This window comes from Labrys monachus, from assembly GCF_030814655.1.
Taxonomy (GTDB): Bacteria; Pseudomonadota; Alphaproteobacteria; order Rhizobiales; family Labraceae; genus Labrys; species Labrys monacha.
In genome coordinates this window covers 4,171,211-4,228,881 of the sequence record NZ_JAUSVK010000001.1, presented here as the reverse complement: position 1 = coordinate 4,228,881, position 57,671 = coordinate 4,171,211, and the positions used below count along the sequence as shown (strand labels likewise).

Annotated in this window: 47 protein-coding genes, 1 tRNA gene and 1 riboswitch (2 of these 49 running past the window's edge); of the genes, 24 read left to right on the top strand and 24 right to left on the bottom strand. The window is 66.3% G+C overall.

Going from position 1 to position 57,671, the window contains the following annotated elements:
* Positions 1 to 313 carry the 5' portion of a VOC family protein gene (locus J3R73_RS19290; protein ID WP_307430470.1) on the bottom strand. It extends 635 nt beyond the left edge of the window, so 313 of the gene's 948 nt are visible here — the first part of the coding sequence; it begins with the start codon at positions 311 to 313; the stop codon falls past the left edge of the window.
* A 405-nt stretch (positions 314 to 718) separates the two neighbouring features.
* Here J3R73_RS19290 and J3R73_RS19285 point away from each other — a divergent pair, with 405 nt between their 5' ends.
* The 4 genes from J3R73_RS19285 (at position 719) to J3R73_RS19270 (ending at position 4,911) form a co-directional block, all read left to right on the top strand.
* The gene (locus tag J3R73_RS19285; protein ID WP_307430467.1) at positions 719 to 1,477 is read left to right on the top strand and encodes a hypothetical protein; all 759 of its coding nucleotides are present in this window, start codon (positions 719 to 721) and stop codon (positions 1,475 to 1,477) included.
* Positions 1,478 to 1,587: 110 nt separating this feature from the next.
* Positions 1,588 to 3,603, top strand: coding sequence for an acetyl-CoA carboxylase biotin carboxylase subunit (locus J3R73_RS19280; RefSeq protein WP_307430464.1), 2,016 nt, complete (start codon positions 1,588 to 1,590; stop codon positions 3,601 to 3,603).
* A 94-nt stretch (positions 3,604 to 3,697) separates the two neighbouring features.
* On the top strand, positions 3,698 to 4,372 hold the full coding sequence (locus J3R73_RS19275) for a Crp/Fnr family transcriptional regulator (protein WP_307430461.1): 675 nt from the start codon (positions 3,698 to 3,700) through the stop codon (positions 4,370 to 4,372).
* A 107-nt stretch (positions 4,373 to 4,479) separates the two neighbouring features.
* The gene (locus J3R73_RS19270; RefSeq protein ID WP_307430458.1) at positions 4,480 to 4,911 is read left to right on the top strand and encodes a DUF805 domain-containing protein; all 432 of its coding nucleotides are present in this window, start codon (positions 4,480 to 4,482) and stop codon (positions 4,909 to 4,911) included.
* On the opposite strand, the gene lipB is transcribed toward J3R73_RS19270, so the two are convergent.
* Positions 4,865 to 5,635 (bottom strand): lipoyl(octanoyl) transferase LipB, encoded by a 771-nt coding sequence (lipB, locus tag J3R73_RS19265; RefSeq protein WP_370879956.1) that lies wholly within the window; start codon positions 5,633 to 5,635, stop codon positions 4,865 to 4,867. The genes J3R73_RS19270 and lipB overlap by 47 nt on opposite strands.
* Before the next feature lie 144 nt (positions 5,636 to 5,779).
* Between lipB and J3R73_RS19260 the strand changes: the two genes are divergently transcribed.
* Positions 5,780 to 5,864 (top strand) — tRNA-Leu (locus J3R73_RS19260).
* A gap of 1,044 nt (positions 5,865 to 6,908) precedes the next feature.
* On the top strand, positions 6,909 to 7,811 hold the full coding sequence (locus tag J3R73_RS19255) for a c-type cytochrome (protein ID WP_307430454.1): 903 nt from the start codon (positions 6,909 to 6,911) through the stop codon (positions 7,809 to 7,811).
* Positions 7,812 to 7,907: 96 nt separating this feature from the next.
* On the opposite strand, the gene J3R73_RS19250 is transcribed toward J3R73_RS19255, so the two are convergent.
* Complete coding sequence (locus J3R73_RS19250; protein WP_307430451.1) at positions 7,908 to 8,738, bottom strand: polysaccharide deacetylase family protein; 831 nt, start codon at positions 8,736 to 8,738, stop codon at positions 7,908 to 7,910.
* A 227-nt stretch (positions 8,739 to 8,965) separates the two neighbouring features.
* Between J3R73_RS19250 and J3R73_RS19245 the strand changes: the two genes are divergently transcribed.
* Positions 8,966 to 9,712, top strand: coding sequence for a glycoside hydrolase family 25 protein (locus J3R73_RS19245; RefSeq protein ID WP_307430448.1), 747 nt, complete (start codon positions 8,966 to 8,968; stop codon positions 9,710 to 9,712).
* A 153-nt stretch (positions 9,713 to 9,865) separates the two neighbouring features.
* Here the strand turns inward: J3R73_RS19245 and J3R73_RS19240 are convergent, their stop codons facing one another.
* Positions 9,866 to 10,129, bottom strand: a complete 264-nt coding sequence (locus J3R73_RS19240) for a DUF3253 domain-containing protein (protein ID WP_307430445.1) — start codon at positions 10,127 to 10,129, stop codon at positions 9,866 to 9,868.
* 130 nt (positions 10,130 to 10,259) lie between these two features.
* On the bottom strand, positions 10,260 to 10,700 hold the full coding sequence (locus J3R73_RS19235; RefSeq protein ID WP_307430442.1) for a hypothetical protein: 441 nt from the start codon (positions 10,698 to 10,700) through the stop codon (positions 10,260 to 10,262).
* A gap of 263 nt (positions 10,701 to 10,963) precedes the next feature.
* On the opposite strand from J3R73_RS19235, the gene J3R73_RS19230 reads away from it, so the two are divergent.
* From J3R73_RS19230 to J3R73_RS19220, 3 genes are all read left to right on the top strand, one after another.
* Positions 10,964 to 11,614, top strand: a complete 651-nt coding sequence (locus J3R73_RS19230) for a glutathione S-transferase family protein (protein ID WP_370880101.1) — start codon at positions 10,964 to 10,966, stop codon at positions 11,612 to 11,614.
* 4 nt (positions 11,615 to 11,618) lie between these two features.
* A complete protein-coding gene (locus J3R73_RS19225; protein ID WP_307430436.1) occupies positions 11,619 to 12,038 on the top strand; it encodes a DUF1489 family protein in 420 nt (139 codons plus the stop codon).
* A 174-nt stretch (positions 12,039 to 12,212) separates the two neighbouring features.
* Positions 12,213 to 12,566 (top strand): hypothetical protein, encoded by a 354-nt coding sequence (locus J3R73_RS19220; protein ID WP_307430433.1) that lies wholly within the window; start codon positions 12,213 to 12,215, stop codon positions 12,564 to 12,566.
* A gap of 36 nt (positions 12,567 to 12,602) precedes the next feature.
* Here J3R73_RS19220 and J3R73_RS19215 read toward each other — a convergent pair whose 3' ends face one another.
* Entirely contained in the window at positions 12,603 to 13,352 is a 750-nt protein-coding gene (locus J3R73_RS19215) for a rhomboid family intramembrane serine protease (RefSeq protein WP_307430430.1), read from the bottom strand.
* A 207-nt stretch (positions 13,353 to 13,559) separates the two neighbouring features.
* On the opposite strand from J3R73_RS19215, the gene J3R73_RS19210 reads away from it, so the two are divergent.
* Positions 13,560 to 14,138 (top strand): PAS domain-containing protein, encoded by a 579-nt coding sequence (locus J3R73_RS19210; protein WP_307430427.1) that lies wholly within the window; start codon positions 13,560 to 13,562, stop codon positions 14,136 to 14,138.
* A gap of 23 nt (positions 14,139 to 14,161) precedes the next feature.
* Here J3R73_RS19210 and folP read toward each other — a convergent pair whose 3' ends face one another.
* The 6 genes from folP to J3R73_RS19180 all read right to left on the bottom strand — a co-directional run bounded on the left by folP (position 14,162) and on the right by J3R73_RS19180 (position 21,439).
* Complete coding sequence (folP, locus tag J3R73_RS19205; RefSeq protein WP_307430424.1) at positions 14,162 to 15,469, bottom strand: dihydropteroate synthase; 1,308 nt, start codon at positions 15,467 to 15,469, stop codon at positions 14,162 to 14,164.
* Between the two features lie 11 nt (positions 15,470 to 15,480).
* The gene (locus tag J3R73_RS19200) at positions 15,481 to 16,368 is read right to left on the bottom strand and encodes an aminotransferase class IV (protein ID WP_307430421.1); all 888 of its coding nucleotides are present in this window, start codon (positions 16,366 to 16,368) and stop codon (positions 15,481 to 15,483) included.
* Positions 16,365 to 16,931, bottom strand: a complete 567-nt coding sequence (locus tag J3R73_RS19195; protein ID WP_307430419.1) for an anthranilate synthase component II — start codon at positions 16,929 to 16,931, stop codon at positions 16,365 to 16,367. Before J3R73_RS19195 ends, J3R73_RS19200 begins: the two co-directional genes overlap by 4 nt.
* Positions 16,928 to 18,292, bottom strand: coding sequence for an aminodeoxychorismate synthase component I (pabB, locus tag J3R73_RS19190; protein WP_307430415.1), 1,365 nt, complete (start codon positions 18,290 to 18,292; stop codon positions 16,928 to 16,930). The genes J3R73_RS19195 and pabB overlap by 4 nt, the downstream gene beginning before the upstream one ends.
* A gap of 202 nt (positions 18,293 to 18,494) precedes the next feature.
* Complete coding sequence (locus J3R73_RS19185; protein ID WP_307430411.1) at positions 18,495 to 19,691, bottom strand: benzoate/H(+) symporter BenE family transporter; 1,197 nt, start codon at positions 19,689 to 19,691, stop codon at positions 18,495 to 18,497.
* A gap of 167 nt (positions 19,692 to 19,858) precedes the next feature.
* Positions 19,859 to 21,439 (bottom strand): hypothetical protein, encoded by a 1,581-nt coding sequence (locus J3R73_RS19180; RefSeq protein ID WP_307430408.1) that lies wholly within the window; start codon positions 21,437 to 21,439, stop codon positions 19,859 to 19,861.
* Between the two features lie 392 nt (positions 21,440 to 21,831).
* Here J3R73_RS19180 and cckA point away from each other — a divergent pair, with 392 nt between their 5' ends.
* Positions 21,832 to 24,393, top strand: coding sequence for a cell cycle histidine kinase CckA (gene cckA / locus J3R73_RS19175; protein WP_307430406.1), 2,562 nt, complete (start codon positions 21,832 to 21,834; stop codon positions 24,391 to 24,393).
* A 217-nt stretch (positions 24,394 to 24,610) separates the two neighbouring features.
* On the opposite strand, the gene metH is transcribed toward cckA, so the two are convergent.
* From metH to J3R73_RS19160, 3 genes are all read right to left on the bottom strand, one after another.
* Positions 24,611 to 28,381: a methionine synthase gene (gene metH / locus J3R73_RS19170; protein WP_307430403.1), complete on the bottom strand. Its 3,771-nt coding sequence runs from the start codon at positions 28,379 to 28,381 to the stop codon at positions 24,611 to 24,613.
* A 305-nt stretch (positions 28,382 to 28,686) separates the two neighbouring features.
* Positions 28,687 to 29,766, bottom strand: a complete 1,080-nt coding sequence (locus J3R73_RS19165; RefSeq protein ID WP_307430400.1) for an FAD-binding oxidoreductase — start codon at positions 29,764 to 29,766, stop codon at positions 28,687 to 28,689.
* A gap of 7 nt (positions 29,767 to 29,773) precedes the next feature.
* On the bottom strand, positions 29,774 to 31,018 hold the full coding sequence (locus tag J3R73_RS19160; protein WP_307430396.1) for an aromatic ring-hydroxylating oxygenase subunit alpha: 1,245 nt from the start codon (positions 31,016 to 31,018) through the stop codon (positions 29,774 to 29,776).
* Between the two features lie 122 nt (positions 31,019 to 31,140).
* A riboswitch (cobalamin riboswitch) is annotated at positions 31,141 to 31,345 on the bottom strand.
* A gap of 224 nt (positions 31,346 to 31,569) precedes the next feature.
* On the opposite strand from J3R73_RS19160, the gene J3R73_RS19155 reads away from it, so the two are divergent.
* The 6 genes from J3R73_RS19155 to J3R73_RS19130 all read left to right on the top strand — a co-directional run bounded on the left by J3R73_RS19155 (position 31,570) and on the right by J3R73_RS19130 (position 44,091).
* Positions 31,570 to 33,210: a fumarate hydratase gene (locus tag J3R73_RS19155; RefSeq protein WP_307430393.1), complete on the top strand. Its 1,641-nt coding sequence runs from the start codon at positions 31,570 to 31,572 to the stop codon at positions 33,208 to 33,210.
* 353 nt (positions 33,211 to 33,563) lie between these two features.
* Positions 33,564 to 34,769, top strand: coding sequence for a porin (locus J3R73_RS19150; protein WP_307430389.1), 1,206 nt, complete (start codon positions 33,564 to 33,566; stop codon positions 34,767 to 34,769).
* 415 nt (positions 34,770 to 35,184) lie between these two features.
* Complete coding sequence (locus tag J3R73_RS19145) at positions 35,185 to 36,324, top strand: MdtA/MuxA family multidrug efflux RND transporter periplasmic adaptor subunit (protein WP_307430386.1); 1,140 nt, start codon at positions 35,185 to 35,187, stop codon at positions 36,322 to 36,324.
* Positions 36,321 to 39,422, top strand: coding sequence for an efflux RND transporter permease subunit (locus J3R73_RS19140; protein WP_307430382.1), 3,102 nt, complete (start codon positions 36,321 to 36,323; stop codon positions 39,420 to 39,422). Before J3R73_RS19145 ends, J3R73_RS19140 begins: the two co-directional genes overlap by 4 nt.
* Positions 39,419 to 42,694, top strand: coding sequence for an efflux RND transporter permease subunit (locus tag J3R73_RS19135; protein ID WP_307430379.1), 3,276 nt, complete (start codon positions 39,419 to 39,421; stop codon positions 42,692 to 42,694). Before J3R73_RS19140 ends, J3R73_RS19135 begins: the two co-directional genes overlap by 4 nt.
* The gene (locus tag J3R73_RS19130) at positions 42,691 to 44,091 is read left to right on the top strand and encodes an efflux transporter outer membrane subunit (RefSeq protein ID WP_307430376.1); all 1,401 of its coding nucleotides are present in this window, start codon (positions 42,691 to 42,693) and stop codon (positions 44,089 to 44,091) included. The genes J3R73_RS19135 and J3R73_RS19130 overlap by 4 nt, the downstream gene beginning before the upstream one ends.
* Before the next feature lie 144 nt (positions 44,092 to 44,235).
* Here J3R73_RS19130 and J3R73_RS19125 read toward each other — a convergent pair whose 3' ends face one another.
* From J3R73_RS19125 to J3R73_RS19105, 5 genes are all read right to left on the bottom strand, one after another.
* A complete protein-coding gene (locus J3R73_RS19125; RefSeq protein WP_307430373.1) occupies positions 44,236 to 44,658 on the bottom strand; it encodes an HIT family protein in 423 nt (140 codons plus the stop codon).
* A 5-nt stretch (positions 44,659 to 44,663) separates the two neighbouring features.
* Positions 44,664 to 45,911, bottom strand: a complete 1,248-nt coding sequence (locus J3R73_RS19120) for a GNAT family N-acetyltransferase (RefSeq protein WP_307430370.1) — start codon at positions 45,909 to 45,911, stop codon at positions 44,664 to 44,666.
* Positions 45,908 to 46,651, bottom strand: a complete 744-nt coding sequence (locus J3R73_RS19115) for a glycerophosphodiester phosphodiesterase family protein (RefSeq protein ID WP_307430366.1) — start codon at positions 46,649 to 46,651, stop codon at positions 45,908 to 45,910. The genes J3R73_RS19120 and J3R73_RS19115 overlap by 4 nt, the downstream gene beginning before the upstream one ends.
* 5 nt (positions 46,652 to 46,656) lie before the next feature.
* Complete coding sequence (locus J3R73_RS19110) at positions 46,657 to 47,121, bottom strand: RidA family protein (protein ID WP_307430363.1); 465 nt, start codon at positions 47,119 to 47,121, stop codon at positions 46,657 to 46,659.
* Positions 47,122 to 47,244: 123 nt separating this feature from the next.
* The gene (locus J3R73_RS19105) at positions 47,245 to 48,456 is read right to left on the bottom strand and encodes an NADP-dependent isocitrate dehydrogenase (protein WP_307430360.1); all 1,212 of its coding nucleotides are present in this window, start codon (positions 48,454 to 48,456) and stop codon (positions 47,245 to 47,247) included.
* Between the two features lie 215 nt (positions 48,457 to 48,671).
* Here J3R73_RS19105 and J3R73_RS19100 point away from each other — a divergent pair, with 215 nt between their 5' ends.
* From J3R73_RS19100 to J3R73_RS19085, 4 genes are all read left to right on the top strand, one after another.
* Positions 48,672 to 49,418, top strand: a complete 747-nt coding sequence (locus J3R73_RS19100) for an RNA methyltransferase (protein WP_307430359.1) — start codon at positions 48,672 to 48,674, stop codon at positions 49,416 to 49,418.
* Positions 49,419 to 49,643: 225 nt separating this feature from the next.
* A complete protein-coding gene (gene murI, locus J3R73_RS19095) occupies positions 49,644 to 50,465 on the top strand; it encodes a glutamate racemase (protein ID WP_307430355.1) in 822 nt (273 codons plus the stop codon).
* Between the two features lie 196 nt (positions 50,466 to 50,661).
* Positions 50,662 to 51,279 carry a 30S ribosomal protein S4 gene (gene rpsD, locus J3R73_RS19090; protein WP_307430352.1) on the top strand — a complete coding sequence of 206 codons (618 nt, stop codon included), beginning with the start codon at positions 50,662 to 50,664 and terminating at the stop codon, positions 51,277 to 51,279.
* Between the two features lie 332 nt (positions 51,280 to 51,611).
* Positions 51,612 to 52,250: a glutathione S-transferase family protein gene (locus tag J3R73_RS19085; RefSeq protein WP_307430351.1), complete on the top strand. Its 639-nt coding sequence runs from the start codon at positions 51,612 to 51,614 to the stop codon at positions 52,248 to 52,250.
* 66 nt (positions 52,251 to 52,316) lie between these two features.
* On the opposite strand, the gene J3R73_RS19080 is transcribed toward J3R73_RS19085, so the two are convergent.
* Entirely contained in the window at positions 52,317 to 53,276 is a 960-nt protein-coding gene (locus tag J3R73_RS19080; RefSeq protein WP_307430348.1) for a LysR family transcriptional regulator, read from the bottom strand.
* A 90-nt stretch (positions 53,277 to 53,366) separates the two neighbouring features.
* Between J3R73_RS19080 and J3R73_RS19075 the strand changes: the two genes are divergently transcribed.
* Positions 53,367 to 54,275, top strand: a complete 909-nt coding sequence (locus J3R73_RS19075; protein WP_307430345.1) for a DMT family transporter — start codon at positions 53,367 to 53,369, stop codon at positions 54,273 to 54,275.
* Positions 54,276 to 54,393: 118 nt separating this feature from the next.
* Here the strand turns inward: J3R73_RS19075 and grxD are convergent, their stop codons facing one another.
* From grxD to purL, 3 genes are all read right to left on the bottom strand, one after another.
* A complete protein-coding gene (gene grxD, locus J3R73_RS19070) occupies positions 54,394 to 54,735 on the bottom strand; it encodes a Grx4 family monothiol glutaredoxin (RefSeq protein ID WP_307430342.1) in 342 nt (113 codons plus the stop codon).
* A 97-nt stretch (positions 54,736 to 54,832) separates the two neighbouring features.
* Positions 54,833 to 55,063, bottom strand: a complete 231-nt coding sequence (locus J3R73_RS19065; RefSeq protein ID WP_307430339.1) for a BolA family protein — start codon at positions 55,061 to 55,063, stop codon at positions 54,833 to 54,835.
* Positions 55,064 to 55,079: 16 nt separating this feature from the next.
* The gene (gene purL, locus J3R73_RS19060; RefSeq protein WP_307430337.1) at positions 55,080 to 57,311 is read right to left on the bottom strand and encodes a phosphoribosylformylglycinamidine synthase subunit PurL; all 2,232 of its coding nucleotides are present in this window, start codon (positions 57,309 to 57,311) and stop codon (positions 55,080 to 55,082) included.
* A 166-nt stretch (positions 57,312 to 57,477) separates the two neighbouring features.
* Here purL and J3R73_RS19055 point away from each other — a divergent pair, with 166 nt between their 5' ends.
* Positions 57,478 to 57,671 carry the 5' portion of an Lrp/AsnC ligand binding domain-containing protein gene (locus tag J3R73_RS19055; protein WP_307430334.1) on the top strand. Its footprint extends 43 nt past the window's final position, so 194 of the gene's 237 nt are visible here — the first part of the coding sequence; the start codon lies at positions 57,478 to 57,480; its stop codon lies beyond the right edge, outside the window.

Below are 57,671 nucleotides of genomic sequence, written 5' to 3'. Positions count from 1 at the left end.
CTAGATGGGTGCGCCACCAATCCAGCGACGCTTCCGGTACCCGGAAGGCGATCGTCTGGGCTTCGCCCGTGCCCGGCTTGCCGCGATGGGCACCGGCCCAGGCGAAGAAGGTGAGAATCGTGCCGGGCTTGCCGGTGGCGTCGCCGAAATAGAGATGATGGGCCGTGGGATCGTCGAAATTGACGGTGCGCTTGACGAGGCGCAGGCCGAGGACGTCGCGGTAGAAGCGGATATTGGCGCGGCCGTCGCCGGTGATCGCGGTGATGTGATGGATGCCGGCACCTTCCGCGCCGGATCTGGTGGTCGTGGTCATGGCAACCCCTTGGGCTTTGCCTTCCTGCGTGATGGCCTATCGGGAATGAGGATGCAGGAGGCGGTTCATGTCGGCCTTCGTGCCCGAGACGGTGTTTCCGGCTCGGTTGGCCTTCGTGACTGAAGATGATGTCGTTTGCGATAATGCAAAGAACTGCAAGTCTGGTTTGCGTCTGAGCAATACCATAGCTTTGTGGCGAACAGCACATCCTTTGGCCACGAGCCTGCTCTAACTTGACGCCATTAACACCGCTTTGAGTGATCCCGGCCCAGAATGGGCCTCACGAGGCGCTTCCGGGAAGCGCGAACCCAATGCAAGGCTTAGGTTATGGTGTCGTCATCTCTCGCTGTCCTGATCCGACCGGCGCTCGATCGCGGGGCGCTGGAACCGGATGAAGTCCCGCTGATGCGACAAGCATGGCTCGAAGCAGGGAGGGCGACGCGAGCCGATGCCGACGCGCTCTTCGCTCTGCAGGGCGTGCTCGCGGGAGCCGACGCCGACTTCAACGACCTCTTCGCCGAGATTCTGACGAGCTATCTTCTCGACGGGCTCGAACCCGGCGGCGGCCTGTCGCCCGAACAGGGAGAGTGGCTGCAATCCATGCTCGACGGCGGCGAGGGGCTCGTCCTCAACGCGGCTGAACTGGAACTCCTGGTGCGGGTGATCGAGCGGGCCGACAGCGTTCCGGGGCCGCTGGCGACCTTCGCCCTCCGCCAGATCCAGCATGCGGCGATGACCGGCGAGGGACCGGCCGCCCGCGGGCGCATCCATTTCTCCCGCGTGATCGATGCGGCCGACACCGCCATGATCGCCCGCCTTCTGCAGGTCGCCAGGGGAGACAAGCGCCGGATCATCTCGCGTCCCGAGGCGGAAATCCTGTTCGACATGGCGGAGGCCTGCACCGGCGCCAATGATCCGGCCTGGGACGGGCTGTTCGCCGAGGCGATCCAGGCCCATCTCTTTGCCGCCAACCGTCCCAATCGGACCAACGGACTGGCCCTGACGACGCCGGTCACGCTCGCCGAACGCGACAGCGCCTGGCTGCAGCGGCGCATCCAGCATGACGGACGGGTGAGCCGCGCCGAACGCGCCCTGCTGGCGCTGGTCGATCCGCACCAGATGGCCGGCAGCAACTGGGATACGCCGATCGCCCAGATGCTCTGAAGGCGCACCGGTTCCCAAGCCGGCACGGCTTCATTGAAGGATGGTCAAATCCGCGCCGTTTGCCTAGAAAGGGGGATCTCCTTCCATGGCTCCCCAGGTGGCATTCCGGCATGTTTTCGAAAGTTCTGATCGCCAATCGCGGCGAGATCGCCTGCCGGATCATCAAGACCGCGCGCCGCATGGGCATCGCGACCGTCGCCGTCTATTCGGAGGCCGACCGGGACGCCCTGCATGTCGAGATGGCGGACGAGGCGGTCCTCATCGGGCCGCCGGCGGCCGCTGAATCCTATCTGAGCATCGATAGGATCATCGCCGCCTGCAGGGCCACGGGTGCGGATGCCGTCCACCCCGGCTATGGCTTCCTGTCGGAACGGGAGGCCTTCGCCGCCGCCCTGGCCGAGGCCGGCATCGTCTTCGTCGGTCCCAATCCGGCCGCCATCGCCGCGATGGGCGACAAGATCGAATCGAAGAAGGCGGCGGCCGCCGCCGGCGTATCCACCGTGCCGGGGCATCTCGGCATCATCGAGAACGCCGCCGAGGCCGTCGAGATCGCCGGCGCGATCGGCTATCCCGTGATGATCAAGGCCTCGGCCGGCGGTGGCGGCAAGGGCATGCGCATCGCCTATTCCGCCGCCGAGGTGGAAGAGGGCTTCCGCCTGGCGCGCTCGGAGGCGAAGGCCTCCTTCGGCGACGACCGCGTCTTCGTCGAGAAGTTCATCGTCGAGCCGCGCCACATCGAGATCCAGGTGCTCGGCGACAAGCACGGCAATGTCGTGCATCTGGGCGAGCGCGAATGCTCGATCCAGCGCCGCAACCAGAAGGTGATCGAGGAGGCGCCCTCGCCCCTGCTCGACGAGGAGACCCGCGCACGCATGGGCGCGCAGGCGGTCGCTCTCGCCAAGGCCGTGAACTACGATTCGGCGGGGACGGTGGAGTTCGTCGCCGGGCAGGACAGGAGCTTCTATTTCCTCGAGATGAACACCCGCCTCCAGGTCGAGCATCCCGTCACCGAGCTGGTGACCGGCATCGACCTCGTCGAGCAGATGTTCCGCGTCGCGGCGGGAGAGGAACTCGCCTTCCGCCAGGAGGATGTCAGGCTCGACGGCTGGGCCATCGAATCGCGCGTCTACGCCGAGGACCCTCTGCGCAATTTCCTGCCCTCGATCGGGCGCCTCACCCTCTATCGCCCGCCGGCCGAACGCCGGGAGAAGGGCGTCGTCGTCCGCAACGACACCGGCGTGTTCGAAGGTGGCGAGATCTCGATCCATTACGACCCGATGATCGCCAAGCTCTGCACCCATGCGGCGACGAGGGCCGAGGCCATCGCCGCGATGTCGGACGCCCTCGACAGCTTCGCCATCGAGGGCATTCGCCACAATATTCCCTTCCTTGCCGCCCTGATGCAGCATCCGCGCTGGCGGGAGGGGCATCTGTCGACGGCCTTCATCGCCGACGAGTTTCCCGGCGGCTTCAGCATCGCTCCGCCCCGCGGCATGGTGGCCGGCCACGTCGTCGCCGTGGCGACGATGATCGACCACCTCCAGAATCTGCGCAAGCGGCAGATCAGCGGCCAGATGGGCGGACGGCCGGTGACGTTCGAGCGCGCGCGCGTGGCGGTCATGGGTGACCTCTCCTTCAATGTCGAGGTCGACGACGCCCGCAGCGGATGGCAGATCACCTTCTTCGGCGAAGAGGGCCATGCCGATCATATCGTGACCCTCCATTCGGAGTGGCGCCCGGGCCAGCCCGTCTGGTCGGGCATGATCGACGGCGAGGCGGCTGCCATGCTGGTCCGGCCGATCGCCAACGGCGTCATGCTCGCCCATCGCGGCACCGCCGCCGAGATCCGCGTCTTTACGCGGCGCGAGGCGGAGCTCGTGCGCCTGATGCCGGTCAAGGCGCTGGCGGCGGCATCGGCCGCTCTCCTCTGTCCGATGCCTGGACTGGTGCGGACCATCGAGGTCGCCGAGGGCCAGGACGTCAAGGCGGGGGAGGCGCTGTGCGTCGTCGAGGCGATGAAGATGGAGAACGTGCTGCGGGCCGAGCGGGACGCCACGGTGAAGAAGATCCGCGTCAAGCCGGGCGACACGCTGTCGGTCGACGCCGTGATCATGGAATTCGCCTGATCGCCGCGGTGCGACCGGGAGGCCGTCTCCGCGCGGTGCGGGCGCCGCGCTTTCATCCCCGGCGCTTGCCGGGACATTCGGCCGGAGGGGTGCCTTGGACATTTGGGATCAGTTCTTCAGTTGGGGAGCGGTTCCCGGACATCTCGCCTATGCGGTCATCGCCGTATCCTATTTGCTCACCAACATCTTCTGGCTGAGGCTGGCGGCCGTCGTCGGCATCGGCTTCGAGATCGTCTATTTCCTGCTCAGCGGGTCCGCCGTCTGGCCGAGCATCGTCTGGGACAGCGCCTTCATCCTGATCAATCTCGTCCAGCTCGGCCTCATCCTGCGGGACCGTTTCAGCCTGAAGCTCTCGGCCGACCAGGAGGCCTTCCTCAAGCCGATCGTCGGCGACCTCGACAAGGCGCAAGTGGCCCAGCTGCTGCGCACGGCCGAATGGCGGACCTTGCTGCCGGAGACGGTACTGACCGCCGAGAGCCAGCCGGTGAAGGATCTGACCTTCGTCTGCGAGGGGCAGACGGCCGTCCGCGTGAAGGGCCAGCTGGTGGCCCATGTCGGGGCAGGGGCATTCGTCGGCGACGTATCCTTCGCCACCGGCGGGCCGGCGACCGCGACCGTGACCGCGGAGGAGACGGTGCGGGTGCTGGCCTTCGACCAGGCGGAGCTGAAGGTCCTGTGCCGGCGCGACGAGCAGATCGCCTCCGCGCTGTACCGGCGCATCGGCGGCGGCCTCGCGGACAAGATGCGGGCGACGACCCGCCGCCTCTGATCGGTGCCGAGGGGGGCATCGGGCGGCGGCCGCTGCTGAATCGAAATATCGAAACCGCCCGTTAATGGCTTGATGCCAATAGTGAAGTCACCCTGCGGAGACTGATGATGCTGGCGATCGCCCTCATACGTCTGTTGCTGTCGCCCTCCGGTGCGATCGGCCGCTCCATGTTCGCCATCGGGGCGATGCTGCTGATTGCTGCCGCGATGGGCGTCGATCATGTCATGAACGGCTGGACAGGCCCGTCGGGCGTCGCCTCTTTCGCCTTCGTGGTGGTCTTCGCCTGGTCGGCCCTCAGCCTTTCCCGCAAGCGCCTGCACGATTTCGGCTGGTCGGGCCTGACGATCGTCGCCTTCCTCGGGCTCTATCTCGCCGCCATGGCGCTCGCCATGCTTCTCCTCGACCGCGCCGCGATGGCGTCCTGGTCGGGCGCGCTGGCCAAAGCCACGCTCTTCAGCGGGCCGATGGCCGGATGGCTGATCGCGCTCGCCATCATTCCCGGCGAAGGTCCGCCAGCGCCGCTGGCCCGGCTGCGGTAGAGGTCGGGCCAAAGATCGGCTCGAAGGCGGCCCGCAGCGCCAGATCGGCATCCGCCATCGTCACGGGCAATCCGAGGTCGACCAGGCTGGTCACGCCATGGTCGCGGATGCCGCAGGGCACGATGCCGGAAAAATGCTCGAGATCGGGATCGACATTGAGGGCGATGCCGTGGAACGACACCCAGCGCCGCAGGCGGATGCCGATCGCCGCGATCTTGTCCTCGGCGCCGTCCCCGCGTTCCGGCCGCCTCACCCACACGCCGACGCGGTCGTCGCGCCGTTCGCCCCGCACATGGAAGGACCATAGCGTCCCGATCAGCCAGGCCTCGAGCGACGCCACCAGCAGGCGGACGTCCTGGCGGCGGCGGCTGAGGTCGAGCATGGCATAGGCGACCCGCTGGCCCGGCCCGTGATAGGTATATTGCCCGCCGCGTCCGCTTTCGTGCACCGGGAAGCGGCCGGGTTGCACCAGGTCCGTCTTCTGGGCGGACGTGCCCGCCGTGTAGAGCGGCGGGTGCTCCAGCAGCCAGACGCACTCGGGCGCCTTGCCGTCGGCGATCGCGGCCGCACGGGCCTCCATGGCCGCCACGGTCGCCTCATAGGGCATCAGGCCGGGAAGGACCAGCCAGTCGACGGGCGGCGAATCGGGGCGGGGCAGGAAGGGGATGTCGAGAGTGTTGCGGCTGGCCACTGAGATCGGTCCACAGGCGTTCAGCCTCCTCATATCGGCTGATTTCGGCCTCCGGCAAGGGCTGCGGGCGATTGTTGCAAAAAGCAGCGATTGCGCTTGTGGACCCCCTGGCGATCTGTTAGACGATGCGCCGCTTCGGGTCGCTGGCGCTCTGCTTCTGCGCTTCCCGAAGCAACCGCGGTCATGGCGGAATTGGTAGACGCGCTAGCTTGAGGTGCTAGTTGGGCAACCAGTGGAGGTTCGAGTCCTCTTGACCGCACCACCCCCCTCTCCTTGACGGGAGAAGGGGTTAAGCGAAATCAGCGACTTAGGCCGGCGTTGCGATGACACACGAAGCGGCCACATGCGCCTTCGAATGGCGACACCCTGGCTCGCCCCGCCGCCCTGCTCCTGATCGCGTCGACAGCGGCGGCCCTTTCCAAGGTCATAGAGGTGCATTGCGCCATTCGGGTGCGAGCCGGCGAGATTGAGTCACGCTCCTTGATGGAGCGGTCCCCGCCGAGCACTTCGCCCCGCGCGTCGGAGAAAGCTCAGACGACGAGCAGATCGTTCGAGAGCGCCACCAGAATCACGGCAAGCGTTCAACAAATTTGAGCAGGGTCGGACTGGTAGCCGATGGATAGTCATCGACGTCCTTGCTCATGGCGAACGCGATTCGCACCTCACATTCATCCTCGAAACGACTCGGCTTTACAAAGACGCTCGGATTGGGCGCGGCATCCCGTAGTGCAACTGCAATCCGCAGTGCCAGCGCGTCCGGACCACGCGAGGGCATCGAGATATGAGCAGCAGGGAGGACGGCAGGATAATTTCGACATCAGGGCCGAGAGCCGTCATCGCTCCAGAACATTGCGAACAGTCTCCCAACCCGCATGGCAACGGACGATACCATGTGGCTCGAAAGCCGATCTGCGGCTGTTGAGCCGATTTGGCGGAGCAGGGGGATATAGGACGCACGCTTTTCTGCCATATCCTCTCGAACCCCCCGGTTCATTTTGAAGTGCCGGTTCCTTTTTGGAAGAATAATCCTTTCACCGGCTTGACAAGCGTCTACTGCTGCGTACACAGTTCAGCTAGAAAATAAACCTAACTTACTGATTATCAAAAGACAGTCGTACTGCACGATGGTTCGAGTGCTCTTGACCGGACCAACTCTTCTTCAGCCTGAAAACAAAAGCGCGAGAGCTATATTTTGGCCGCTCCCGATAAGGGAGCGACGATCTGAGGAAGAAGAACTCCACACCATCGGAGCACTCGACACTTTCGAAAAGCTGATTTCCGTCGCTGGCGTGGCCGGTGTACGTCGTTGGTCATCGATCTCGGGGGAGATCGGAATAGGGTATCGAGATCTCGTTCGAATTCTGCGGGGAGGGGAACCATGCAGGCAAGTTCGGGCCGTTGGCTCGTGAGCGCTCTGCTCTGTGCAAGCGTGTTGCTGGGAATTTCGCCGCTGTTTGCGGCTGAGCTGATCGTGGATGTCGGCTCGAAGAAGACATTGACGACCGAGGAGCTGCTGGCCCGGCCGGATGTCACCACCATACAAGTGCCGGACGATCCGGCGTATCATCGCGCCAAGACCTATCGGGCCGTGCCGCTGCGGGCGTTGCTCGGCGCCGACGGCCTGCCGGCGGACCAGGCTCTGCAGGTCACCGGGACGGACGGCTACGTCACCAATCTGCCGTCGAACCTGGTCTCTGCGGAAGGCAAGGCGGCTGTGCCGTGGGTCGCCATCGAGCCACCGGGGCAGCCTTGGCAAAAGACGCCGGATGGCGCCGCCATCGGCCCGTTCTATCTGGTATGGCTCGATCCGGCGGCATCGGGCGTGACCAGCGAGCAGTGGCCCTACATGCTCGCCTCGATTCACGCCGTGCCCGTCAATGCCACCAAATGGCCGCAGATCATGGTGGGCAACGAGGTGCCGGCCGACTCGCCGATCCGCACCGGCCAGAATTTCTTCGCTGCCCAATGCATGGCCTGTCACCGGCTCAACGGCGGCGGTGACGCGACATTGGGGCCCGATCTCAACATACCCCATAATCCGACCGAATATTGGCAGCCCTGGGCGTTGAAGGCCCTCATCCGCAATCCCGGCTCGGTGCGGATCTGGCCGGAGATGAAGATGCATGGCTTCGACGCGTCGGTCCTGAAGGACGGGGACATCGATACGGTCATCGCCTATCTCGGCTATATGGCGGCGCATCGCCACTGAGAGGGGCTGGCCGGCTTCGGACCGAAGGGCGATCCGAAGCCGTGGAGCTTGGAATGGCCGGCCGGCGGAATGCAGCCTCGCCGGCGCGAGGCGGGTTCAGCCCGCTCCGGCCGCCTTGCGCCCCTTGATGATGCGATCGGTCTGCGAGAACCAGCCGGGCGGCGCCTCGCGGGTCTCGAGCGGGCCGGGGCCGGGAACGAAATGCACGACGCGGTAGCCCCGCTTCTTCAATTCCCGCAGGAATGTCGGCAGCATCGCGACGGTGCGGGGCTGGATGTCGTGCAGCAGCACGATGCCGCCTTTGGATCTGGCGAGCCGCTCGAAGATCAGCTTCAGTTCCGCATCGGAGCTTTCGGGCTCCCAGTCGCTGGCCCAGAGGTCGGCGCCGAAGACCACCATGTCGCGCGAGGCCAGCCAGGCGTCGAGCTGCGGCGTATCGGCGAAGCCGGGAAACCGGAAGAAGGGCGAATGCGGCTCGTCGCGTGCGACGCCGTAGACAGCCTTGTCGACGGCATGGAAGCCGTCCTCGATGTTCTTCCTGCCGGCGTCGAAGGCGAGGCCGCGCATGATCGGATGCGTCATCGAGTGATAGCCGATGGTATGGCCTTCGCGGGCGACACGGGCCGCCAGGGCCGGGGCGGCTGCCGCGTTGCGGCCGATCATGAAGAACGTCGCCTTGACGCATTCGGCGGCGAGGGCATCTAGCACCTTCTCGGTGCGGCCCGGCGCCGGCCCGTCGTCGAAGGTGAGGACGACTTCGCCCGGTTCGAGCCGGAGGGTGCGGGGATAGGTCTTGAGGCCGACCTCGCCGCCCCCGAGCGTGCCCACGGGCAGGGTGCGGGACACGCCGAGCGCGTCGGGGCCGCAGGCGGATGAGGTCGAGGCAGTGGCGCAGAGCAGCGCGGCGGCGAGCAACAGGCGTTTCATGGCATGGATATGCTAAGAGAGAGGATTGGACGGGTGATTCGTTTGGCTTTGGTGTAAAGGCCCTTCACTCCCTGAAGATTTTGTGTCCGTAGTGAGAAGCAGTTAAGTTTCTCGGCCTATCGTGCTTTCCCGGTCATGAACGGTCGCCGGCGCGGCCATCGATATCAGGTTGTCAAACAATGCGATCGCTATTTCGCCATGTGCGGTTCGGATTCGCGGCTGTCGCCATGCTGACGATCAGCGCCTGCTCCACCGTCGAGCAGGCCTATCCGCAGCCGGCGGATTACCCGGTTCATGGCATCGATGTTTCCAAATATCAGGGCCGCATCGACTGGCAGGCCGCGGCCGGTGGTGGCGTGCGCTTCGCCTGGATCAAGGCGACCGAGGGCGGGGACCGGGACGACGAGATGTTCCGCGCCAACTGGGACGGGGCTCGGGCCGCCGGCATTCCGACGGGCGCCTATCATTTCTACTATTTCTGCCGGCCGGTCGAGGACCAGATCGCGTGGTTCAAGACCCATGTGCCGCCGGCGCCCGACGCCCTGCCGCCGGTGCTCGACATCGAATGGAACGCCCTGTCGCCCACCTGCAAACTGCGTCCTCCGCCTGCCAAGATCCGCGGAGACATGGCGAAGTTCCTGCGGGAGATGGAAGCCTTCTACGGCAAGAAGCCGGTCGTCTATACGACGGTCGACTTCCATCGCGAGGTGCTGACCGGCGCGCTCGACGATTATCCCTTCTGGCTTCGCTCGGTGGCGGGCTTTCCGACCAAGCGCTACGGCAAGCGCCCTTGGGCCTTCTGGCAATACACCGCCACCGGCCGGGTGCCCGGCGTGAGGGGCAAGGTCGACCGCAACGCCTTCGCCGGGACCGAGCAGCAATGGCAGGATTTCCTCGCTCAGAACATGGCGACCGGGAGCATCGCCGCAGCGGGCAGCGAGGCGGCTTCCCTCAGGGCCATGAGCAGCAATTAGCATGAACACCGATTAGGGTGAGTGCCGGCCACCCGTCCTGCGGGAAGAGAGGCCCGGCACGGTTTGCAAAGGCCGGCGCGGCAAGGTTCGAGCACAAAGCCAGGCCGTTTCCGCGCAAACGCATCCTGTGCCCAAATGCACCTCGCGTCGACGTCAGTCGATCCGGACGGCACCGAGACGATAGACGCCCTTGAAATCGTCGGGATCGACCGTATCGCCCTTGCGATAGATCACGAGCTGCCCTTCCTTGGCCAGCCGCACGGCGATGCGCCGCATCGGCTGCATCAAGGGGCCCCATTGATCGGCGGCCTTTCCGGCCACCGCCTGCGCGACATCGCTCGGCGCGAGCGTCTTGCCTACCGGCAAGGCGCGCACCATGTCGAGCAGGGTCGTTTCCAGAAGTTGCTTGTCCACCATCGGTTCCGTTCAGCCTGACGCGTCGTGCCACGACACCCAACCGGACCCTTGTTAACCCTCCGCAGCCGATTCGCCTGCTCTGCCGACGATGCCGGCGCCCGAATCCCGAAGGACCCGGGCGCAGGAAAGCCTATTCTATGGGCGGCCGGACATAGGGGCGACGGCCTCCGCCATTGGGCTGGTTCTGCATCATCGGCCTGCCGCCGGGTTGCTGTTGGATGACCGGCCTCTGACCGTTCCAGGGCTTCATGCCGTGGCCTGGGCCTGGGCCAGGACCTGCGCCGGGACCCGGGCCCGGGCCGGGACCTGCACCGTGACCGGGCCAGTTCCCCGGCCGGTGCCGCGGCGGACGCCCGGGATATCCGGGACGGTAGCCGGGGTAGCCAGGGCGATAGCCGGGATAGCCCGGCCGGTAATAGCCTCCACCGCCGTAATACACGGCGGGGCCGGGCACCACATAGGCCGGCTCGTCGTAATAGGGCGCGCCGCCATAGCCGCCGTCATAGCCATCCGTCGCGCAACCGGCCAGACCAACAGCCAACAGGCTCGCGATGATGATTTTTCTGCTCATGGATGTTTCCTCGATTGGCCTTGCTGAACGCGGCTTCGAACGCTTGATACGAGAGGCGGCAGGGATACGATTCGGGACGATGATAGCAATCTTCCGCCACGAAAGGGCCACGGCATGAACGAAGTGCGTGCGACATTGTTCCCGCCCAGTACCGATCGCCCGCTCCGACGCGCCGAGCCCACTGCTGAGGTGTTGAAGGGCTCCGTTCTCCGTTTGCGCCGGCGCAGGTCAAGCGCCATGCTGGGCGCGATCAAGGAGAGAACATCGTGAAGCTCGTCATTGCCAACAAGAATTATTCTTCCTGGTCGATGCGTCCCTGGCTGGCGGCCAAGGCGGCCGGCATCACCTTCGACGAGGAGATGATCTGGCTGCGCCGTCCCGAAACGGCGGCGCTCATCAGGGTGCAGTCGCCCAACGGCCGCGTGCCCGCTCTGATCGACGGCGACACCATCGTGTTCGAATCGATCGCCATCCTCGAATATCTCGCGGAGGTCGCACCGGCTCTCTGGCCCGAGAACCCGGGGGAGCGAGCCCATGCGCGTTCGATCAGCGCCGAGATGCATGCCGGCTTCCTGCCTTTGCGCCGTGCCTGCCCGATGAACATCAAGCGCAGACCTGCCTCCATCGCGCTCGATGCCGATGTCCAGGCCAATGTCGAGCGCGTCATCGATCTCATCGCCGGCTGCCGCGCCCGCTTCGGCAGGGACGGGGCCTTTCTGTTCGGGCAAGCCTTCAGCAATGCCGATGCGATGTGGGCGCCGGTGGTCAACCGCCTGCACGTCTACGACATACCCGTGCCGCCGATCGTGCGGCGCTATATGGACGCGGTGATGGCGACGCCGATGTGGCGCGAATGGGAAGAAGCCGCCTTGGCCGAGACCGAGATCATCGCCGATATCGATGCTGTCGCGTGAGGATATGACGCTGCATCTCATCAAGCTGTGCGTGGGAGCCGAATCGATCGCCGATCTGGAGGAGTGGATCGCTCTGCGGATGCGCATGTCCGGGGAGCAGATCCACACCACCCGCATGATGCCGAAGAACCGCGAGGCGATCCTCGACGGGGGATCTCTCTATTGGGTCATCAAAGGCCAATTGTCGTGCCGCCAGCGCATCCTCGACCTGCGCGCGCGCCGGGACGAGGAGGGCATCTCGCGATGCGATATCCTTCTCGAACCGCGGGTCGTGCCGGTCGATCCCCGTCCGCGCGGCCCGTTTCAGGGCTGGCGTTACCTCAGCGCTGCCGACGCGCCGCCTGACCTCTCCGGCCTGGGTGCGCCGGACGGCGAGCTGCCGCTGGAACTGCAGCAGCAATTGCGGGCGATCGGGTTGGTGTAGAAGGTCCGAGGCCCTCCTCGCCCGCTGGCCGGGGTGCGGCAATTTGGCTGTGGCCGCCAGGGCCGGGGAACCCCGCCGTTTGCCAAGCATTAACCATGCTGGGTGCAGAACCGCACAGAGCAAACCCTCCGCGTGGGTATCATGGCCCTGAACGTGCGGAGCGGGGAGGTGGCCATGGTGATTGCGACGACGGAGGGTCAGGGCCGGTGCTACGAAGTCATCGTTCAATCCGATGGCTTCCTGGTGCAGGCCCGCGAACTCGAGACCGGGGAGATCGCCCCCGGTGAAACGACGCTGTTCCGTACTTTGCCCGCCGCCTTCGCCTATATCGACATGGCGGCCGCCGCGGAGCGCTTCGTCTCGGCCAGGCGCGACGACGAGGAGTGGCGGGAACTCGCCGACGAATACCATCACGAGGTCGATCGCTTCGTCTCGATCCGGGAAAAATGGTCCGACGAGGGTATCGGCGTCGCATTGCTGCACAGCCGGGGCCGTACCTTGCTCGAAACCGGAAACCGGCTTCACTGATCATCCTTTCTCGGCGCGTTCCGCCGAGACGCACCGTCAGACGACCCGCCTCAGCCGCGGCTTGGGATCGAAATAGCGGAACAGGACGAGCCCGGCGGCGAAGCCCCCGATATTGGCCGGCCAGCCCGTGGTTTCGCCGGCCGAAGCGAGGATGTAGTAGCTCGCGACATACCATAGATTGATGAAGGCGAAGATCGCGAGCCAGACCCGCACATTCTGGTCGGCCAGGGCGTCGCGTAGCGGCCACGCCGGCCGGCGGAAGGCGGCGCCGCCGGCGACCTGGAAGCCCGCCATCGGCGAGCCGCCCTTGAAGATGAAATGGATCGCGGCGGCGAACAGGCCTGAAATGCCGCCGCCGGCCCCCACGATCACCACGGGCTGCCCCCAATACGCGACGAGGCACGTCACCGATCCCGCGACGATGCAAAGCGTGGTGAAGACGAGAAAGCGTTTCGTGCCCAGCCTCCACGCCACCGCGGCGCCCAGCACCAGCAGCGCGGCACCGTTGATGATCAGCGTGCCGGCGTCGGCCTGGAGGAAGAAGCAGGTGACGAAGGTCCAGACGTCGGCGAAATGCCCGCCCGCCCATTGGCCGAACTGTTCGCTGTCGGTGAGGTAGCGAACGGGCATGAAGGCGAGATAGGGCACGATCCGGCCGGCCCACATCTCCGGCAGGACATTGCGGAGCACGTGGACGGCGACGAGAAGGCCGGTCAGCACGAGAACCACCGGCGGCACGTTGAAGGCCGGCGGCGGAGCGGCATGGTTGCGGGAAGGGGCAGGCAAGCGACGTTCTCCTTGGAGCGGCAGGATAGGTCGGAATCAACAGCGCCAACATGGCAAATGCCGAATCGCGGGAATTAACCTTTCGTTAAGATTAATAATTCGTTTCCACCTGATAACCATCCTCCCCTCTGCCGCAGGGCCCGTGGCCGGTGCTATCGTTTTTCCGTCATCCGCGCGATGGAGCGGGGAAACAGGCGACGAACACAGATGAAGAATGCGGCGACACGCGATCTCTATGGTTATTGGGACAATCTGCGGGGCAGTCGCCCCGCCCCCGAGCGCGTCGATATCGATCCCGCCGCCATCCGCCGCGTCCTCGGCGACACCTTCATCGTCGAGGTCGACAGGGCGCGCGCCTTTCCCTTCCGGCTGGCGGGAACGAGGATGTGCGCGCTGCTCGGAAGGGAATTGAGGGGCGTTTCGCTGCTCGATCGCTGGGCGGATCGCAGGGCGCTCGAAGACCTCGTCCTCGGCGTGTCCAACGATCTCGATGCCTGCATCGTCAACCTCGTGGGAACCACCCTGCAGGAGGAGAGGCTCGGCCTGGAACTCCTGCTGCTGCCGCTGCATCATCGCAGCCGTGCCAATGGCCGCATTCTCGGCAGCCTCACGCCCGACGAGACGCCCTATTGGATCGGCCTTCATCCGATCGCGCGCTTCGACATTCTGGCGGTCGAGAAGGTGTCGCAGCTTGCGCGGACGGTTTCCGGTGCGCCCGCCTTGCCGGCCGGCGCCCGCCGCTTCGGACATCTCACGCTGGTCGAGGGCGGCAAAGCCCTCGCCTGAGCGGCAACCGGCAGGGCCGTGCTTCAGCGCCCGGCGTCCGACAGGCTCTCACCTTCCACGGCGCTCCAGACAGCCAGGGCCTGGCGGGTTTCGGCGACATCGTGCACCCGGACGGCATCGGCTCCGCGGGCCGCGGCGGCGATGGCGGCGGCCACCGATCCGCCGATCCGGCCGGCGGCCGGGCCGTCGCGGTCGACGCGGCCGATGAGGCTCTTGCGCGAGGCGCCGATCAGCACGGGGTAGCCGAGCGCGCGCAGGCGGGGCGTCGCATCGAGCAAAGCGAGATTGTGCTCCAGCGTCTTGCCGAAGCCCAGCCCCGGGTCGAGCCACAGGCGCGATGCGTCGATGCCGGATTCGACGGCGCGATCGCAGTCGCGGCGCAATTCGTCGCTGACGTCCTCCACCACATCGTCGTAGACCGGATTGATCTGCATGCTCCGCGGCTCTCCCTGCATATGCATGAGGATCACCGGAACGTCGCTGCCGGCGAGCACGCGCCGGCTTTCGGGATCGGCGAGGGCGGTGATGTCGTTGATCATGGTCGCGCCGGCGGCGATCGCCCGTGCCATCGTCCGCGCATGGCGTGTGTCCACCGAAACCAGCCTGTGCCTTTGCCGCGCCTCGCCGGCGACGGCCTCGATCACGGGTCCGATGCGGGCCCATTCGGCGTCCGGATCGACCGGCTCGGAACCGGGGCGGGTCGACTCGCCGCCGATGTCGAGAATATCGGCCCCGTCATTCATCAAGGCGAGGGCATGGGCGATGGCGCGGTCGGCCGTGCTGAAATGGCCGCCGTCCGAAAAGGAATCCGGCGTGACGTTGACCACGCCCATCAGAAGGGGGACGGCCCGCAACGCGCGAACATTGGACGTGTCGGCCTCGGCGAGCATGGCCCTTACCGTGCGGCCGGTCGCGGGATGGCGCCAGTCCGGCGCGATGTCGGCCAGCGGCGCGAGGACGAAGGCGCGCTCGGCCATGCGCGGGTGTGGCAGGGTGAGTTCCGGCGTGGCGATCTCTTCCTGTCCGTAAGCGACGAGATCGAGATCGAGCGTGCGCGAGGCGTTGCGTTCGCTGCGCTCGCGCCCGAACTGCTTCTCGACGTCGAGCAGCAGGCGCAGAAGGTCCTCAGGGGCGAGCGCCGTCTCCACGGCGATGATCTGGTTGGTGTACCAGGGCTGGCGCGAGCGCGGCACGGGCTCGGTGAGATAGAGGCGGGAGCGGGCGCGGATCTTCACCCCGCGCGCCGCGAGGGCCGAGACGGCGCGCCGCAGGGTCTCGCGCGGAGCACCCTCGCTGGATGGAAGATTGGCACCGAGCGCGATGAAGATCATGAGGGCATTGCTCACGGGGAGGGGCGAGGGGGGATGTCGAGCCGGATGGCGGCAGCATGCTCGATGCGCGCGAGAATCCCGGACAGCATGCGGTCGGCGAGGGCCGTCGATGCCAAGGCGCGGCCTGCCCAGCAGCGACCTTCCAAGGCGCTGACCGGGCGGACCAGCCGTACCGAATTCGTCAGGAACATGGCGCTCGCCCGTGCGACCAGCGTCGATGTGAGGCTCGCCTCGCGGCAATCGAGGCCCATCGCCCGGGCTTCCTCCAGCACGAGGCCGCGCATCACGCCGTCGAGGCAGCCATCCACCAGCGGAGGGGTGACCAGCGTCTCGCCGTCGAAGGCGAAGATGTTGGCGATGGTGGTGGAGACGGCATTCCCATCGAGATTCAGGATCAGCGCATCGTCCGCGCCGGCTTGCGCGGCCTGCCGGGCAGCCAGGATGTTGTCGAGATAGCCGAGCGACTTGATGCGTGCCAGCGGCGAACGCTGGTTGCGCGGGATGTCCGACACCGCGAGGCGCGCGGGCTGCCCGACCAGACTCGCCGACCAGGGCTGCGCCGTCACCACCAAGCTCGGCAGGCCCGCCGCCGCCGGCCACAGGCCGCGGGCGGCCTCGCCTCGGGTCAGCGTGGTCCTCACAATGGCATGCCGTGCGCCGGCTTCGGCCAGCACGGAGCGCACGGCGCCTTCCACGGTGCCGCGATCGATCTCGATGCCGATCGCGGCGGCGTGGCTTAGCAGCCTGTCGAGGTGGCGGTCGATCAGGAAGCCGTGCCCGCCGAAGCCGACCATGGTGTCGAACACGCCATCACCGAGCTGGAACCCGCGATCCAGCGCGCTGACGTGAGGGGTTCCCGGAGCGCCTGCCGTGATGGTGCGATGGATGAGGAAACTCACGGAACATGATCCAGAAAGGCACGAATTATGGCGTGGCCATGCGGCGTTAGAATTGATTCTGGATGGAATTGCACGCCGAAAGTCGGATGCCTGCGATGCGTGAGAGCCATGATCTCGCCCTCGCTGCTCCGCGCCGTCACCTCCAGCGGACCTTCCTCGCCGAGTTCCACGATCAGGGAATGGTAGCGGCCGGCGGCGAAGGGGCGGGGAAGGCCCGCGAACAGGCCTCCGCCGTCATGCTCGATGGCGGAGGCCCGCCCGTGCATCGGCGTCCTCGCATGGACCGTCCGCCCGCCGAAGGCCTCGCCGATGCATTGGTGGCCGAGGCAGATGCCGAGGAGGGGCAGCTTGCCCGAGAAGGCACGGATGAGGTCGAGCGAGGCGCCGGCGTCCTTGGGCGCGCAGGGCCCGGGCGAGAAGACGAGGGCTTTGGCGCCGAGGCGCGTAACCGCTTCGGCGTCCACGGCATCGTTGCGCACGACCTGCGGCCGCGCGCCCAGTTCCTCGAAATATCGCGCGACGTTGAAGACGAAGGAATCGTAATTGTCGACGATGAGGATCACGCGGCGGCCTCCTCGCCCGCCGCTTCGCGGAAGGCGCCCAGCAGGCGCTCGGCCTTTGCGAGGGTCTCGTCATATTCGGCGGCGGGATCCGACAGGAGCGTGATGCCGCCGCCGGCTCGCACCGAGAGCTCCGTGCCGTCGAAGGTCAGCGTACGGATGGCGATGTTGAGGTCGGCCGCCCCGTCGAAGCCGATCCAGCCGATGGCGCCGCAATAGACGCCGCGGGCTTCCTGTTCCAGTTCGGCGATGATTTCCATGGCGCGGATCTTCGGCGCGCCGGTGATCGAGCCGCCCGGAAAGGTCGCCGCGATCAGGTCGGCGATGTCGCGGCCGGGCCTGAGGATGCCGGTGACGACGGAGGTCAGGTGGTGCACCGAGGCGTAGGTCTCGACGCCGCACACGACCGGGACGTCCACGCTGCCGGGCAGGCACACGCGGGAGAGGTCGTTGCGCAGGAGGTCGACGATCATGATGTTCTCGGCGCGATCCTTCTCGCTCTGCGCCAGAGACCGGGCGAGGACCGCATCCTCGGCCGGCCGCATGCTGCGCCGCCGCGTGCCCTTGATCGGCCGGGCCTCGACCACCGCTCCGCGCGGATCACGGGCGAGCCGCAGGAAGCGTTCGGGCGAGGTGGAGGCGATGAAGCGGACGCCCTCGACGAGCAGCGCCGAGAAAGGGGCCGGGTTGGCGCGCCGGACCGCCAGATAGGTGGCGAGCGGATCGGCGCCGCCGGCAGGCGTGGCCGAGAAGCGATGGGAGAGATTGGCCTGGAAGATGTCGCCGTCGCGGATGTAGCCGATCACCCTCGCCACCTCGGCCTCGTAGGCGGCGCGGCTGCGGCTGTCCCGCCAGTCGAGGCCGGCCGGCGGCCGGCGGGGCTCGGAGGGGCGGGTCAGCGCCTCGCAGAGCCGGTGCGCTGCCGCCGCGTCGGGAGCGATGGCGAAGGCGCGGCGATCGATCACGTCGAAGGCGAAGAGCCGGTCGTAGAAGGGAAGGTCGATCTGCGCCGCCCGGTGGGCGCCGGCCAGCCCGGGCCGCGGCTCGAAGATCTGCCCGGCCTCGTAGGCAATCGCGCCGATGGCGCCGCCGGTGAAGGGAGGAGCGCCGGCGATGGGCGCGTGCGCATGGCGGGACAGCAGGCTTCGCAGGGCCTCCATCGGTGCGCCGGCCATGGGCTCGCCGTTCCATGTCGCCTCGCTGTCCTCGACCCGGAAGACCCCGAAGGGCGCCGCTGCGACATAGGACCAGCGCCCCAGCGTATCATGCGGCATGGCGCTGTCGAGCAGGGCAAGGCGCGGCTGGCCGGCGAGAGCGGCTGCCGCGTCGAGGGGGGCGGTCCAGGGAATTTCAAGCACAATCATGGCGTGCGCGCGCCACCTCGCGTTTCATGCGGATCGTCCGCCCGACGGTCTGGCGATTGGAGCGCCGGCTGGCTTTCCTGGCAGCCGCCGGAACTCGTCTCGCTCGAGAAGCCCGCTCCGGGTCTGTCCTCGAGCGTCCCGCGCCTCTCAACCCTGTGGAAGCGCTGGGATCATCTGGCTCGCCTCCAGGGCGAACTTGTCCCTACATAGCGCTTTTTCGGCGCGCTGTCGCTCCAATGTTTGCGACGTAGAGCAGATGCACGACAAGGCCGGCGCACAGGCCCCAGAAGGCGGCCCCGATGCCGAACAGGCTGAAGCCGGAGGCGGCGACGAGGAAGGTCGCAAGCGCGGGAAGGCGCTCCTTCTCGTCCTGCACGGCGCCGGCGAGGGACGAGCCGAGCGCTCCGGTGAGCGCGAGCCCGGCCGCCGCTTCGATCAGGATCGGCGACGAGCCGGTGACGAGGCTGGTGGCGACGGCGGCCAGCAGCGAGAAGCCGAGCGCGTAGACGAGGCCGGCGACGATGCCGGCGACATAGCGCCGCTCGGGCCGGGCGTGGGCGTCGGGGCCGGCGCACAGCGCGGCGGTGATCGCGGCGAGGTTGATCGTCGGCGCCCCGAATATGGCGGAGGCGGCGGAAACGCCGCCGGTGAGCAGGAAGATCGGCCGGGTCGAGGGATGGTAGCCGAAGGCCGAAAGCACGGTCAGCCCGGGAATGTTCTGGGAGGCCATCGTCACCACGAAGAGCGGTGCGGCAATCGAGATCAGGGTCTGCCAGTCGAAGGTCGGGCGGATGAATTCGAGCGCCGGCAGGGCCACGGCCTGGCCGCCGCCCTGTCCGTCGAAAGCCATGGCTGCGAGGGCGACGGCAAGGGCGGCCGGCGCCGCCCACAGGCGGGCGAAGCGCCCGACGACCAGCCAGGCGAGGATGACGGGCACCGCGAATTTGGGATCCTCCCCCAGGGCGGTGACCGGCGCCAGGCAGAGCTTGAACAGGATGCCGGCCAGCATCGCTCCGGCGATGGGGCGGGGAATGGCCGTGATCAACTTGCCGAGCGGGGACCAGAAGCCGGCGGTCATGACCAGGACGCCCGCGACGACGAAGGCGCCGACCGCTGCCGGAAAGCCGCCCGGCGGTGCGCTGAGGGTTGCCAGCAACGCCATGCCGGGGGTTGACCATGCGATCGAGATCGGCATGCGGGTCGCCAGGCTCAGGATCACACCGCAGGTGCCCATGGCGAGGCAGAGAACGGCGAGGCCGGAGGCGATCTCGCCGGGCGAGGCACCGACGGCGGCCATGCCGTGAATGACGACGGCAACCGAACTGGTATAGCCGACCACCGCCGTGATGATGCCGGTGCCGATCGATTGAGCGCTGACGTCGGACAGGAGCGAACGCATGGATTTCCAAGGCTTGCGGCATAGTGGCGGCGCGAGGGGGAGCCGGCGCCGCGGGCGCGGCCGGACATCGAACGGGAGCGGCCTCCCACCTGCCGCAGGGCGGGCGCTCGCCCGGCGAGCCTCACACGCGAAAGGGCGGATCGGAACCGCCCCTTCGTGCCGTCGGGCTACGGCTTGGTGCCGTCCCGGCTGCGTCCGAGAAGATTGGCCATCTCCTCTTCCAGGCTCGCGAAAGGATCTTCCGGCTCCGGCGGGGGCGGCGTGGGCGCAGCGGGCCGCGGGGCCGCTGCGGCCGGCCGTGTCGGCGTCGTCACCCTGTCGCCGACGCGGAACGCGTCGGGGCGGGAAGGCGATGCCGGCGGCGGGGACGCCGCGGGCTGTTCGCCGCTATAGCGCCGGGCCGGCGTGTTCGTCGTCGCCAGGAGAGGCTCGAGCCGGCTGCCTGGGCGGAGCTCGGGGGCTTGGCGTGGCTCAGGGGCTTGGCGAGGCTCGGGAGCCTGGCGTGGCTCGGGAGCCTGGCTCGGCTCGCTCGAAAAACGCGGCTCCGCCCTGCCTTCGTAGGAGGTTCTCGGCTCCGGCCTCACCTCGAACGTCGTTCGCGGTTCGGGCCTGGCGTCGAAGGAGGCGCGTGGCTCGGCCGCCGGCTGATTTTCGCTGGCGGGACGCCGCCACCCGGGAATTTTGAGATCGGGGAGGCGGATTTCGGGGAGGGTGAGGCGGGGGGGAGGCGAGTCGAACAGCGGCAGTTCCCGCTCCGCCGCCTCGGCGTTACGTTCTTCCTCGGGTTCGAATTCGTTCGGTTCCTGCTCGAACAGCTCCTGCTCGAACGTCGTTTCCGACGATTCCTCGACGGCATACGAAGCCTCGGGCGGTTCGACGCTCGGCGCGGCTGCCGGCACGCGCTGGGCCAGAAGCTCCTCGAAATGCGCCGTATCGACGGCGGAAGTATCGGCTTCCTCCGTCATCGGCTCGGGCCGTTTCTCCGGCTCGGGCGCGGGCGGTGTGCCGCGCGCCTGTCGCCCGAAATTGGGGAACCGCGAGGTCGCGCGGTGGAAGAAGCCGGGGCCGCGCGGCGGAACCACCGAACGCCGCATGGGGGCGACCGGTTCGGAAATATGCGCCGTCTCAACGGCCTCCGCCGGTGCAGGTTCCTGCGAAGGGGCCGGCTCGAGCTCCCGCTGGAGGAAGGCGGGGATCGGCTCATAGTCCAGCGGGAGCCTGGAGGTCGCCGGTTGAACGGCGACGGCGGGAGCAGGAGCAGGAGCAGGAGCAGGAGGCGCGGCGGCGGGCTCCGGACGAGGTTCATAGTCCGGCTGGGGTTCGGGCCTGGAGGCGGGGAGCGGACCGGGCTCTGCCGGACGCACGAAATCCTCCTCGACCTGCCGCGGCGCCGCGACGTAGCCGGGCGCGCGTTCGAGAGACGGGGGCGGCACCGGTCGGGTCAGCGGGCGGCCCCTCAGGATCCCGGATTCGACCACGAGGTCGTTCGGCCCGCCGATCATGATGAGATGTTCGACATTGTCGCGGCGCACCAGCACGAGCTGGCGTACGCGATCGACCGAATAGGAATCGAGCACCCCGAGCCGGGGCTGGCGGTTGCGGCCAGCCGTGTTTCGGACATGCGGCCTGCTGATGATGCGCCATGCATACATGCACAGGACCACCAGAAGGAAGAAAATCCCGGCACTGATCAGCAACCAAAAAAGAGATGGCAACTGCGTGCCCAGCCAGGAATTCAGAGAATCCATCGATACGCTTCCTCAACCAGACCGCCCCAGGTCCTTGTACCCTTACCGCCAGATGCGACCACTTTGGCCTGCCTGTCGGCTTCTAAAGAACTGCTCGCGGCAAAGAATCAACATCTATGTCACGAAATTCGCTTAATTCCTGCCGTTCGCGCCTAAAAATCAGACGATACCCCCAATTCGAGGCGGCATGCCGACGTTTTTACCGCATGGATGCTGCGAGTGAATCGCGGTCCGATGCAATTGAACGACGAACTGATGTGACAAGTGCAAACAGCAACATATTTTTGGCTAACGAGGTTAACACATTTTGAATGGTGTGCTGCTAGTCCAGCTGAACGTGGATCGGGTTCGTGCTGGCGAATCGCTGTTGCATCGGAGCGGTGGGGTTGATCATGGCAGAGGGCGAGGACGCGGCGACGCGCGGCGTTGCTGTCGATCGCAGCGAGCGGCCGAGCGGCATTCTCCGCGTGCTCCTGCTCGCCCTCGTGATTCTGGCCCTTTCCGCCCTGGTGTGGTGGCTGCCGCCCAAGGCTGGAACGATGGCGAGCTACATCGTGCTGGCCATTCTCGCCGCCGTCGGCATGTCCTGCCTTTTCGCCTGGGTCGTCGGCATCGTGCATTTCGGCCAGACCTCCGTGGCGCGCAACGATCTGACGAAACTGATCGTCGACGATTCGCCGGAGGGCATCCTCGTCACCAACCGTGAAGGGAGGGTGATCTACGCCAACGCGGCCTATCTCACCCTGACGGGTGCGGTCGGCGAGCAGGACATGCGCACGGTGGAACGCGCCTTCACGGGCGACCCCGACGTGTCGGAGGCGACCTATCGGCTGGCGCAGGCGGCGCGTGCCGGCCAGCGCCTGACCGAGGAGTTCCGCATCGCCTCGGCGCCGCCGGCCGGCACCGCCTCCTGGTATCGCGTGCGGGTGCGGCCCGTGACCCGCCCGTCGGGAACGGCCGAGACCGTGTGGACGGTCGCCGACATCACGCGCGAACGCGAACGCCAGGAAAACATATTCCAGGAATTGCAGCACGCCATCGACTATCTCGACCATGCGCCGGCCGGCTTCTTCTCCGCCGATCCTTCCGGCGAGATCGTCTACATGAACGCCACGCTGGCGGGCTGGCTCGACTATGACCTCGCCCAGTTCGGCACCGGCGGGCTGACGTTGGCGGATGTGGTGCCCAACAATGCCGGTGCGCTGGTGGTGACCCAGCCCGGCGAGCCCGGCAGCGTGCGGACGGAGATCTTCGACGTCGACCTGCGTCGGCGCAACGGCACCATCATGCCGGTGCGCCTGTTCCACAAGATCGCCTTCGCTGCCGACGGCCATTCCGGCCCGTCGCGGACGCTGGTGATCTATCGCGGGCCGGGCGGCGACGTCTCCGAGGGCCTGCGCGCCGCCGAGGTGCGTTTCGCCCGCTTTTTCAACAATTCGCCGCTGGCGATCGCGACCGTCGACGAAGGCGCCCGGATCGTTCGCACGAACGCCGCTTTCCTTCGCCTGTTCAAGGGCTCGCTGCGGGGCGAGGCGGCCGGCCATTCGCTCCTGGACACCGTGGTCGAGCGTGACCGCGAGGGCCTCACCAAGCTCGCCCGCCTGGCCATGGCCGGACGCGGCGACGTCGATCCGGCGGAAGCCTCGCTCGTCGGGCAGGGCACCCGTTCCGCCCGCTTCTGGTTCGCGCCCGTCGACGGCGGCGAGAACGACAGGGAAGCGGCCATCGTCTATGTGATCGACACCACCGAGCAGCGTGCGCTGCAGGAGCAGTTCACCCAGAGCCAGAAGATGCACGCCGTCGGCCAGCTCGCCGGCGGCGTCGCCCATGATTTCAACAATGTGCTCGGCGCCATCATGCTGGCGGCGGACTTCCTCATCGGCAGCCACAAGCCGGGGGACCCCGCCTTCCAGGACATCATGTCGATCAAGAGCAACGCCAACCGGGCCGCCAACCTCGTGCGCCAGCTCCTGGCGTTCTCGCGCCGGCAGACGCTGCGTCCGCAAGTGCTGGATCTCAACGAGGCGGTCTCCGACCTTTCGATGCTGCTGCGGCGCCTGCTGGGGGAGAAGGTGGCGCTCGACGTCGTGCACGGCCGCGACCTGTGGCCTGTCAAGGTCGACGTCAACCAGTTCGAGCAGGTGGTGATGAACCTCACCGTCAACGCGCGCGATGCGATGCCCGACGGCGGCAAGGTCATCATCCGCACGCGCAACGTGCCGATTTCCGAAGCGAGCGCGATGGACCGGAGCGATCTGCCGCCCGCCGACTATGTGGTGGTGGAGGTCGAGGACAATGGCAGCGGCATCCCGACCGCCATTCTCGACAAGATCTTCGAACCCTTCTTCACCACCAAGGATGTCGGCAAGGGCACGGGCCTCGGCCTCTCCACCGTCTACGGCATCGTCAAGCAGACCGGCGGCTCGATCCTGGTGCATTCGGTCGAAGGGAAGGGCACGCTCTTCCAGATCTTCCTGCCGCGCCTGACCGAGACCGCCAAGGCATCGGTCCAGGCCGAGGCCGACACCGCCGCAGCCGCCCCGGGGGCGGGCGCCGCCAAGGCCAAGGAGATGACGGACCTCACCGGTCGCGGGCGCATCCTCCTCGTCGAGGACGAGGAAGCCCTGCGCGCCTTGTCTGCCCGCACCCTGGTTGCCCGCGGCTTCGAGGTGATCGAGGCCGGTTCCGGCATCGAGGCCCTGCAGGCGATGGAGGATGCGGGCGGCAAGATCGATCTCGTGGTATCGGACGTCGTCATGCCGGAAATGGACGGGCCGACCCTTCTGAAGGAACTGCGCAAGCGCAATTCGACGACGCGCATCATCTTCGTCTCGGGCTATGCCGAGGAGGCCTTCGCCAAGAACATGCCCGAGGGCGAGGAGTTCGCGTTCCTGCCCAAGCCGTTCTCGATGAAGCAGCTGGTCGAGGCGGTGAAATCGAACATGGGGCCGTAGCGCGCCGCGCGCTTGCCGATCGCGACGGCATTTTCCAGAAGAGCCGATCGGCTTTTCGGTGAAGAAAGCAAGCCGAAACAATAAGATGGAGGTAAATTGCGATTCGATGGAATAGCAATTTACCTCCCGGTAACTTCGTGTCTGCCGCGTGGCGAAGAGGCCGGTCGGTGATCGAGGCTCCCTCGGCGCACCCGGTAGGGCGCTGTCGCGGGAAGACCTACTCCGCGGCCTCGCTGGCGGGTACGTAGTTGAGGATCGGGGAGAGCCAGCGCTCGACCTCCCGGACCGTCATCGCCTTGCGCGCCGCGTAATCCTCGACCTGGTCGCGCTCGATCTTCGACACCCCGAAATAATGCGCATCCGGATGCGCGAAATATAGGCCCGAAACGGATGAGCCGGGCCACATCGCATAGCTCTCGGTCAGGCGCACGCCGATGCGGCGTTCGGCGTCGAGCAGGCGGAACAGCGTGGCCTTTTCGGTGTGGTCCGGCTGGGCCGGATAGCCCGGGGCCGGGCGGATGCCGCGATAGGCCTCCCCGACGAGTTCGGAAGGCGCCAGAGCCTCGTCCGCCGCATAACCCCAGAACTCACGGCGCACGCGCCGATGCATCGCCTCGGCGAAGGCTTCCGCGAAGCGGTCCGCCAGCGCCTTGACCATGATCGCCGCATAATCGTCATTGGCGCGGGCGAAACGATCGGCGATGGCTTGCTCCTCCATGCCGGCGGTGACCACGAAGCCGCCGAGATAGTCCGCTTTGCCGCTGCCGGCCGGCGCGACGAAATCGGACAGGGCGAGGTTCGGCCGCCCGTCGCGCCGCGCGAGCTGCTGGCGCAGGGTGAACAAGGACGCGAGCACCTCCCCGCGATCGTCGCCGGAGAACAGGCGGATGTCGTCGCCGACGGCGCTGGCGGGCCAGAAGCCGATCACGGCGCGCGGATGGAACCAGTTTTCGGCGATGATCCTGGCGAGCATCGCCTGCGCGTCGTCGAAGAGCTGGCGTGCCGCCTTGCCCTGCTTCTCGTCGTCGAGGATGGCCGGGTAGCGCCCCTTCAGTTCCCAGGTCTGGAAGAAGGGTGTCCAGTCGATATAGGCGGCGAGCTCGGCGAGGTCGTAGCTCTCGAACACGCGCGTGCCGAGGAAGGAGGGGACGGGCGGTTCATAATTGGCCCAGTCCGCCCTGTGGGCGTTGGCGCGGGCCCTGGCGATCGGCAGGCGCAGCTTCTCGGCCTCGCTGCGGGCATGGGACGCCGCCACCTTGCCGTATTCGGCGCGAACCGTGTCGATGTAGCCGTCCCGCATCGAGGATGACAGCAGGCTGGAGACCACCCCCACGGCGCGGCTGGCGTCGTTGACATAGACCGCCTGCCCGCGATTGTAGCGCGGATGGATCTTCACGGCGGTGTGGACGCGGCTGGTCGTCGCCCCGCCGATGAGGAGTGGGATGTCGAAGCCCTCCCGCTCCATCTCGGCGGCGACATGCGCCATCTCGTCGAGCGAGGGTGTGATCAGGCCGGACAGGCCGATGATGTCGACTTTTCGCTCCCTCGCCGTCTGCAGGATCTTCGCCGCCGGAACCATGACGCCGAGATCGATGATGTCGTAATTGTTGCAGGCGAGCACCACGCCGACGATGTTCTTGCCGATGTCGTGGACGTCGCCCTTGACGGTCGCCATCAGCACCGTGCCGGCGCTCTGCCGCCCGCTACCGCCGCCGCCGGCGGCCTTCTCGGCCTCCATATAGGGCAGCAGCCGCGCTACCGCCTGCTTCATGACCCGGGCCGACTTGACGACCTGCGGCAGGAACATCTTGCCGGCGCCGAAAAGGTCGCCGACGACGTTCATGCCCGCCATCAGCGGGCCCTCGATGACGTGGAGCGGGCGCTCCGCCTTGAGCCGGGCCTCCTCGGTATCCGCATCGATATGTTCGGTGATGCCGTTGACGAGCGCATGCGCCAGGCGCTTTTCCACCGGCCATTCGCGCCAGGCGAGGTCCTGAGCCTTGGCTTCGCGGCCGGCGGTACCCTTGAAGCGTTCCGCCAGCGTCAGGAGCCGTTCGGTGCCGTCGTCCCTGCGGTTGAGGACGACGTCCTCGCAGGCTTCCCGCAATTCGGGATCGATCGATTCGTAGACGGCGAGCTGGCCGGCATTGACGATGCCCATGTCCATGCCGGCCTGGATGGCGTGATAGAGGAAGACCGCGTGCATGGCCTCGCGCACCGGCTCGTTGCCCCGGAACGAGAAGGAGAGGTTGGAGACGCCGCCCGAGATATGGGCGTGCGGAAGGGTGGCCCGGATCCGCCGCGTCGCCTCGATGAAGGCGACGCCATAGCCGCTATGCTCCTCGATGCCGGTGGCGACGGCGAAGATGTTGGGATCGAAGACGATATCCTCGGGCGGGAAGCCGGCCTCCTCGGTCAGCAGGCGATAGGCGCGGGTGCAGATGGAGACCTTGCGCTCCAGCGTGTCGGCCTGGCCGTCCTCGTCGAAGGCCATCACCACCACGGCCGCGCCATAGGCGCGCACCAGCCGGGCCTGGTGGAGGAAGGCGGCCTCGCCCTCCTTCATCGAGATCGAATTGACGAGCGGCTTGCCCTGCACGCATTTCAGCCCGGCCTCGATGATGGAGAATTTCGAGGAATCGATCATCACCGGCACGCGTGCGATATCCGGCTCGGCCGCGATGAGGTTGAGGAACTCGACCATCGCCCGTTCGGAATCGATCAGCCCCTCGTCCATGTTGATGTCGATGATCTGGGCGCCGTTGGCGACCTGGTCGCGCGCCACGTCGAGCGCGGCCGTATAGTCGCCGGCGGTGATCAATTTCCTGAATTTGGCCGAGCCGGTGACGTTGGTGCGCTCGCCCACATTGACGAAGGGGATCTCGCTGCCGAGGGTGAAAGGCTCCAGCCCCGACAGCCTCATCAGCGGCGGGATCTCGGGCAGGGGCCTCGGCTTGTGGCGCCCGACCGCCTCGGCGATGGCGCGGATGTGCTCCGGCGTCGAGCCGCAGCAGCCGCCCACGACATTGACCAGCCCGTCCCGCGCGAAGCCCTCGATCTGGGCTGCCATGGCTTCCGGGCTTTCATCGTACTGGCCGAATTCGTTGGGCAGGCCGGCATTCGGATAGGCGCAGACGAAGGTGTCGGCCACGCCGGAGATTTCGGCGAGATGGGCGCGCATGGCATTGGCGCCGAGCGCGCAATTGAGGCCGATGGTGAAGGGCCGCGCATGGCGGACCGAATGCCAGAACGCCGTCGGCGTCTGGCCGGACAGCGTTCGGCCCGAGAGATCGGTGATCGTGCCGGAGATCATCACCGGCAGCCTTATGCCCATCGCCTCGAAGACCGCTTCGCAGGCGAAGATCGCGGCCTTGGCGTTGAGTGTGTCGAAAATCGTCTCGATGAGGATGATGTCGGCGCCGCCGTCGATCAGCCCGCGGATCTGCTCCGCATAGGCGATGCGCAGGTCGTCGAACGAGACGGCGCGGTAGCCCGGATTGTTCACGTCCGGCGACATCGAGGCCGTGCGGTTGGTGGGGCCGAGCGCGCCTGCGACGAAGCGGCGGCGCCCGTCCTGCTGTTCGGCCCTGACGGCAGCCCGGCGGGCGAGGCGGGCGCCGTCCCGGTTGAGGTCGTAGACCATCGCCTCCATGCCGTAATCGGCCTGGGCGATGGAGGTGGAGGAGAAGGTGTTGGTTTCCAGGATGTCGGCGCCGGCCATCGCATAGGCGTAGTGGATGGCCTCGATCGCGGCCGGCTGCGTCAGCGTCAGCAGGTCGTTGTTGCCCTGGAGATGGCACTCGCAACCGGCGAAGCGCTCGCCGCGGAAGTGGCTCTCGGTGAAGCCGAGGCCCTGGATCTGGGTGCCCATCGCACCGTCGAGAATGAGGATGCGCTCGCGGGCCGCCGCAGCGAGGGCCGCTTGGACATCCTCGGTCCTGACGTCGGGAGCGGCTGAGTCGAACAAGGCCTCTACGAGAACGTTCATTCTGCGCCTATAACGATATAGTGATATCAAGATATCCTTATATCATAGCTGCAAGCGTGCCCAGTGCAACGATTATCGTGCCGGCTGATGCCGGCCACCCCCTCCGGTGATTGATCTGAGGACGCCGACCCCTGTGTCGTCGCTGTCACCACGCGCTGCCGGCCGGACAATGCGCGGGCGCGCACCCGCGCTCGCTCGCTGCCGGGCAGGCCCGGCGCGGGCGCGACAGAAGCCAGACGGGCGCGCGGATGGACGATGAAGTCGCCCCGCGCCGGTCTGCCGGCGCGGGCATCGTCGTCGGCCGGTCAGGCTTCGATCTCGACGCGCCCGAGCGGGCGGCTGCAGCAGGCGAGGATCAGCCCGGCGTCGATCTCCTCCTCGCGTATGCCGCCCTGATGCGCCATCGCCACGTCCCCCGAGAGGCGTTGCACCTTGCAGGTGCCGCACAGGCCCATGGTACAGCCGGTGGGTATGTTGAGCCCGGCGCTTCTGGCGAGCTGGAGGATGGTCTCCCCGCCGGTCGCCGGCACTTCGATGCCCGACTGCACGAAGGCGACGCTGCCCTGCGCCGCGCCGTCGGCCGGCTCGCCGCCGGCCGCGAGGGCGTCTGGTTCCGGCGGATGGAAGCTCTCCTCGTGATAGCGGCGCATGTCGCAGCCATTCGCCTCCAGCATGTCCTTCACCGCGGCCATGAAGGGGGCGGGGCCGCAGCAGAAGATCTCGCGCTCGCGGAAGTCCGGTGCGATCAGGCGCAGCGCCGGCGCATTGAGGCGCCCGCGGAACCCTGTCCAGGCCTCCCCCGGATCGCTCTCCTCGACGATCCAGGCCAGTCTGAGGTGCCGCATGCGTCCCGCCATCCGCTCGAGCTCGTGGCGGAAGATGATGTCGGACGGCCTTCTCGCGCAGTTGACGAAGGCGATGTCGACGGCGCTGCCGTGATCTTCGGCAAAGCGCGTCATCGACATCATCGGCGTGATGCCCGATCCCGCGGAGATGAAGAGATAGCGTTCCGCCGGGTGGCGGTGGAACGTGAACTGGCCCGCCGGCCCGTGTGCCTTGAGGCGCGTGCCCGGCTTGAGGTTCTCCAGCATCCAGCGCGTGCCGACGCTGGTGGCCTGGGCCTTGGCGGTGACGCTGATCGAGAGCGGGCGCGAGGGGCTGGACGACAGCGTGTAGGTGCGCAGCACCGGCCCTTCCGCCGTCGGCAGTTCCAGCGTGACGAACTGGCCGGGTTCGTAGCGGAACCAGCTGTCGTCGGGGGCACGGAAGGTGAAGGTCGCGACGTCGCGGCCTTCATGCATCACGGCGACGCATTCGAGCTGCCCGGCGCGGTCGCTCCATGGCCGGGCTTCGTCGAGATGCCTGTAGAGGGTCTGCGTGGCCATCTCCGCCTCAGGCCACGCTGCGCAGGGCCACGGGATCGCCGCCGAGCGAGCGCTCCATGACGTTGCAATACCATTCGACGAACTGCATCACGCCGCCTTCATGGTCGGGGGCATAGGGCCCCGGCTCATAGGCGGGGGAGAGGATGCCCAGCTGGTTTTCCTCGACGATGCGGCGATCCTGGTCGTTGGTTTCGGTCCACACATGGGTGAGCTCGTCGATCGTGTAGTCGACGCCTTCGACCGCGTCCTTGTGCACCAGCCATTTGGTGGTGACCTGCGTCTCCCTCGGGCCGATCGGCGTGACACGGAAGCTCACGGCGTGATCCCCCAGCACGTGGTTCCAGGTGCTGGGATAGTGGAAGAGCAGGAGGGTGCCGATATTGTCTTCCTCAACCGAGGCGCTGAGCGGCTTCTTCACCGCGGCCTTGCCGGACATGGTGTAGCTCACGGCGTTGCGGAGCAGCGGCATGCGCGCCGTCCGATATTGGCCGCTGTCGGAAATCCTGAACAGGCTCGGCAGGCCGGCTTCCTCGCAGCGGTCCCAATGGGCCGCGATCAGGGGATCGTCCTTGGCGCCCTGCACGCCGCTGACGGTGGGAGCCTCCGGGAAGGTGCGGCAGAGTTCGGGGTGATTGCCGGCGCAGTGGTAGCATTCGCGGTTGTTTTCCCACACGAGCTTCCAGTTGCCCTTTTCCACGATCGTGCTTTCGAAGGCGACCTTGGTGTCCTTCAGGCGATGCGGGGCGAGATAGGGCAGCGCCAGGGCGCGGAACGCCTCGAAATCGGGCGCCTCGGCTGCGAGGCAGATCCAGACATAGCCACCCACGCTTTCGCAATGGACCGGCTTCAGGCCGTATTGCGCGGCGTCGAAGCCCGCTCCCATGTCGCGGGCGAACAGCAGCCTGCCGTCGAGTTCGTAAGTCCATTGGTGGTAGGGGCATACGAGCTTGGCGACCGTGCCATGCGCCGCCGAGCACAGGCGCGAGCCGCGGTGGCGGCACGAATTGTGGAAGGCTCGAATCGAGCCGTCGCCCGACCGCAGCACGATGACGGGATAGTCGCCGATCTGCACGGTCAGGTAGCTGCCCGGCTTGGCCAGCTCGCAGTCATGGCCGACGAAGAGCCATTGCCGATACCAGATATGCTCGAGATCGAGGCGGAAATAGTCGTCGTCCGTATAGAATTTCCGGCTCAGGCTGAAGCCGGCGCGATGGCTCCGGAGCCGGCCCAGCATCTCGTGATGCGCATTCATGTCAAAGTCCCACGTGACCATCTTTGCTTTTGACGGCACGGCGGACGGCGAAAGCGGAACGCGAGCCTTTGCGCCCGGGGCGCTCTGCCGCACTTCCTCCTTCCGGATCGCCCACCGCGATCCATCGGCTTCGGTTCAAGGCTGGTTTCCGGACTCAGGAGCGGTCCCTCGACGTGGAGCGGCGCCTTCCCGGGTCCCTCGACCCAGTGGCCTTTGCCGCGTCCGAACTCCTCTACCGTTGCGGGGGCAGTGCCGGCTTGAAACCGGCTTCCCAATTCTCCGGTCCTCCTCCCAGGTCGGACCGGCACCTCGAACTGGCCGGAGATTACACCGCCCGGCGCTACCGGCTAGAGATGAACCGACCTATCATGGTGCTTTCAGGACATCGGGGGACGGGACCCGCGCCTTCCCCGCGGGCGCGGCCGGCGCGGAAATGCCCGCGCCCGAGGCCGATGCTCCTATAGGCAGGGAGGCCGATAGCGATTACATCATGGCGCGATGGGCAGTTTGGAACCGCCCTGATGTCGATGACCTGCCGGAGCCTTTCCCTCATGCCCGCCGATTCCCTTTCCGCCTCCGCCTATCCGCATGTGCCGCTGTTTCCGCTGGGGCCGGACGAGACGCCCTATCGCAAGCTGACGGGGGAGGGGGTGAAGGTGGAGACCGTCGGCGGGCGGGAGATCCTTTCCGTCGACGGCGAGGCGATGCGGCTGCTGGCCGAGCAGGCCTTCGCCGACATCAACCATCTCCTGCGCCCGGGCCACCTGCAGCAGCTGCGCAACATCCTCGAGGATGCGGAAGCCACCGACAACGACCGCTTCGTCGCCTATGATCTCCTCAAGAACGCCAACATCGCCGCCGGCGGCGTGCTGCCGATGTGCCAGGACACCGGCACGGCGATCGTGATGGGCAAGAAGGGCCGCAGGGTCTGGACCGAGGGCGAGGACGAAGGCGCCATCGCCCAGGGCATCCGCGACGCTTACGAGAAGAAGAACCTGCGCTATTCCCAGCTCGCGCCGCTCTCGATGTTCGAGGAGAAGAACACCAAGACCAACCTGCCGGCGCAGATCGACATCTCGGCGGAAGGGGAGGACGCCTACAAGTTCCTGTTCGTCGCCAAGGGCGGCGGCTCGGCCAACAAGACCTTCCTCTACCAGGCGACGCCGTCGATCCTGTCGAAGGACCGGCTGATCGCCTTCCTGAAGGAGAAGATCCTCACGCTGGGAACCGCGGCCTGTCCGCCCTACCACCTCGCGGTGGTGATCGGCGGAACCTCGGCGGAACTGACGCTGAAGGCGGTGAAGCTCGCCTCGGCCCGCTATCTCGACACGCTGCCGACGCAGGGCTCCGAGAGCGGCCACGCCTTCCGCGACCTGGAGATGGAGCGCGAGGTGCACAAGCTCACCCAGTCGCTCGGCGTCGGCGCCCAGTTCGGCGGCAAGTATTTCTGCCACGACGTCCGGGTGATCCGGCTGCCGCGCCACGGCGCCAGCCTGCCGATCGGGCTTGGCGTGTCCTGCTCCGCCGACAGGCAGGCCCTCGGCAAGATCACCCGCGAGGGCGTCTTCCTCGAGGAATTGGAGCACAATCCCGCCCGTTTCCTGCCCGAGATCGACGAGAGCCGGCTCGGCGGACCGGTGGTGCGCATCGACCTCAACCAGCCGATGCCGCAGATCCTCGAATCGCTGTCGCGCCACCCGATCAAGACCCGGGTGTCCCTCACCGGTCCGGTGATCGTGGCGCGCGACCTCGCCCACGCCAAGCTGCGCGAGCGGCTCGAAGCGGGCGGGGGGCTGCCCGACTACATGAAGAATCATCCGGTCTATTATGCCGGCCCGGCCAAGACCCCGGCCGGCTACGCCTCGGGCTCGTTCGGGCCGACCACCGCTGGGCGCATGGACGGCTATGTCGATGCCTTCCAGGCCGCCGGCGGCTCGATGATCATGCTCGCCAAGGGCAACCGCTCGGCCCAGGTCCGCGAGGCCTGCGCCAAGCATGGCGGTTTCTATCTCGGTTCGATCGGCGGGCCTGCCGCGCGCCTCGCGCAGGACTGCATCCGAAAGGTCGAGGTCCTCGAATATCCCGAGCTCGGCATGGAGGCGGTGTGGCGCATCGAGGTCGAGGATTTCCCCGCCTTCATCGTCATCGATGACAAGGGCAACGACTTCTTCAAGGAACTCAATCTGGGCTAAGAGCGGCCTCGTAGCCCGCTGCGGTGCCCCGCCGGCACCGCCCTTCGGCCGGAACGCCACCCCCCGCGCGAGTCCCGAAGCGGACCCGCCGCAGCCTGTCGCGGCGGGCCATCGGCCGCATGTGCTAAATTTATCACAGTCATGGACAAAGGCCGATTGTGTCGGAAGCATGACACAGCTTGCCATTGTTATTCGACCCCGTCTGTCCGAGACCAATCGTACTGCAACGCAGCACCGATTTGGGCGGCAACAGATTGCCCCATCCTCGCTGTTGCGGTGAAGGAACATAGACTTATTCTTGGCGGTATCATCGCCAGATCGAGTTGTATGTTTAACGTTATTAGGGGGTCTTGATGACAATCAAATCTATTCTTCTGGGCTTTGCCGCAGGTCTGGTGTCCTTGGGCGCCGCGTCGGCTGCCGACCTGCCGATGGCCAAGTCCGAAGCCGTGGAATATGTGAAAGTATGCTCGGCCTTCGGCCCGGGCTTCTTCTACATTCCCGGCACCGACACCTGCCTGCAGATCTCGGGCCAGATCCGCGCCGACTATTTCTACACCGAGCCGTCGACCCGGAAGAGCAACGTCACCACGTTCCGCTCGCAGACACGTATCCGCTTCGATGCCCGTACCCAGACCGACTACGGCATCCTGCGTTCGTTCCTGGAACTTCAGGCCGACACCAACTCCCTCGGCACGACTCAGAACGGCACCACCGGCACGAACTTCCTCAGTGTCCGCCGCGCCTATATCCAGTTCGGCGGCCTGACGGCCGGCTATGCGTGGTCGCCCTATTCCTTCTACGAGCAGTACTACCAGGCCGAGTTCTTCGCCCCCTATTTCGGCGAACATGACCGGCGGGAATTGCTGAGCTACACGGCCCAGTTCGGCAAGTTCTGGGGCGCCCTGTCGGTCGAAGATCCCGTCTCCAACCGTTCGACGAGCACCTTCGGCTCGGCGACCGTCAACTCCGTCAGCGACACGCTGGCCTATGGCGGCTCCTCGGTTCCCGATGTCGTCGGCGTCATCGGTTACGACGACAACAAGAACTGGGGCCGCGTCCAGATCATGGCCGCCTCGCATGAAAGCAACCCGTCGACCGTCGGCTATGACAGCAAATATGGCTATGCGGTCGGCATCGGCGGCAATTTGAACTTCCCGATCATGTCCGGCGCCTATATCGCAGTGGAAGCGAGCTATGCCGACGGCGCCATGAAGTACCTCAACGCCGGCAGCGCCGACGCCTATGGCAATCCGCTCGCGCCGCATGACCTCGCCCTCTCCAAGGGCTGGACCGTCCAGGGCGAAGCCGGCCTGAACATCACCCCGGCCCTGCAGGCGGTGCTCTTCGGCGGCTACCTGAACTACGATGCGCCGTCGATCGCCACCGCGGTCAGCGACAACTTCAACTTCTACGTCATCGGCGGCCAGGTGAACTACACCATGGTCAAGGGCTTCATCGTCGGTGCCGAAGCCTGGTACCAGAACAAGGATCCGGAAGGCACGAGCCCGAATGCCCACGCGATCGGCGCCGGCATCCGCATCCGCCGCACCTTCTGATCCGCGACCGCGCGATCCCCAAATCTGAAGACGCCGCGTCATCCGACGCGGCGTTTTCCGTTGGAATACCCATCGCGGATACCGTCCTCTTGGCTCTAATTGGCCAATGCCAATGTGATGCTCGGAAAATCCCGAGAGGAGTGCCTCGACGACATCCGGGCGTGGGCGGCGCTCAATGTCCAAGGCCATTGTATCAATCCTGATACGGCGTGTGAGTCCGTATATAAATCAACAAAACGGTTGAGGAAGCGTCGCCATGGCCTCATATCCCAACGTCACTGGGCCAATGTGAGGCCCTGTCGTCGTTAGTGCGTTGTTCATGGGCAGTGAAGTCGAGCCGTCTCAAAAGCCGGAGGTTCCCGAACCTTCCAGCAAGGGTACACGAGGCCGACGTATCTGGCCTTGGTTCCTGATCTTGGCCATCGCGGTCGCCGCCGTCATCGTCTGGCGTGAACCGTGGAAGCAAGGTGTCCCTGGCGGTCCATTGGGCCAATCGGTGCCGTCGGTCGGGGTGGCGACCACCGCCAGCGGTGACGTCCCCATCTGGCTGCCCTCGCTCGGCACGGTCACCTCGCTCGCGACCGTAACGGTCAAATCGCAGATCAGCGGCTATCTGACGGCGATCCGTTTCCACGAAGGCGACATGGTCAAGAAGGGCGATCTTCTCGCCCAGGTGGACCAGCGGCCCTATGAGGCCCTGCTCGCCCAATATCAGGGTCAGCTCGAAAAGGACCAGGCGCTGCTCGACAATGCACGCCTCGACTTCCAGCGATATCAGCGCCTCATCAAGCAGGATTCCACCTCCAAGCAGACCGTGGACACCGCCGAGGCCACCGTGCGCGAATATGAGGGCACGGTGCGCGCCGATCAGGCCCAGATCGATACGGAGCGGATCAACATCGCCTATTGCCGCATCGTGTCGACAGTCGATGGGCGGGCCGGGCTGCGGCAGGTCGATGTCGGCAACTACGTCACTGCGTCCGACACCGCCGGCATCGTCGTCGTCGCGCAGACGACCCCGATCTCGGTGGTGTTCACCCTGCCGGAGGACAACATCCGGCCGCTCATGAAGCGCCTGCAGGCCGGCGCAAAACTGGGCGTCGTCGCCTATGACCGGGCGAGCACCGAGAAACTCGCCGAGGGCGTCCTCGACGCGGTCGACAGCGAGATCGACACGACCACCGGCACGGTCAAGCTGCGCGCGCTCTTCCCGAACGCTGACGGGGGGCTGTTTCCCAATCAGTTCGTCAACGTCACGCTGCTGCTGGACACGCTGCGGAATGCCGTCGTGGTGCCGAACCGGGCCGTCCAAACCGGCACGCCCGGTACCTTCGTGTATCGCCTGAACGGCGACGACACCGTTTCCCTGCGCAAGATCGCCACCGGACCCTCCGCGAACGGCATGACCGCGGTCGTGTCGGGGCTTTCGCCCGGCGACCGCGTGGTGGTGGATGGCATCGACAATCTGAGCGATGGCGCCAAAGTGAACATCCCGGCCCCCGCTGCCGCCGCGCCAGGCTCCGAAACGGTGGGCACGAAGCCGGCGGCGCCATGAACCCGTCGCGCCTCTTCATCCTGCGGCCGGTGGCGACGACGCTGCTGATGGCTGCGCTGCTGGTGGTGGGGTTTTTCGCTTGGCGCACGCTGCCGCTCTCGGCTCTGCCGAGCGTGGAATACGCGACCATCCAGGTGCAGACCTTCTATCCGGGCGCCAGCCCCGAAGTCATGACCTCGGCCGTCACGGCGCCGCTCGAGAAGCAGCTGGGCCAGATGGCGGGGCTGCGCCAGATGTCGTCGCGCTCGTCGGGCGGCGCCTCGGTGATCACGCTGCAATTCGACCTCGCCGTCTCCCTGGATGTCGCCGAGCAGGAAGTTCAGGCGGCCATCAACGCGGCCAACAGCCTGCTGCCCAGCGATCTTCCCGCTCCCCCCGTCTATGCCAAGGTGAACCCGGCCGACACCGCGATCCTGACGCTGGCCATGACCTCACCGACTCTGCCGCTGACCGAGGTCCAGACGCTAGCCAATACGAGGCTCGCGCAGAAGATTTCGCAGCTCTCGGGCGTCGGCCTGGTGACGTTGAGCGGCGGCCAGAAGCCTGCCATCCGGGTGCGCGCCAACATCCGGGCGATGGCCGCCTACGGGCTCAATATCGATGACCTGCGCACCACCCTCGACAACATCAACGTCAACACGCCGAAGGGCACTCTCGATGGCCCGCATCAATCCTACACGATCGATGCCAACGATCAGATCGAGGATCCCGCGGACTATCTCGGCACGGTCATCGCTTACAAGGATGGCCGTCCCGTGCTTCTCTCCGACGTCGCTCAAGTCGTGCGCGCACCCGAAGACGTCCAGCTCAGCGCCTGGATGAACACCACGCCGGCCGTCATCCTGAGCGTTCAGCGCCAGCCCGGCGCCAATGTCATAGAGGTCGTCGACAGCATCAAGGCGAGCCTGTCGCAATGGACGGCGGATCTGCCCCCTACCGTCAAGGTCAGCGTGCTGACGGACCGCACCGTCACCATCCAGGCTTCGGTCGAGGATGTCGAATTCGAGCTGGCGCTCGCGGTCGGTCTCGTCGTGATGGTGATCTTTCTGTTCCTGCGCAATCTGCGCGCGACGCTCATCCCGAGCCTGTCCGTACCGCTTTCCCTCGTCGGCACCTTCGCGGCGATGTATCTTTGGGGCTTCAGCCTCGACAATCTCTCCCTCATGGCGCTGACGATCGCCACCGGCTTCGTCGTCGACGACGCCATCGTCGTCATCGAGAACATCAGCCGGCACATCGAGGCCGGGCTCAGCCCGATGGAGGCCGCGCTCAAGGGCTCGCGGGAGATCGGCTTCACCATCATTTCGCTGACGATCTCGCTCCTTGCCGTGCTGATCCCGCTGCTGTTCATGAGCGATGTGATCGGTCGGCTCTTCTACGAATTCGCCGTCACTCTCGCCGTCACCATCGTGCTTTCCGCGGTGGTGTCGCTGACCCTCGTGCCGATGATGTGCTCGAGGCTGCTGCGCGCCATGCCCGTGGAAGCGCCGTCACCTTCACGGCGCACCTGGTTCGATCGCCTGCTGGGCGGCTATGATGTCGCTCTCGGCGTCGCGCTCGACCATCAATGGATCACGCTGGCGATCGCCATCGGGACGGTGGGCGTGACGGTCTATCTCTATCTCGTGGTGCCCGAGGGCTTCTTTCCCGTCCAGGATACCGGGGTCATCCAGGGCATCACCCAGGCGTCGCAATCGATCTCCTTCGCCGATATGAGCGCGCGCCAGGTCGCCCTCGCCGACGCCGTGCTCAAGGACCCCGATGTCGTCAGCCTGTCTTCCTACATCGGTGTCGACGGCACCAACACGACCCTCAATGCCGGCCGGCTGCAGATCAATCTTCGGGCCAAGAGCGAGCGAAGCGCCTCCGCCAGCCAGATCATCCGGCGGCTCCAGAAGGAAGTCGCCGGCGTCACCGGCATCACGCTCTACATGCAGCCTGTCCAGGACCTGACGGTCGATACCGAGGTCAGCGCGACCCAGTATCAGTTCATCCTCGACAATCCTTCGCTCGACGTGCTGAGCACCTGGACGCCGAAGCTGGTGGCGCTGCTGCGCCAGGCCCCCGAACTCGCGGATGTCGCAGACGACCTTCAGGACAGCGGCCTTACCGCGACTGTGGAGGTCGACCGGGCGACAGCGGCGCGCTTCGGCATCACGCTCGCGACCATCGACAACGCACTCTATGACAGTTTCGGACAGCGCATCGTCAGCACCATCTTCACCCAATCCAGCCAGATGCGCGTCATCCTGGAAGCCGACCCGAAGCTGAACCAGGGCCTTGCGGCGCTCGATTCGATCTATCTGCCGTCCTCGACCGCGACCAATGGCGAGGTGCCGCTCTCCGCCATTGCCCGCATCGTCGTCGGACACAAGCCGATCCAGATCAAGCACCTCGCGCAATTCCCGGCGACCACGATCTCCTTCAACCTTGCCGAGGGCGCCTCGCTCGGCGGTGCGGTGGCGGCCGTGAGGAAGGCTCAGCAGGCCGTCGGCCTGCCGGCCAGCTTCGGCCTGAACTTCCAAGGCGCGACGGAGGCTTTCCAATCGTCGCTGTCGAACGAGCTCTACCTCGTGCTGGCCGCCGTCCTCGTGATGTATGTCGTGCTCGGCGTACTCTATGAGAGTTTCATCCACCCCCTGACGATTCTCTCGACGCTGCCCTCCGCCGGTATCGGCGCCTTGCTGGCCATGGAAGTCACGGGGAGCGATCTCGATATCATCGGGGTCATCGCGATCATCCTCCTGATCGGCATCGTCAAGAAGAACGCGATCATGATGGTCGACTTCGCCATCGTCGCCGAGCGGGACGAGGGCCTCGGCGCGCGCGAGGCCATCCACCGGGCCTGCATGCTGCGCTTCCGGCCGATCCTGATGACCACGATGTCGGCGCTGATCTCCGCCGTGCCGCTCGCCTTGGGCACCGGCAGCGGTTCCGAGCTTCGCCAGCCGCTCGGCATCGCCATGATGGGCGGTCTGGCGGTCAGCCAGATCCTGACGCTGTTCACCACGCCGGCCGTCTATCTGGCCTTGGACCTTGCCGCCGGGCGGCTCGGCCGGCGGCGGGGCGCCCTCAAACCCCAGGGGAGGGCGGAGTGAACATCAGCGCGCTCTTCGTCCGGCGGCCGATCGCCACGATCCTCCTGACGCTGGCCCTTGCCGTCTCGGGCATCATGGCCTTCGGCCAGCTCCCGGTTGCGCCCCTGCCGGCGGTGGATTTCCCCACTCTCATGGTTCAGGCCCAGATGGCCGGAGCAAGCCCGCAGACCATGGCGGCGACCGTGGCCGCTCCCCTGGAGCGGCGCCTCGGCCAGATTGCCGATGTCTCCGAGATGACGTCGCAAAGCAGCGTCGGTTCGACGCAGATCAACCTGCAGTTCGGTCTCGACCGCAACATCGAGGGCGCCTCGCGCGACGTGGAAGCGGCGATCAACGCCGCGCGGGCCGACCTGCCGAGCACCCTCAAGAGCAACCCGACCTATCGCAAGTTCAATCCGGCCGATGCGCCGATCCTGATCCTGGCCCTGACCTCGGATACTCTGACCCAGGGGGAGCTCTACGACACCGCCGCCACCGTGCTGGAGCAGCGGCTCCTGCAGGTCGACGGGATCGGCAATGTCCAACTCGGCGGCAGTTCGCTGCCGGCCGTCCGCGTCGAGCTCAACCCCGGTGCCTTGTTCAAATACGGCATCGGCCTCGAAGACGTGCGCGCCGCGCTCTCGGCCGCCAACGCCAACAGCGCCAAGGGCACGGTCGAGGACGGCGCCCGACGCTATCAGCTCTATGCCAACGACCAGGCGCTTCACGCCGGCGACTACCGCGACCTCGTCATCGCCTGGCGCAACAGCCGGCCCGTGTTCCTGCGGGACGTGGCGGAGGTGGTCGATTCCGTCGAGAGCCTGCGCAACCAGGGTTCCATCAATGGCAAGTCCGCAGTGTTGCTGATGCTCTTCAAGCAGCCGGGCGGCAATATCGTCGACATCGTCGACCGTGTGGGAGCGGTGCTGCCGCAGCTCCAGGCGGCGCTGCCCGGCGGCGTCAAGATGACGCTCACGGGCAACCGCAGCAACACGATCCGCGCCTCCCTGGCCCATACCGAGCAAACCCTCGTGATCTCGGTGGTCCTGGTCGTGCTGGTGGTTCTCTTCTTCCTGCGCGACCTGCGAGCGACCCTGATTCCCGCCGTGACCGTGCCGGTCTCCATCCTCGGCACTTTCGGCGTGATGCAGCTCTGCGGCTATAGTCTCGACAACCTCTCTTTGATGGCGCTGACCATTGCCACCGGCTTCGTCGTCGACGATACGATCGTCGTGCTGGAGAACGTCGCACGTCACCGGGAGGCGGGCGTCCCGCGCCTCGAGGCGGCGCTACGCGGCGTCGGCGAGGTGAGCTTCACGGTCATCTCGATGAGCGTCTCCCTGGTCGCCGTCTTCCTGCCGATCCTTCTTCTCGGCGGTATCGTCGGCAGGCTGTTCCAGGAGTTTGCGGTCGTGCTGTCGATCGCGATCGGCGTCTCGCTCGTGCTCGCCCTCACCACGACCCCGATGATGTGCGCCCTGTTCCTGGGAGAGGGAAAGCCCCGCCGGCCCGGGCGGGTGGCGAGGGCGGTCGGCACGGCGATCGACGGATTGCTCCACCTTTACGATCGCTCTCTGCGGCGCGCGCTGGCGCATCCGTTCCTCGTGCTCATGACGGTGTTCGGCACGATCGCGCTCAACGTCGTCCTGTACGCGGTCGTCCCCAAGAGCCTGTTTCCGCAACAGGATGGCGGCCTGATGATGGGCGGGATCACGGCCGATCAAAGCATCTCCTTCCAGGCGATGGAAAAGAAGCTCGCCCAGGCGCAAGCCATCGTCCAGGCGGATCCCGCCGTGCAGACCGTGACGGGCTTCACCGGCGGCCGGGGCACCAACCAGGCGCAGGTCTTCGTCACGCTGAAGCCGCTCGATGAGCGCACCGCCTCCGCCTTCCAGGTCATGGCCCGGCTGCGCGGGAAGCTCGCCGCGATCCCCGGCGCCCAATTGATGATGTTCCCGATGCAGGACCTCTTCGTCGGCGGCCGCATGAGCTTCGCGCAATACCAGTACACATTGCAGGCCGACAATGTCGCGCAGCTGATGCAATGGTCCGACAAACTTACAGCCGCATTGAAACGAAGCCCGGCTTTGGCGGATGTCTCGTCCGACCAGCAGACGGGCGGGCTCGAGACCAAGGTTGTGATCGATCGGGCGACGGCCTATCGGTACGGCATCACGCCGGACATCATCGATGCGACGCTCTATGACGCGTTCGGCGAACGGGAGGCCTCGACCATATACGAGGCTCAGAACCAGTATCATGTCATCATGGAGCTGGCCCCGCGCTATCTCGAGGATCCGGAGTCGCTCAAACTCATCTATGTCAGCACCTCCGGCGAATCGTCCAGCGGCACAGCGTCGACCAACGCCGTGTCGGGCACGGTGACGAGCACATCCGACAGCTCGTCTTCGACGACTTCAGGCGCTTCGTCGGCCAGCAACCAGGCAACCAATTCCATCGCCACGTCGAGCGGCAGCAGCGTGTCGAGCGGGGCAGCCGTCTCCACCAGCGCCTCGAGCATGATCCCGCTCGCCGCTTTCGCGAGCTTGAGGGCCGCAAACACGCCTGTTCAGGTCAATCATCAGGGCCAGGCCGCCGCGACGACCATCTCCTTCAACCTGGCGCCGGGGCACAAGCTCGCCGATGCCGTAGCAGCGATCGACGGAGCGACGCGCGACATGCCAACTTCCATACACGGCGGCTTCGCGGGGACCGCCGGCGCATCACAGTCCGTCGTCGCCACCATGCCGATCCTGATCGGGGCGGCGCTGCTCGCCGTCTATGCCGTCCTCGGTATCCTCTATGAGAGCTATGTCCACCCGGTTACGATCCTGTCGACCCTGCCTTCGGCCGGGATCGGTGCCGTGCTCGCGCTGCTCATCGCCGATATCGACTTCACGGTCATCGCCCTGATCGGCGTCTTCCTGCTGATCGGCATCGTCAAGAAGAATGCCATCATGATGGTGGATTTCGCGCTCGAGGCGGAACGCTCGGAAGGCCTGTCGCCCGCCGAGGCGATCCACCAGGCCTGCCTGAAGCGGTTCCGCCCGATCCTGATGACGACCTTTGCCGCCCTGTTCGGCGCCGTGCCGCTCGTCCTGGATCAGGGCATGGGCGCCGAGTTGCGCCGGCCGCTCGGCATCGCCATCATCGGCGGCCTGATCGTCAGCCAGCTGCTGACGCTCTATACGACGCCCGTCGTCTACCTCTATCTCGATCGCTTTCGCCGCCGAGCGCTCGCGATCTGGCGCCGTGTCGTTCCCGGACCGGCTGTTGCGGGGCCTGCGCAATGAGATACATCCCGGCCTTTGGCGTCTTGTGCAGTGCTGCCCTCGTTCTCGAGGCTTGCATGGTCGGGCCGGCATATCATCGGTCGGACGTCGTCACGCCGGTCGCCTTCAAGGAAGCGCCGGCGGGGTGGAAGCTCGCGGCTCCCGGCAACGCCTTGGACCGAGGCCCCTGGTGGCAGGTCTACCGGGATCCCGTGCTCAATGGGCTGGTGGCGCAGGTCGCGATCAACAACCAGAACCTCAAAGCCTATGCGGCGGCGTATCGGGAGGCGCTGGCCGTGGTGCGCGAGTCGCGGGCAGATCTGTTTCCCACCCTCACCCTCAGCCCGAGCGTCACCCGTTCCCGCAGTTCGGGAGCGACCACCACGACGCAATCCGCCGAAGTCAGTGCGAGCTGGGACCTCGATCTCTGGGGGAAGGTCCGCCGCCAGATCGAAAGCGACAAGGCGAGTGCTCAGGCGAGCGCCGCCGAACTCGCCGATCTCACCCTGTCGGCACAGGCGGAACTGGTGACGGATTATTTCGAGATGCGTTATCAGGATTCGCTCGGCCGACTGCTGAACGACACGGTGCGCGCCTATGAGCGCAGCCTGAAGATCACGCAGAACCAGTATGAAGCCGGGACGGCGGCGCGTTCGGATGTCATCACCGCGCAGAGCCAGCTTGAGTCGACTCGCGCCTCCGCCATCGCGGCGGGGGAGCTGCGTGCGCAATACGAGCATGCCATCGCGCTCCTGATCGGCAGGCCGCCCGCGGACCTGACGGTCGTGCCCGGAACGCTGGCGCAGAGCGTGCCCGCGGTGCCGCTCCTCGTCCCCTCGGCGCTGCTGGAGCGTCGTCCGGACATCGCCGAGGCGGAACGCAAGATGCAGCAGGAGAATGCGCTCATCGGCGTGGCGGTGGCCGCCTACTATCCGACCGTCACGCTGTCCGCCTCGGCTGGATATTCGGGCGCATCGCCGCTCTTTTCTGCGAGCAACACCGTATGGTCTCTGGCCGCCAGCGCGAGCCAGACATTGTTCAACGGCGGTGCGACCTCCGCGGCCGTCGATGCGGCCCGCGCAACCTATGATCAGAGCGTTGCCAATTACCGGCAGACGGTGCTGGCCGCCTTCCAGAACGTCGAAGACCAGTTGTCCAATCTCCGCATTCTGGGGCGGCAGGCCGCCGCGGAGGCCGCCGCGGTGCGGGTCGCCCGGCAGGCCGTGACGATTTCGCTCAACGAGTACCAGGCTGGGACCGAGGCCTATACGACCGTCATCACCGCGCAGGCCAACGCGCTTTCCGCCGAAGAAAGCGCCCTCCAGATCCAGGAAAACCGCCTGACGGCGAGCGCGAGCCTGATCGAGGCCCTCGGAGGGGGCTGGAGCATCGCGCAGCTTCCGCAGGAGGCCCGGTGAGGATCCCAGGCGGAAGTCAAGCTCGTCATGTTCTCGACGCCGCGAACGATCCCGAGCGGGTGACGTCGATATCATCGACGCTACCGGCGGCTCTCGATCCGGCGCCGGCGATGCGGGACCCGGCATCGGCCCGCGGCGGGCCCTTCACGCCAGCAGCATGAGGTCCCGGATCTTTCGGGCATGCTGGGCGAGAATGCCGTGATCGCCCATCACGCGCGGGCGAAGCGGCACGCCGGTCTTCATCGGCAGCAGGTGGAAATGGATGTGGAACACTTCCTGGCCGCCCGATTCGCCCGAATGCAGCCGCAGGGTATGGCCGTCGGCGCCGAAGGCCGTGCAGGCGGCGATCGACACCTTCTGGGCGACCTGCGCGAGATAGCCGAGTTCGCCGGGATCGACGTCGAAGATGTTGCGGGCCGGCTTCTTGGGGATCACCAGGCAATGCCCGTCGACGACCGGCATGATGTCCATGAAGGCGAGCGTGCGTTCGTCCTCGTGGACGGTGTGGTTCGGGATCTCGCCGCGCAGGATCTTGGCGAAGATGTTGTTGGGATCGTAGGCGGTCATGCCGCTCATCCTTTCTTGAAGGGCGTTGCCTCGTCGAGGGCGTCGTGGTTGGCCGCCACCTGCTCGCGCTCCTGCGCGAGATAGTCGTCGACCGCCCGGCGGAACCGCGGATCGGCGATGTAATGCGCCGAATAGGTCGTCACCGGTCGGTAGCCGCGCGCGAGCTTGTGCTCGCCCTGGGCGCCGGCCTCCACCCGCGCGAGGCCGCGTTCGATGGCGAATTCGATCGCCTGATGGTAGCAGACTTCGAAATGCAGGAAGGGATGGTCCTCGATGCAGCCCCAATTGCGGCCGTAGAGCGTGTCCGAGCCGATGAAGTTGATCGCGCCGGCGACGAAGCGGCCGGCGCGCCTGGCCATGACGAGCAGGACATCCTGCGCCATCGTCTCGCCGATCAGGCGGTAGAAGCGGCGGTTGAGGTAGGGCCGCCCCCATTTGCGCGAGCCGGTGTCGGTATAGAAGGAATAGAAGGCGTCCCACGCCTCGGCGGTGATGGCCTCGCCCGTCAGCCGTTCGATGGTGATGCCGTTGCCGAGGGCGTCGCGCCGTTCCCGCTTGATGGTCTTGCGCTTGCGGGAGGCCAGGGCGGCCAGGAAATCGTCGAAGCCGGCATAGCCCTCGTTGATCCAGTGGAACTGCTGGTCCATGCGCTGCAGGAAGCCCTGGGAGCCCAGCCATTGCCAGTCGTCATGCCCGATGAAGGTGGCGTGGATTGAGGACCCGCCGATCGATTTCAGGGTGGCCTTGGCGCCGGCGACGAGGGCGGCGGCCACCGCCTCGCGATCCTCGCCGGCGCGGACGAGGAAGCGCCGCCCCGTTGCCGGCGTGAACGGCACGCTGACCTGGAGCTTGGGATAATACTGCCCGCCCGCCCGCTCATAGGCGTCCGCCCACCCCCAGTCGAACACATATTCGCCCTGGCTGTGGGTCTTGCCATAGGCCGGCATCACGCCGGCGACCGTGCCGTCCATGCGGGTGACGACCAGATGGAGCGGCGTCCAGCCGCTACGCCCTCCGATGCATTCGCTCTTTTCGAGCGCATGCAGGAAATCATAGGAAATGAAGGGGTTGTAGAGCTCGGATGCCGGATCGGGAGCCGCGGGCTCGCTTTCATTCTCGGCATGAGCGGCGGGCCGGCACGGCGTCTTCGGCCGAGGTGCGGCGCGGCGCGGATTGGCGCAGGCATCCCAGTCCGCGGCGCCGACGGCTTCGATCGAGGGGGCGACCTTGATCGTGAAGCCGGCATCGCTCAAGGCGTGAATCCCTCAAATATCATCTGGTCGGCATAGAGAGCCGCGCGAGCCTGGTCGGCGGCGGTGCGGACCGTCCAGGTCAGCATCGGCAGGCCCAGTACCGCGCGGGCGAAACGCGGGGCCCGGTAATGCAGGTCCTTGACGTACCACGCCAGGAAATCTGGGCGCGATTGTGGAAGATGCAAGAGCCGGCCGAGACTGAATTTCTGCCAGGCGGTGAGGCGGTCCCATTCGGGATCGTCATAGACGCTCTCCTGGGTGACGCCGCGCGGCAGCGAAGGGGCGAGCGCACGCATCGCCCTCATCGAGCCGGGATCGAACGACATCACGGCGACCGGCCCTTTGTAGCCGCCCAGGATCTGCGCGACCCGCGCCTCGAGCCGGCGGTCGGCGCTCCAGGCCGCCTTGATCTCGACGATGACGGGCGCCCGGCCTGCGACGAGGTCGCAGAGCTCGCCGAGCGTGATCATGCGGTCGCGTCCCTGCCGCATCGGCAAGGTCTGCAATTCGGCGCGCGTGAAGCTGTCGAGCCGGCCCGAACCTTCCATGAGGCGGTCGAGCGTGTCGTCATGGAAGACCATCGCCTCGCCGTCCGCGGTGATCTGCACGTCGCATTCCATCGCGAAGCCGCCGGCGACGGCCGCCGAAAAGGCGGAAGCCGTGTTCTCCAGGACGCCGCGGGCGGCATCGTGGAAGCCTCGATGGGCGATGGGACGGTCGGCGATCCAGTCGGCGCGCACGACGGCTACGCGACCTCGATCAGGGCCTCGACTTCGACGGTCGAGTCGAGCGGCAGCGAGGGCACGCCCACCGTCGTGCGGGCATGGCGGCCCTTGTCGCCGAACACCTCGACCATCAGGTCGGACGCGCCGTTCATCACCGGCGGATGGGCGGTGAAGTCGGCGGTGGCGGCGAAGAAGCCGCCGAGGCGGACGATCCGCACCACATTGTCGAGCGAGCCCACGGCCGCCTTGACCTGCGCCAGGATGTTGATGGCCGAATAGCGTGCCGCGGCGCGCGCATCCTCGATCGTCACGCCGGCGCCGAGCTTGCCGGTCGAGGCCAGCTTGCCCTCGCCGTCGAAACAGAGCTGGCCGGAGACCACGAGCAGGTTGCCGGTGCGGACGGCGCCGACATAGTTGGCGACCGGCGCGGCCGGGGTCGGAAGCGTGATGCCGAGTTCGGCGAGGCGGGCGTCGATGGCGGACATGAGGACCTCCGGAGCGCGGACGTCCTGTCCGCTCGTGAACCGTTGCGTTGGCGAGGCGGAAGAAGCGGACAGGACGTCCGCGCTCCCGGGGTTGCGCCGGTCTTCCGACCGGCGCGGACGATGTCAGGCCATCGCCTTCTTCAGGTTTTCGTCGACCTTGTCGAGGAAGCCGGTGGTCGAGAGCCATTTCTGGTCCGGGCCGACGAGCAGCGCCAGGTCCTTGGTCATGAAGCCGGACTCGACGGTGTCGACGCAGACCTTTTCCAGCGTGGCGGAGAACTTGGCGAGTTCCGCATTGTCGTCGAGCTTGGCGCGATGGGCGAGCCCGCGCGTCCAGGCGAAGATCGAGGCGATGGAGTTGGTCGACGTCTCCTTGCCCTTCTGGTGCTCGCGATAGTGGCGGGTGACCGTGCCATGCGCCGCCTCGGCCTCGACGGTCTTGCCGTCGGGCGTGAGCAGGACGGAGGTCATCAGGCCCAGCGAGCCGAAGCCCTGCGCCACGATGTCGGACTGCACGTCGCCGTCGTAGTTCTTGCAGGCCCAGATGTAGCCGCCCGACCATTTCAGCGCCGAAGCGACCATGTCGTCGATCAGGCGATGTTCATAGGTCAGTTTGCGCTTGTCGAATTCCGCCTTGAATTCATTGGCGAAGATCTCGGCGAAGATATCCTTGAAGCGGCCGTCATAGACCTTCAGGATGGTGTTCTTCGTCGACATGTAGACAGGGAAATTGCGCTGCAGGCCGTAGTTGAAGGTAGCGCGGGCGAATTCCCGGATCGATTCGTCGAGGTTGTACATGGCGAGCGCCACGCCGTCGCCCGGCGACTTGTACACTTCCTTCTCGATCACCGTGCCGTCCTCGCCGACGAACTTGATCGTCAGCGTGCCCTTGCCCGGGAAGCGGAAATCGGTGGCGCGATACTGGTCGCCGAAGGCATGGCGGCCGACGACGATGGGCTGCGTCCAGCCCGGCACGAGGCGCGGCACGTTCTTGCAGATGATCGGCTCGCGGAAGATCACGCCGCCGAGGATGTTGCGGATGGTGCCGTTCGGCGACTTCCACATCTCGTGGAGGTTGAACTCCTTCACGCGGGCCTCGTCCGGCGTGATGGTGGCGCATTTCACCGCCACCCCGTGGCGCTTGGTGGCCTCGGCGGCCTCGATCGTGACCTTGTCGCCGGTCTTGTCGCGATTCTCGACGCCGAGATCGTAATAATCGAGCTGGATGTCGAGATAGGGGAAGATCAGCTTGTCCTTGATCTGCTGCCAGATGATGCGGGTCATCTCGTCGCCGTCCATGTCGACGACCGGATTGGCCACCTTGATCTTCGCCATCGTGCACGCCTCGTTTTTTGGAAATATGGCGGCCTATAGCACCGCCTCCCGGCGGGGGGAAGTTCAGGCCCCGGGGTTGCGGCAATTTTTGCCGCGCCGGTGCGGTGCGGGATCGAGGGGCCGGCCCTCCCGGATCGTTCCCCAAGGGGAACGGGGATCGACCCGACGGCCGATCGGCGCTATGGAGCTTGGATTCCCGTCTTTGGAACAATGCCGTGACGCCGCCCGTCGTGATTCTCGTCCGTCCCCAGCTCGCCGAAAATATCGGCATGTGCGCCCGTGCCATGATGAATTTCGGCCTCGTCGAGATGCGCCTCGTCGCCCCCCGCGACGGCTGGCCCAAGAAGGGCGCGCGCCAGGCCTCTTCCGGAGCCGCCTCGGTCCTCGACAATGCCAAGCTCTTCGAGACGACGCGGGACGCGGTCGCCGACCTCCATTACGTCCTCGCCACCACGGCGCGCGAGCGCGGCCAGATGAAGCCCGTCTTCGCCGCCGACGAAGCGGCCGCCAAGGTGCAGGATCTCGCCCAGGGCGGCTCCCGCGCCGGCATCCTCTTCGGGCCCGAGCGCATGGGCCTGTCCAACGACGACGTGGCGCTGGCGGATGCCATCGTCTCGTTTCCGGTCAGCCCGGCCTTCACCTCGATCAATCTGGCGCAGGCCGTGCTGCTCGTCGGCTATGAATGGTGGAAGCTGGTCTCCGGCGGCAAGGCGCCGATCGCCCCGACGCGGTCTTCGCCGCCGGCCACGCGCGAGCACATGCTCGCCTTCTTCGACTATGTGGAGAAGGAACTCGATGCCGTCTCCTTCTTCTATCCGCCGGAGAAACGCGACATCATGATGCGCAATTTCCGCAATATCTGGCACCGGCTCGAAATGACGGAGCAGGATGTGCAGACCATGCGCGGCGCCGTCGCCTCGCTCGTCGGCGGCAGGCAGGGCACGCGCACCCGGCGCGACTGAATGCCGGGGCGGACGCCGGTTCCGGGCGTGCCGCTTTGGGACCGAAAATTTCCGGCAGTGGAAACCCTTCCTTCACCCTCCTGCGGTTGAATGTGTATGCGCCCGGTTGGGTATTGCGTACGGGCAACTAAAATGCGGCGATTGAATCCGGTTGGCTTCGATCATTCGGAAGAAGACCCTGGACGGGTCGACCTTCTGGCTGGCACGGTTTATGGAGTTGCGGTCATGTCTGACCGCACTCCAACTGTCCTCGTCTTCGATTCGGGCCTCGGCGGCCTCACCGTCTTTTCCGAACTGCGGACGGCGCTTGCCGGCGCCCGCTTCGTCTATGCCGCCGACGATGCCGTGTTCCCCTATGGCCGCCTGCCCGAGGATGCCGTGATCGCCCGCGTGACCGCGGTCATGGACCGATTGATTCCCCTGTATCGGCCGGATGTCGTGGTGATCGCCTGCAACACCGCGTCCACCCTCGTCCTTCCCGCGTTGCGCAGCCGTTTCAGCACGCCCTTCGTCGGCACGGTGCCGGCCATCAAGCCGGCCGTGGCGCAGACGAGGACGGGACGTGTCGCCATTCTCGCGACGCCCGGTACCGTCCGGCGAGACTATACCCGCGCGCTCGTCCAATCCTTCGCTGCCGGCATCGCCGTGGAACTCGTCGGCGCGGTGGGCCTTGCTGCCCTGGCCGAGCGGCATCTGAAGGGCGAGGCGGTCGATCCTGCCGCCGTGCTGGCGGAAATCTCGCCCTGCTTCGTGGATACCGGCGGCCGGCGCACCGATATCGTCGTGCTGGCCTGCACGCATTATCCGCTGGTGCTGGACCTGATGCGGCAGGTCGCGCCCTGGCCGGTCGCCTGGCTCGATCCCGCGCCGGCCATCGCCCGCCGCACCGCCGACCTCCTCGGTCCGCTTCCCCCTTCGGCTGAGCCGGAGGAGGCGCTCGCCATCTTCACGAGCGGCGCCGGCGTGACCGATGCGCTCAGGAAGGCGTTGCTGGCGCGCGGCCTGCCTCGCCTCGGCGTCGAGACCATGGGAGCCCTCGTTCATTGACAGGGCTTCACGGCGCGATGCGCCTTCATGGAATTGACACAAGGTCCGCTTTCGACTAAGCGAACCCTACGCGCGGGGCCTTCGGGTCCCGCGTGATGTTTTACGCACCCGTGATGCCCGGTTTCGGGCATCTGTCAGCCGGCATCGGCAGAGGAGGGCGCGTTCCTCACCCGTCTGCAATTCAAAAGAGGACGCGATGTCCAAGCGCCACAACGCAAAGTATAAAATCGATCGCCGTATGGGCGAGAATATCTGGGGCCGTCCGAAGAGCCCGGTCAACCGCCGCGAATACGGTCCCGGCCAGCACGGCCAGCGCCGCAAGGGCAAGCTGTCCGACTTCGGCACGCAGCTGCGCGCCAAGCAGAAGCTGAAGGGCTATTACGGCTCGATCTCGGAAAAGCAGTTCCGCAAGATCTACGAGGAAGCCCTTCGTCTGCGGGGCGACTCGTCGGCCAACCTGATCGGCCTGCTCGAGCGCCGCCTCGATGCCGTCGTGTATCGCGCCAAGTTCGTGCCGACCGTGTTCGCTGCGCGCCAGTTCGTGAATCACGGGCATGTCAAGGTCAATGGCCGCCGCGTCAACGTGCCGTCCTACAAGGTCAAGCCGGGCGACGTGATCGAAGTCAAGGAAGCGTCCAGGGAACTCGTCCTCGTCCTCGAAGCGGTCGCCTCCGCCGAGCGTGACGTTCCCGACTATATCGAAGTCGACCATTCCAAGCTGATCGCCAAGTATATCCGCGTGCCGACGCTGCAGGACGTGCCTTACCCGGTCCAGATGGAGCCGAACCTGGTCGTCGAATTCTATTCGCGCTGATCGCTTTCAGCGCACGAGGTCGCAGAGGGGCCGCCCAGTGGGGTGGCCCTTCTTTTTATGAGATGAATCAAGAGATTTGCAGGCGCGGGAGACGGTGGTCGATCTTGTTGATGGTCGGCAAATCGGGATGGCCGCATTGCAAAAAGATCATGAGACATAAGAGTGTAGACGCTTATGGTCGGTAACGGTAAGCCGACAATGAGAAGAATTGATGGCCGCATGGCGGCGTACGGTCTACGAAGCGGGATGGTGAACCGAATCTCTCACCGCTGAATCTGCCATTTGTGTGGAGCTAGCCGGTCGTATCGGCCGGGCTGTGCTGCGAGGTCTAGATGGTCTACACGCTCTGGGGCGAACCTGATTCCGGCTCCTTCATGATTGAAGCCGCATTGGCGGAAGCAGGACAGCCGGTGAATCTGATCGACATAGATCTCACCAAGGACGAGCAGCATCACGCTCAATATCTCGCGATCAATCCCCTGGGCAAGATTCCCGCGCTGCGCTTCGAGGACGGCACGACGATCGTCCAGTCCGCGGCCATCCTGCTGGCGCTCAGCGAAGCGCATCCCGACGCCAATCTGATGCCGGCCATCGATGCGCCGGACCGCCGCCATGCCCTGCGGTGGCTCATCCACGTCGCTGCCGAAATCTATCCGCTGATCGAGGTCTACGACTACCCGCTGCGCTTTGCGCCGCCGGAAACCTCGGATACCGCCATGCGCTCGCGCGTGCGCCACCGGATCCGGGAGCGCTGGGTCCTGGTCGAGCAGGCGGCCAGTGCGGGAGGCAGTTTCCTGCTGTCCGGCTTCTCGGCCATCGATCTTGCCATCGCGGTCATCAGCAACTGGGCGATCGGCGCGGAATGGCGCGCGAAGGAATGCCCCAAGCTCACGCGGATCACGGAGACCGTCTCGGTCCGTCCGACCATCGCACCCGTGTGGCATCGGCATTTCGGCGAAAAACCGGCGTAGAGCATCGCGCGAATCGTCGACGGTGCCTTTCGATCCGGAAATGCGCCGAAGCCATGATCGGGACGATCAGCCCTTCTGGCGTGCCGTCGAGGCGAGAAAGCCGGCAATGGCGCCTTCGCCGTGGCCTGCCTCCTCGAGAAAACGCCTGGCGAATTCGGCGGCCGGGCCGCGCAGCGCCTCGTCGGGACGGATCAGGTGGAATGCGACGAGATTTTCCACCGACTGGCTCGAAATCGGCACGATGAGGCCCGCTGCCAGGGCCGCCTCCGTCAGCGGCGGCCGGGCGAGGGCGACACCGAGACCCTGCACGCAGGCGTCGAGCACGAGGTTGTAGTCCTCGAAGCGGCGGTCTTCGATGCGCGCCGTGTAACCGAGGCCGGCCGCCGCGAGCCAGCGCCGCCAGCCCTCGACGTTGGAATCGTGCAGGATCGGCAAGGCGAAAAGATCTGCTGCGTCGGGGGCGCCGCCGGTATCTTTCGCAAGCCGCTGCGCCAGAGCCGGGGCCGCGACCGGAAAGAGGGTCTCGCGCCAGAGCTGCATGCCGCGCACGCCGGCCCAGGGCCCCTTGCCGCAGCGTATGGCGAGATCGATGCCTTCGGCGAAGTCGGCGAGGCGGTGCTCGAGCACGAGTTCGACATGGAGATCCGTGCCCTCGAGCCGCGCGAGGCGGGAGAACAGCCACAGGGAGGCCACGGACGGCGTGACGGAGAGGCGGACCAGGGCGCGCCCGCGGGATTTCGTCCGCCGGTTCGCCGGCCAGCGTTCGCCATCGTCTTCGAGCAAAGCGAGGGCTTCCTCGGCTCGCGCGAGGAAGCGCATCCCCTCCGGCGTCAACATCACGCCTCGTGCCTCCCGATCGAACAGGCGAACACCCATCCAGCGCTCCAAGCGCCCGATCTGGCGCGAGACGGCGCCATGGGTGAGGCCGATCTGTTCGGCGGCAGCCGAGAACGAGCCCAGCCGTGCCGCGTGGGCAAAGGTTTCGAGGGTGTCCAGCGGCGGGAGCTTGGGGGAGCTGTGAACCATACGCACAGATGATCATCGATTGCGTTGCTTTTCAAGCAAGCCTGTCTCCTCTATTCCCGCCGCCTGGGCTCGGCCGAAGAGGTGGAAATCATGGACGCGACGACAAGCATGGCTGCAACTGCCGGGAAGGGCCGTGAATTCGACCTCGTCGCCTTCGGCGCGATCCTGTTCACCATCCTGTCCTGGGCGTCGTCCTTCGTGACGATACGCGTGTGCCTGGAATCGCTGACGCCGATCGATCTGGCGGCGGCGCGCTATGTCGCCGCCGGCCTTCTCGCCGCGGCCTATCTCGCACTGGCGCGCCCGCCCTTGCCGACGGGCGGCGACCTCATCCGCCTCGCGGTCGCCGGCGTTCTCTTCATCGCGCTCTATGCCGTGCTGCTCAACACCGGGGAGCTGACGGTGCCGGCAGGGCCTGCCAGCTTCATCATCAACACCATGCCGGTCTTCACGGCGCTGATCGCCTTCTTCCTGCTGGACGAGCGCTTCGGACGCTGGGGCTGGATCGGCACGGCGGTGTCCTTCGCCGGCGTGGGGCTGATCGCCGCGGCGGCGCGAGGCGATTTCCGGTTCGATCCCAACGCCCTGCTGATACTCGGTGCCGCCATGTGCGCGGCGGTCGCCAGCGTGCTGCAAAAGCCGGTGTTGCGGCGTCTCCCCGCCCTGGCGGTGACAGCCTGGATCTTGATGCTCGGCGCCATTCCCCTGCTGCCCGCGGTGCCGCAGACATGGACGGCGCTCACGCTCGCCCCGGCAAGGGTCGTGTGGTCGGTCCTCTACATGGTGCTGGTGCCGACGGCCGTCGGCTATGTCACCTGGGCGATCGCGTTGAAGCGGCTGAGCGCCGCGCGTGCCGCCAATTTCCTCTACGGCGTGCCGCCGACCGCGACGCTGATCGGCTTCGTCTGGCTCGGCGAGATCCCCACCGCCGCCGGCATGGCGGGCGGCGCGCTGGCGATCCTCGGCGTCGTCATCGTCAACGTCATGCGCGGGCGTTAGGCTTCGGCTCCAGGGAGAAGGGCGGAATCAGGCAGCCTGAATCAAGATGCCCGGGACCGGCCCGGGCATGAAGGCCGGCCGAACCGGCCGGCAAAGGGGCGGCAGGATCGCGCGACGGTCAGGCCCGCGCCGGCGCCTTGACCGGAATGTTCTTCTCCTGCAGGAACGTCACCAGTTCGCCGGACTGGAACATCTCGCGGGTGATGTCGCAGCCGCCGACGAATTCGCCCTTCACATAGAGCTGCGGCACTGTCGGCCAGTTGGAGAAATCCTTGATGCCGCTGCGCAGGTCCGGATTTTCCAGGACGTTGTGGTCCTTGTAGTCGACGTCGAGATAATCGAGGATCTGCACGATCTGTCCGGAAAAGCCGCACATCGGAAAGGCCTTCGTGCCCTTCATGAACAGTACGACGTCGTTGGACTTGATCTCATTCTCGATGAAGGATGCGATATCGCTCATGGTCAATCCCGATCTCAAAGGCTGATTTAAGTCATTTAAGCACGTCGCGGCGCAATGTCATGGGCCGCGACCAACTATTTGGCTGAAGCCTGCCGTTTCAGGGCGCGGAGGTGGTCAAGGCGAGGGCGTGCAGGACGCCGCCCATTCTTCCCTTCAGCGCCGCATAGACCATCTGGTGCTGCGCGACGCGGGATTTGCCGCGAAAGGCCTCGGAGACCACGGTGGCCGAATAATGGTCGCCATCGCCGGCGAGGTCCCGGATCTCGACCCGGGCGTCGGGGAGGCTCGCCTTGATAAGCGCTTCGATATCGGTGGCCGGCATCGGCATGGGGCGGAAATCCTTCTCAGGCAGCCTTGCCGGCCGCATCCATCAGGCCGGGCAGGAAGGCTTCATGGCGCTCGCTGAGCGTCGAAACCACGATGGGCCTGCCTTCGGGCAGGATCAAGGCGTTTCCGCCGGTTCTGCCCAGGACGATGACGGGGATATCGGCATCCGCGGCCGCCTTGCTGAAGGAGCCGACCGTGCCGGGGGACAGGGCCACGACATAGCGGCCCTGGTCTTCACCGAACCAGAAGGCATGGGGATGGGTGCCCTGCGGCGCCTTGGAAAGATCGGCGCCGATGCCTCCGGCCATCGCCATCTCGGCCACGGCCACCGCGAGGCCGCCGTCCGAGACGTCGTGGCAGGTCTTCACGACGCCGGCACGGATCTGGCTGCGGATGAAGTCGCCGCGGCGCTTCTCGGCGGCGAGATCGACCGGCGGCGGCGCTCCTTCCTCCCGCCCGATGATCTCGGCGAGCCAGACGGACTGCCCGAGCCAGCTTCCGGCCTCGCCGACCAGCACGACCGTCTCGTCGGCCGCCTTGAAGGCGATGGACGCGGTGACGGCGACATCCTCGACGAGGCCGACGCCGCCGATCGTCGGGGTCGGCAGGATGCCGCGTCCGTTGGTCTCGTTGTAGAGGGAGACGTTGCCGGACACGATCGGGAAGTCGAGCGCGCGGCAGGCCTCGCCGATGCCGTCGAGGCAGCCGACGAACTGGCCCATGATGTCCGGCCGTTCCGGATTGCCGAAATTGAGATTATCGGTCACGGCGAGCGGCAGCCCGCCCACCGCCGAGATGTTGCGCCAGGCTTCGGCGACGGCCTGCTTGCCGCCCTCGACCGGATCGGCCTCGCAATAGCGCGGGGTGACGTCCGACGTCATCGCCAGACCCTTCGGCCCATCCAGCACGCGCACAACCGCGGCATCGCCGCCCGGCGTCTGGATGGTGTTGCCGAGGATCAGATGGTCATATTGCTCATAGACCCAGCGCTTGGACGCCAGTTCCGACGAGCCGACCAGCCTGAGCAGGGCTTCGCCGGTCGACAAGGGCGGAAGGATCGACGCGGCGTCGAGCACCGGCAGCTTGGGCGAAGGCACATGCGGGCGGTCATAGAGGGGGGCTTCGTCGCCGAGTTCCTTGATCGGCAGGTCGGCCTTCAATTCGCCCTGGTGGAAGATGCGGAAGCGCAGATCGTCGGTGGTGCGGCCGACGATGGCGAAATCGAGCCCCCATTTGCGGAAGATCGCCTCGGCTTCCGCTTCCTTGCCCGGCTTGAGCACCATGAGCATGCGCTCCTGGCTTTCGGAGAGCATCATCTCGTAGGCCGTCATGCCGGTCTCGCGCACCGGCACCTTGTCGAGATCGAGCTCGACGCCGAGGTCGCCCTTGGCGCCCATTTCGACGGCCGAGCAGGTGAGGCCGGCCGCACCCATGTCCTGGATGGCGATGATGGCGTCCGTCTCCATCAGCTCGAGGCAGGCCTCGAGCAGCAGCTTCTCGGCGAAGGGGTCGCCGACCTGCACGGTCGGGCGCTTCTCCTCCGATTTGTCGTCGAACTCGGCCGACGCCATGGTGGCGCCGTGGATGCCGTCGCGGCCGGTCTTGGAACCGAGATAGACGATCGGGTTCCCGACGCCGGTGGCCTTGGCATAGAAGATCTTGTCCGCCTCGGCGAGGCCGAGCGCGAAGGCGTTGACCAGGATGTTGCCGTCATAGCGCGTGTGGAAGCGCACCTGGCCGCCGACCGTGGGCACGCCGAAGGAATTGCCGTAGCCGCCGACGCCCGCCACGACCCCGGAGACGAGGTGGCGGGTTCGGGGATGGTCCGGCGCGCCGAAGGACAGCGCGTTCATGCAGGCGATCGGCCGGGCACCCATGGTGAAGACGTCGCGCAGGATGCCGCCCACCCCCGTTGTCGCGCCCTGATAGGGCTCGATATAGGACGGGTGGTTGTGGCTCTCCATCTTGAAGACGGCGGCAAGCCCGTCGCCGATGTCGATGACGCCGGCATTCTCGCCCGGTCCCTGGATCACGCATCTGCCGGTGACCGGCAGCCTGCGCAGATGGAGGCGGGACGATTTGTACGAGCAGTGCTCGTTCCACATGGCCGAGAAGATGCCGAGCTCGGTGAAGGTCGGCTCGCGCCCGATCAGGCTCAGGATGCGCTCATATTCGTCGGGCTTGAGGCCGTGCTGGGCGACGAGGTCCGGGGTGATGGCGGGTTCTGGCTTGGCGAGTGGGCTGGACATGCCGGCTCGGTCTCCTGTGTGCACGCGATCGCATGCCGTTCATATAGGGAGGCGATAGGGTCTTGCGACGCGAAAGTAAACCGCGGATCGCGGCTGCGATGCCGGTCTGCATTGACACGCCACCTTCCTGGGCTATCCATGGCGCTCCAGTCGAGGGAGCGGCGCCGTGCGGACATTCTTTGTCGAGATCAAATGCCAGCTTGGCCGGACCTACCAGGTGGCGAGCGCCCTGGCCGAAGCGGAGATTGCTTCGGAGATCTACTCGATCGCCGGTGATTACGACATCCTCGCCAAGTTTTATGTCGAGGACGATATCGATATCGGCCATTTCGTCGGCGAGAAGGTGCAGGTCATCCCGGG

Coding starts and splice junctions, on each gene's coding strand:
- J3R73_RS19285 (WP_307430467.1), top strand. CDS start 719: ATGCGACAAGCATGGCTCGAAGCAGGGAGGGCGACGCGAGCCGATGCC.
- J3R73_RS19280 (WP_307430464.1), top strand. CDS start 1,588: ATGTTTTCGAAAGTTCTGATCGCCAATCGCGGCGAGATCGCCTGCCGG.
- J3R73_RS19270 (WP_307430458.1), top strand. CDS start 4,480: ATGCTGGCGATCGCCCTCATACGTCTGTTGCTGTCGCCCTCCGGTGCG.
- lipB (WP_370879956.1), bottom strand. CDS start 5,635: ATGAGGAGGCTGAACGCCTGTGGACCGATCTCAGTGGCCAGCCGCAAC.
- J3R73_RS19250 (WP_307430451.1), bottom strand. CDS start 8,738: ATGAAACGCCTGTTGCTCGCCGCCGCGCTGCTCTGCGCCACTGCCTCG.
- J3R73_RS19245 (WP_307430448.1), top strand. CDS start 8,966: ATGCTGACGATCAGCGCCTGCTCCACCGTCGAGCAGGCCTATCCGCAG.
- J3R73_RS19240 (WP_307430445.1), bottom strand. CDS start 10,129: ATGGTGGACAAGCAACTTCTGGAAACGACCCTGCTCGACATGGTGCGC.
- J3R73_RS19235 (WP_307430442.1), bottom strand. CDS start 10,700: ATGAGCAGAAAAATCATCATCGCGAGCCTGTTGGCTGTTGGTCTGGCC.
- J3R73_RS19225 (WP_307430436.1), top strand. CDS start 11,619: ATGACGCTGCATCTCATCAAGCTGTGCGTGGGAGCCGAATCGATCGCC.
- J3R73_RS19220 (WP_307430433.1), top strand. CDS start 12,213: ATGGTGATTGCGACGACGGAGGGTCAGGGCCGGTGCTACGAAGTCATC.
- J3R73_RS19210 (WP_307430427.1), top strand. CDS start 13,560: ATGAAGAATGCGGCGACACGCGATCTCTATGGTTATTGGGACAATCTG.
- folP (WP_307430424.1), bottom strand. CDS start 15,469: ATGATCTTCATCGCGCTCGGTGCCAATCTTCCATCCAGCGAGGGTGCT.
- pabB (WP_307430415.1), bottom strand. CDS start 18,292: ATGATTGTGCTTGAAATTCCCTGGACCGCCCCCCTCGACGCGGCAGCC.
- J3R73_RS19185 (WP_307430411.1), bottom strand. CDS start 19,691: ATGCGTTCGCTCCTGTCCGACGTCAGCGCTCAATCGATCGGCACCGGC.
- J3R73_RS19180 (WP_307430408.1), bottom strand. CDS start 21,439: ATGGATTCTCTGAATTCCTGGCTGGGCACGCAGTTGCCATCTCTTTTT.
- cckA (WP_307430406.1), top strand. CDS start 21,832: ATGGCAGAGGGCGAGGACGCGGCGACGCGCGGCGTTGCTGTCGATCGC.
- metH (WP_307430403.1), bottom strand. CDS start 28,381: ATGAACGTTCTCGTAGAGGCCTTGTTCGACTCAGCCGCTCCCGACGTC.
- J3R73_RS19165 (WP_307430400.1), bottom strand. CDS start 29,766: ATGGCCACGCAGACCCTCTACAGGCATCTCGACGAAGCCCGGCCATGG.
- J3R73_RS19160 (WP_307430396.1), bottom strand. CDS start 31,018: ATGAATGCGCATCACGAGATGCTGGGCCGGCTCCGGAGCCATCGCGCC.
- J3R73_RS19155 (WP_307430393.1), top strand. CDS start 31,570: ATGCCCGCCGATTCCCTTTCCGCCTCCGCCTATCCGCATGTGCCGCTG.
- J3R73_RS19150 (WP_307430389.1), top strand. CDS start 33,564: ATGACAATCAAATCTATTCTTCTGGGCTTTGCCGCAGGTCTGGTGTCC.
- J3R73_RS19140 (WP_307430382.1), top strand. CDS start 36,321: ATGAACCCGTCGCGCCTCTTCATCCTGCGGCCGGTGGCGACGACGCTG.
- J3R73_RS19130 (WP_307430376.1), top strand. CDS start 42,691: ATGAGATACATCCCGGCCTTTGGCGTCTTGTGCAGTGCTGCCCTCGTT.
- J3R73_RS19125 (WP_307430373.1), bottom strand. CDS start 44,658: ATGACCGCCTACGATCCCAACAACATCTTCGCCAAGATCCTGCGCGGC.
- J3R73_RS19110 (WP_307430363.1), bottom strand. CDS start 47,121: ATGTCCGCCATCGACGCCCGCCTCGCCGAACTCGGCATCACGCTTCCG.
- J3R73_RS19105 (WP_307430360.1), bottom strand. CDS start 48,456: ATGGCGAAGATCAAGGTGGCCAATCCGGTCGTCGACATGGACGGCGAC.
- murI (WP_307430355.1), top strand. CDS start 49,644: ATGTCTGACCGCACTCCAACTGTCCTCGTCTTCGATTCGGGCCTCGGC.
- rpsD (WP_307430352.1), top strand. CDS start 50,662: ATGTCCAAGCGCCACAACGCAAAGTATAAAATCGATCGCCGTATGGGC.
- J3R73_RS19085 (WP_307430351.1), top strand. CDS start 51,612: ATGGTCTACACGCTCTGGGGCGAACCTGATTCCGGCTCCTTCATGATT.
- J3R73_RS19080 (WP_307430348.1), bottom strand. CDS start 53,276: ATGGTTCACAGCTCCCCCAAGCTCCCGCCGCTGGACACCCTCGAAACC.
- J3R73_RS19075 (WP_307430345.1), top strand. CDS start 53,367: ATGGACGCGACGACAAGCATGGCTGCAACTGCCGGGAAGGGCCGTGAA.
- grxD (WP_307430342.1), bottom strand. CDS start 54,735: ATGAGCGATATCGCATCCTTCATCGAGAATGAGATCAAGTCCAACGAC.
- J3R73_RS19065 (WP_307430339.1), bottom strand. CDS start 55,063: ATGCCGATGCCGGCCACCGATATCGAAGCGCTTATCAAGGCGAGCCTC.
- purL (WP_307430337.1), bottom strand. CDS start 57,311: ATGTCCAGCCCACTCGCCAAGCCAGAACCCGCCATCACCCCGGACCTC.